This window comes from Lysobacter sp. ESA13C, assembly GCF_019970005.1.
GTDB lineage: Bacteria > Pseudomonadota > Gammaproteobacteria > Xanthomonadales > Xanthomonadaceae > Lysobacter > Lysobacter antibioticus_B.
In genome coordinates this window covers 1-57671 of the sequence record NZ_JAHXYK010000004.1, presented here as the reverse complement: position 1 = coordinate 57671, position 57671 = coordinate 1, and the positions used below count along the sequence as shown (strand labels likewise).

Below are 57671 nucleotides of genomic sequence, written 5' to 3'. Positions count from 1 at the left end.
TTACACCGGCAGCCCGAACAAACTCACCAGCGGCCGCGATGTACCGCGCGAAGTGGCCAAGCGGCTCGACAAGGCCGGGTTCAAGGCCGAACTGGCGCTGGACGGCGTATTGGGCACTCGACGCTGAACCGAACACCGCGACCGAACCGATCGGACCTCAGTCGCGACCGCCGTCCGCACCTAGCGCGACGGACAGACCGCTGCCGCAAGGCATCCAATTGCATCGTTCATCGACCGCGCCGACTCGACGCGCAGCGATGCCGTGTGCGTCGGCCGATCCTTTCGACTTCGCTAACGCTGACTAACCTTGGCTAACGGCCGATCAACTCGCTGCGCGGTCATCGACCCGACTCATCGCCCGTCAATCGGCTGAGCAAGCGAACTTCGTCGCGATTTCCCGGCCTGCGAACCTTCCCGTTTCCTGCCGAACCTCGGCAACCCGCGAATCCCGATTCGCGGACCAACAGCCGTCTCACAAGAAACGCGCAGCAAAACAGCAGGATACGAACCGGCAGGTTTCCGAAAGGCGAGTCGCTGCTCTCGCCGTCAAGGTGATCGCCGACGCATCGCAATCCATTCCGCCTCTCGATCCGCCGTTGTTCGGATGGGCGTCGAGGAGAAGGAGCGGCGATGCGAGGCCGCTCGGACGCGGTCACACCCCATACCCGCGAGGATTGTTCAATGGACTACTTCATCCTGCCCGACCCCATCGCAGACAACGAGTTCGACTCGCCATCGGCCCTCGCGCTTGCCTTGTCCGGGAACGACGATGCCGCCGCTGCGGACCACGCGAAGCCGCTGCTGGACCGGGGACAGGTCGTTCTCGACAACGAACTGCTGCGTCGGCTACGGCAAAGCCGCCTGTTGAGCCAACAGGGCCTCGCCGACGACTGTTGGCGGCGCAACATCCGCGTGTCCATCGCCACGATAAAACGGGCCGAATCCGGCCGCGCCGTGCGTTTCCGCATCGCTCACGAGCTGGCTCGCTGCTTCGACGTGCCGGTCATGCGGATCGTTCGCGCCGCGCCGATCGCACTCGCAGGAAGCGACGGCCAGTAAGGCGCCCTGCTTCCGCAGGAATGCGATGGAACTGATACCTGCGTGAGCCGTTATTGAAACCGTTTCGACGAGTGCCTTCACGAATACTGTGGTTGCAGCGTTTGTTCGCGCGGAGGTGACGATGCATGGCACCTCCCTCCGAATCGCACAGGGGGAACGCAATACCTGACGACCAACCGCCGCAGACAAGCGAACACCGTTTCATTCACTCCGCAACATCACTCACACCGGAAAGGGAATATCCACATGGCAACCGCGATCAAAGTAAGCGCCTGCGACAACGAACTCTACATCGTCGCATCGACCGGAGCCGGCACCTCCGAGATCCTCCACATCACCTCCGGCTACAACGACCCGGTGAGCTACGCCGTCAACCTCAACTCGATCCTGCCGCCGGGCAAGTACGACCTGACCATGGTCGGCATCAACTGGGGCGGCCCGGCGAAGTTCGCCGTCACCGTCGGCACCACGCCGTATACCTACAACAACGCCAGCGCACCGGTCGGCGCCGTTTGGAATCAGACGGTATCGGTCACGATCTAAACCGCTGACCGGGTAATCCTGAGGACGCGATGGGGTCTGCCAAAGATATCGGCAGGCCGCATTGCGTCCACACGGATGATTGACGCAAGAAGCGACGCATTCAGGACAAGTTCGCAACGACGATTTGCGAAGGAACTCGCAGCATGCGCCCTGCTCCGCCGCAAGCGGCAGCGATCGTGCACAGCAAACATTCATCCTCCCATGCTCTGCAGCGGCCGCCCGTGCTCGCCTCAAGGCCGGCCATGCCCGCATCCTGCCTGCCATCGCACTGTTGGTACGGAGGTTGGGAATGAGGTTGAAGCAAAGCAAGAGCACGACACGCACGTTCGTCCTGTGCTCGGCCCTGGTCCTGGGTATCGCGTCATCGGTGGCGACCGCAGCCGAATCGGTCGGAAACACCACCGAGATCGACCACGCCCTGTTGTGGGGACGCGACATAGATCAGATCAGCGCGGTCATGGCGGTCAAGCTCGGATTCCAGGTCAGGCCGGGGCGCAGTGCCGGGGGCGTGGCCAATCGCTATGTGCGGATGGCCGATCGCAGCTATCTGGAGTTGTTCGGGATCCTACGGGCGGATGCCGAGTTGGACCCCGGCATGCAGGCCGACCAGGCCTCGCTGCGCGGTGGCGCGGGCTCGCGGACCTTCGGCCTGCGCTCGTCGATCCTCGACCAGGCGCATGAATTCCTGCAGCAACAGGCGTTCGTGCCGACGCCGATCTTCACCGCCTCGCTCACCGATCCCGATGGCGACGGCCCGGCCAGGCCGCCGCGCTGGCGACTGTTCGCGTTCGAGCCGCAGCCGCTTTCGAGCAATCTATTCTTCATCGATTACGCCGCGCTGGACGCAACCCCGGCGCGTATTTCCGACGAGCGCATCGCACCGCAGCACCCGAACGGTGCCCAGGCAGTGACCGGGTTATGGCTGCTCTCCTCGGACGCCGACGCGGATCGCAGACAGTTCGAGCGGATGGGCCTCGCCGGCGCTACGCCAGTGCGCATTCCGCAGCTAGCGGCGCAAGGCTACTGCGTGCCGGTGGGCGAGAAGCGAGTGCTCGCCCTGCAACCCGACGGCCCCGGCGTGGCTGCACAGGCGCTGCGCAGCGGCGGTCGCCAGATACTCGGCCTCAGCATCGCCGTGGCCGATATCGGGCTGGCGAAAAGGCGAGTCGAGCGCGGATACGAAATCGAACTCGCAAGCTACCGTGGGCTACTCGGCGAGGCCTTCCTGGCGCCGACCCAAAGCGACCTGGGGCTGCTGATCGAGTTTCATGCGTCGTCGCAGGCTGTTGCCTGCGCGAAGGCCCCCGGCTGAAGACTCCGGTCACAAACCGTCGGGTTCACATCGCCGAGGCCTGCGCGCACATCTTCCGGCGAATGGCCTCGGCGAGTGAACCTGCCCTCGCTCTCGATCGATCACGGCACCTCGCAGCGCCAGATCGAATCCGCGAGCCACAAGTTGGCCCGGGTGATGTGGTTGTAGATCTCTTCCAGCGGCGTGCCGGCCTGGGCCGTGCACTTGGCGACGGCATCGGCGCGGGCGTATTCCAGCGCGATGCCGGGGTCGTAGCTCTGGCCGTGCCCGTTGACGGTGACGATGCCGGCGACCGCCACGCCGGAAACGGACAAGCACAATGCCGATGCGACGAAGATGCAGGATCGCTTCATGCTCATGCTCCCGATACGAACTAGGACGCACGCATTCGACCCGTGCCTTGGGCAGGCGACCGTGAAGATCGAGTAAGCGGAACGTAAAGCACGGAGCGCCAACCGCTAAGCCTGCGCCAGGTACTTCAACCGCATGACCTCGACGGCGGATTCATCGAGCGCCTTGAGAGTGCCGTCGATCTCGGCATCGCCGAGCGGGAACACCGAATCGCGCTGCACGCTGAGCAAGGCGCGGGCCAGGCTCGCGCGCGCTTCGACCAGCCTGGGCAGCACCTCCACTGCCGAATATTTCTCGCCGTTCTCGCTGCGCTCGAAATGATCGGCGAACACGGTCAACAGGCCGCCGAGCATCGCGATTGTGGAGCCTGCGACGGCGACGCCCTCTTTCGACCATCCCAGTTGTCCGGCCAGAAGCGCCACCACCGCACCGGCCGCGCCGGCGATCGCAGCAACCAGGCCGCCTGCGAGCCGCAAGCGGGCGATGCGACGGCTGCGATGGCGCAAGGCTTGAATCAGGCCTTCGATATCGGGTTGGAGCCGCGCTGCGGCCTCGCCTATCAATGCGAGCCGGGCCGCGCGCGGGGTCGGTACGACATCGTCTTCGCCCAGGACCAGATCGGTTGAGAACAAGGCGTCGGCATCGGGGAAGGCCTTCTTGAGCGCATCGACCCGCTCGGGGCTGACACGCTTGAGGTAAGAAACGACAGCGTTACTTCTCATGATTGAACCCGAAGTAGTGTTGAAACAAGGCCTGCAGGCCGAAGAACACGAAGGCTCCAACCGCCACCAGCACGAACATCAGCACAACCGGCCATAGCAATATCGCGTAGCAGATCAGCCCCACCAGCATCGCGACGCCACCTGTCCACACGACGATCTGTCGGCTGACATATTCGACCCGCGAGATCAGTCCTTTGCGTGGCACGATATTCGCCCGCAGCCATTCCCAGCCTTTGAGCGCCGCCAGCAGCACGAAGCCACATAGCAGGAACTTCCAGGGCGCTTCACGCACTGCGGTGCGTAACCCACCGGCCACGCCCTTGTCCAGAACCGGCCGGCTTTCCTGCTCCCATTGCTGGAAGTAGCCGGCGAAGTCTTCATCGGTTTGCGTGGCACTACCAGGAATACGGATCACGCTGATGGCCTCGCCCAGCCCCTGCAACTCGGTGACTGCTGCGACCGTGACTTCCAGATACTCGGCCGAATGCCCGGCATCCAGCGCGAGTTTTCCGATACCGTCGAACGCTGCGAACAGCTCGCCGACGGCCATCGGCCGGTTCGGAATCGCCTGCAGCAGCTTGGACACCTGGCTGGCGCTGATCGGATGGGTGAAGCCGAAGTACGCGCCTTCGTTGGCCGAGCTGCAGCCGATGGGCATCAGCAGCACGCCTTGCTCGGCGGCGCGTTGCAGCAGGCCCGGCAGATCCAGCGCCAGCGGCTCGCGCCCCGGCCCGCGATCCATGACGAAATGTCGGTTCTCCATATGGCCGACCAGGACCAGGGTCTTGCCCTTGAATTCGGACAGCAACCGGTCGACGTCGGCATGTTCGAGCAAGCGCGAGCGCCGCTTCGACGTACCCCAGCCCGCATCCAACGCGGCGATGGCGTCGTGGGCGACCACTCTGTCGAGAAAATAGACGACCTCGGGCACGCCGCCGGGCAACGGTTGTTCCAATGCTTTGAGCGCCCGCCAGGTCGATTCGATCTGCGGCGAACGGAACTGCCACTGGTCCAGCGCAAGATTCGACAGGATCGGGCTGTTACGGATGTAGTCGCTCAAGGCCTGTTGGCGGTAGCCGAGTTCGTGCTCGCTCAGCTTGCCGGGAGCGGCGAACTCGATGTCCGGCAAATACGACATGCGCTCGGATCTGGCCGCGTCGCCGTCGAGCAGAGCGAACTGCTCTCGCAGCAACGTCCGTTCGGCCTGCATGGAATCCCGCCACGCATCCACGATGCGAGAAGGCATCTTGTCCAAGCTCGCGTCCGCCTGCCGCTTCCTGGCGAAGGCCAGCAACTGCTTCGCGTCGGTGGGGCGCAGCTTCGACACCCATTCGGCGTTGTGGGCGTCGATGCGCCGTTCTACCTCGGCCAGATACTGCCTGCGTGCCGCCGCGGCTTCCATCGGACCCACAGCTCCTGGCGATGCGGTCCGCAGCGACAGGCCGGCGCCGTGCAGCCCGCTGAGATGCGCCTGCAACTCGTTGGGAGAGAGGCCGTTGATCCATTCCCTGGCCCCCCTGAGCGTGCCGGTGGCGAGTTCCTTGTCGGTCGCCGCTGCATCTTGCTGGAACCTGTGCTCCACTTGGGCACGCTCGGACGCTTGCCGTTGTCGCTGCGCTTCGAGGGTCTCGATGTGGGCCTTGCCGGGTTCGACGCGCGAAGAGGAGCGGCCGCGCTGCGCACTGGCGTTTGCCGCACAGACCGTCAGAACCAGGCACAGCGCGAGCGCCGACCAAGGCATAGCGAGATTCCCCTTTCCTACCGAGTCTGCGCCTGCGCATCAGCCGCGCGCGTAGTCCGCCCTTTCTCCACAACGCAGCAACGCGAATACAACGGCCATCGAATGCTTCAACGTGGCGGTCAGTGTTCAAGCGGTGCTCGAAGGCTCTGCTTCACCCAGCCCTGAACCTTGCGAAAGCACATTCAACGGCCAGGAAAGGAAGGTCGGCAAACAGCCCGCATCCAGTCTTTGCTGCAGCTAGTCTCTCTCCCGCATGCGCGGGAGAGGGCCGGAGCGAGGGCCCGCGAATTCATCGATCGCGAGACGGTCCGTCCCCGCCCGGTTTTTATTTGTAAGCCTGCGAGCGAACTTGCGGCGACGCTCCATCCGCCATGACCTTGCGCACTGTCCGTTCCCGGCACGATTTCGTTCTCTTTGACTCGCCGATTCCGACTGCCCATCCATCGATGCAACGCAGCCGTGCCGGCATTCGCCTCATCACGCCACGCTCCAAAGGACCCGAGATGCATCGTCGCGACTTGCTCCGCCTCGCCGCCCTATCGCCCTTGCTCGCCGCTGCTGGCGGAGCCGTCGCCGCCGAGGCCCCAGGCCCGATCGACCTGATGCCGAAGTTCTGGCAGGCCTATGACGACACGCGAGACGCAGACGACCGTGCACGAGCGCTCGCCGCGACGTTTTTCAGCGAACACGCCGAGGTCTACGCCGGAGCCGGCCTGAAGCCGACGCCCGAACGCTTGGGCAAGTGGCTGCCGGATTTCGACGCTATGGCCGGCCAAGTGCGCAAGCTCAGCGCCGGCTTCGGCCACCACTACCGACGCCACGTCCGGCACTTCCAGGTCGAGTTCCCCGACTTCCGCCGCGAGCGCGCGCCGATCTATCTGATGCCGTCGCTGTTCGGCTTCGACGGCCATCTGCGGCCGTGGCAGGACAAACTGCCCTTGTTCATCGGCATCGACGGCATCGTCCGCTACCACGGCGCCGACGCGAACCTGTCGGTGTTCCTCGACCATGAGTCCTTCCACCTCTATCACGCGCAGGTGTTGCCCGACCTGATCGTCGACGACGACCCGCCGGTGTACGGTTCGCTATGGAGCGAAGGCATCGCGACCTACGTCAGCGAACGCCTCAACCCCGACGCGAGCTTGCTGCAGGTGCTGCTCGACGACCGCAAGCTCGCCCAGGCCGACGCCGCGACCGTGCGCGATCTCGCCGCCGGATTGTTGAAGGTGCTGGACTCTGTCGCCCCCGACGATTCCAACCGCTACTTCAGTGCCGGCCATAAGGGCCCGGAGCCCGCACGTGGCGGCTACCTGGTTGGCCTGATCCTTGCGCGCAGGATCGGCCGCGACCTGCCCTTGGCGCAGCTGCCGCAAGTTCCGACACCGAAGGTCCGCTTGTTGCTGGAACAACACTTGGCGGAACTGGCGCAGGGCGCAGCGGCATGACGGCCGACGTCGCCGTTCGTCGCCTGCCCGCTCCATTGTCCTTCTCCCTGACCCGGTCTTAATGCGCGTCCTGCTTTAATCCCCGGGTTCCAACTGGCCTGTCGCTGCGTCTGGGGATCGGAAAGCAGCGAGGGGCCATTGCCGTCCCCACCCGGGGCCGCGACGCTGGCCGCCGTGCCCGCCCTGGCCGAAGTCCACCACGGCTGTCGCGCTCCTGCGCGTATTCCGGGAGGCCCCATGTACCTGCCGCTGCCCGCGTTCCGCCCCCTCGTCCTGTCCTGCGCCGTCGCCTCGCTGGCGCTCGCTTTACTGACGGTCTCCTCCTGCCGCAACACCGGCCCGACCGCCGACAACCCGCCGGCCTCGGAGCCGGCGGTGTCGCCGCCGCAGTTGGCCATGGTCGGCGCGCATTTGCTCGACGGCCTGGGCGACTATCGCTTCCCGGTCACCAGCCGGCACCCCGAGGTGCAGCGCTGGTTCGACCAGGGCCTGATGCTGACCTACGGCTTCAACCACGACGCCGCCGAACGCTCCTTCCTCAAGGCCACCGAACTCGACCCCGATTGCGCCATGTGCTGGTGGGGCGCGGCGTTGGTGCTCGGCCCGCACGTCAACGCAGCGATGGACCCGAAGGAAAACGGCGACGCCTGGACCCGGCTGCAGCGCGCACAGGCGCTGGCGCCGAAGGCCAGCGAACGCGAACGCGCCTTCATCCAGGCATTGGCGGCGCGCTATGCGCAAAACCCGCCGGCCGATCGCAAACCGCTCGACCTGGCCTATGCCGAAGCCACCCGCAAGCTCGTGCAACAGCGCCCCGACGACCTCGACGCCGCAACCTTCCACGCCGAAGCGCTGATGGACCTGCAACCCTGGGACTACTACGACGAGAAGCAGCGGCCCAAGGGCGGCACCGCCGAAGTCGTGTCGACCCTGGAATCGGTGATGGCGCGCAACCCCGATCACGCCGGCGCCCTGCATCTGTACGTGCATGCCGTCGAGGCCTCGTCCGCGCCCGAGCGCGGCGCGGCCGCGGCCGACCGCCTGCGCGAACTGATCCCCGGCTCCGGCCATCTGGTGCACATGCCCGCGCACATCTATTCGCGGGTCGGGCGCTGGCACGACGCGGTGATCGCCAACCAACGCGCGATCGAAGCCGACGACGCCTATCTCGAGCTGTGCCGCGGCAACACCCAGGGGGTGTATCCGCTCGGCTACGTGCCGCACAACCACCACTTCCTGTGGTTCGCCGCCAGCATGGAAGGCAGCAGCGCGGTCGCGCACGCGGCGGCGAAAACCACCGCCGAGCGCACCAACCTGCAGGACCTCATGCGCAAGGACGGCTTCGCGGTCTTGCAGCACTACTGGATGACGCCCTGGTTCGAACGCGTGCGCTTCGGCCGCTGGGAGGAAATCGCCAAGGCGCCGAACCCGGCTCCGGACCTGCCTTACGTCACCGCGATCTGGCACTACACCCAGGCCATGGCCGCGGTGCGGCAGCGCCGCCTGGCCGATGCGCAGCGCCATCTGGAAGCCCTGCGCCCGCTCGCCGCCGATCCGGCGATGGAAAAGCTGACCGTGTGGAATCGCTACCCGCTGTCGCACGCGGCGCGCATCGCCGAACGCGTGGTCACCGCGGAGATTGCCGCGGCGCGCGGCAAGCACGAAGTCGCCGTGGCGGCGTTGCGCGAGGCGATGGCGATCGAGGACCGCATTCCCTACGACGAGCCCCCGGGCTGGCACGCGCCGGTGCGGCAGACGCTGGGTGCGGTGCTGCTCGACGCCCGGCGCCCGGCCGAGGCCGAACGCGTCTATCGCGAAGAGCTGCAGCGCAACCCCGGCAACGGCTGGTCGCTGTACGGGCTGGCCGAAAGCCTGCGCGCGCAGAACAAGAACGCCGAGGCCACCGACACCCAGCGCGAGTTCGCCCAGGCCTGGCGCAACGCCGACGTGCGGCTGACGGCGTCGAGGATGTAGACGGCGCCGAGGTAAACGAGACAGATATAAACCAGACCGATACAGGCGACGAGACCGGTCCGAACCCGCCGCTGCCGGCCGCTCGCACTAGCCCCGGCCGGCCGTTGCGGGCCGCCGGGGACAGTGCGCGCCGCCCCCTTTTTCGGCTGCGGCTGGGGCTATGCTCGCCCTGTCCTCTGGGAGTCGCCGATGGACCGGACTGAGTCGATTACCGCTCCGACCCCACCGCGCGTGATCGCGCGCGACGCTCATCCGCCGGTGTCGTGGCGCGACAGTCTGCGCACCAAGCTGATGCTGTGGTTCGGCGTGTTGGTCGGGGTGCTGCTGCTGATCGGCTTCGTCGTCGCCTTCCTGATCGCGCGCCAGCAGATCATCGCCGGTGCGCAGGAGCGGACCCGTTACGAAGCCGCCCAGACTGCCGACCGCCTGCTCGCTTCGATGGAATCGGTGCGCATCACCGGTGCGGCCATAATCGGTCTGTTCAACAGCCTTGCGCTGGACCGCGAGGCGACGATCAAGGCGATGGAAGCCCTGCTGGACGCCGATGCCAGTGCCGTCGGCGGCTTGATCGCGCTCGAATCCGGTGTGCTGCCCGACGGCTTGCCGATGGCCTACTACGTCGGCGTCGACCGCCGCGGCGTGGCCAATCGCGACCTCATCGCCATCGGCTACGACGCGCACCGACAGCCCTGGTATCGGCGCACGCTCGCCGCCGACGCGCCCTGGTGGTCCGAGCCCTACTTCAACGAAACCGCCGGCGGCCACTGGATGAGCACTTTGAACCTGCCGCTGCGCGGGCCGGACGGCCGGCGCCTGGGCATGGTCAGCCTGGACGTGCCGATCGCGCGCTGGGCCGAACTGGTCGAACCGCTGCATCACATCCACGGCCAACGTCCGGCGCTGTTCGCGCCCAAGGGCACGATCACCCTGCATGCCGACCCGAACATCGCCCTGAAGACCACGCTCGAACGCTACATGGCCGCGGCCGAGCGCACCGACCTGACCGAGATGGCCGCGGCGCAAGCGCGGGGACGCCGGTTCGAGTTCACCCATGTGCTGCCGACCACCCGCGAAACGCGGTTCTCGGTGCTGGAACCCATCGGCGACACCGGTTGGGGCCTGCAAGTGTCGATGTCGCACAAACCGCTGCTGGCCGCGCTCAAGCGCACCATCGCCCAGCTTGCCGTCATCGTAACGCTGGTTTCGTTGATGATTACCCTGCTGGTGCGCCGGATGGCCGCGCGGATCACCACGCCGCTGAGCGACCTGACCGGTTCGGCCAGCCATTTCGCCGCCGGCGAATTCGACTACCCCTTGCACCAGACCGAACGCCGCGACGAAGTCGGGGTGATGGCGCGCGCCTTCGACAACGCACGCGGCTCGATCAAGCGCCAGATCGTCGAAATCCAGGACATGAGCACGGCGCGGCAGAAGCTCGAAAGCGAGCTCGACATCGCCCGCGAGATCCAACTGGCGATGCTGCCCGGCGCGCGCGTGCTCGGCACCGACGAGTGGCGCCTGCAGGCGAATGCGCGGCTGGAACCGGCCAAGGCAGTCGGCGGCGACTTCTACAGTTTCTTCGAGCGCGACACCCACACGCTGTGGTTCGCGATCGGCGACGTCTCCGACAAGGGCGTGCCGGCGGCCTTATTCATGGCCCGCACCATGACCGTGCTGGAGATCGCCGCCGGCCGCGGCGGTTCGCCCGAAATCGCCCTGCAGGAAGCCGCGCAACGCCTGCTCGAAGGCAACGACACCTGCATGTTCGCCACCGTGCTGTGCGGCCTGATCGACGCGCGCAGCGGCGAGCTCGCCTTGGCCAGCGCAGGCCACGAACCGCCGGTGTTGTTGCGCGCCGACGGCAGCGCGGAATTCGTCGACTTACCCTCGGGACCGCCGTTGGGAGTAGTGGCCGGCGAACACTATCCGATCTGGCGCGGCCGCCTGCGCAACGGCGAAGCCCTGGTGGCCTATACCGACGGCATCACCGAAGCCTTCGACGCCCATCAACAAGCCTTCGGCGGCGAGCGCCTGTTGGCGGCCCTGCGCGGCGGCACCGACGCGAGCACCTTGTGCAGCGCCCTGGTCGCCGAGGTGCATCGTTTCGCCGCCGATGCGCCGCAGTCGGACGACATCACCGTGCTGTCCCTGCACTGGACCGGCAACGACCACGCCCCGCCGGACCAGCGCGAGACACAGCGGTTCCGCGTACCGCAGGATCGCGCCCGGCTTGCGGAATTGTTCGCGGCCGTGGACGAAGCCTTGGTCCAGGCCCGCGTCGACAGCGCGCTGATCGGCGACGTGCGGCTCATCACCGAGGAGGTCATGTGCAATGCCATCGACTACGGCACCGAGCCCGGCGTCGAGCACGACGTCAGCCTCGAACTCGCGATCGAGCCCGGCCGCATCGAGTTGCGCTTCCGCGACGACGGCACGCCGTTCGACCCGCTGTCGCAAGCCGAACCCGACCTCGATGCCGACATCGACGACCGCCCGCTCGGCGGCCTCGGCCTGCATCTGATCCGCACCCTCGCCGACCAGGCCACCTACGTACGCGAGGACCGCTACAACGTGCTGCACATCGTGCTGCTACGACCCACTGCCGGCGACTGATGCCGACATCTCGAACCTGGAGCCACGCATGGACCTGACCATCCGGATCGACCCAGCCACCGCCCACAGCCAGCGCGTCTACCTCGCCGGCCGCCTGGACACCTCCAGCTATGCCGAACTCGACCGCCAACTGGGGCCAGTGCTCGCCGCCAGCGTGCCCTCGCTCGTACTCGATCTCGCCGACCTGGAATACATCAGCTCCGCCGGCATCCGCTCGATCTTCCGTGCGCGCAAAGCCCTGTCGGCCCGCGGCGGCAAGGTGGTGGTGGTCAACCCGCAACCGCAGATCCAGAAAGTATTCGACCTGGTCAAGGCGGTACCGATGAACGAAATCTTCAGCAGCGTCGCCGAAGCCGATGCCTATCTCGACGCGATGCAGCGCAAGGTGCTGGCCAAGGGCGAGGACAGCGACGACGATTGAGCGGCTGAAACCGGAACGGCGGCGCCGCGGGGGCAAGGCCGGCGACGGACTGCACAAGCTATCCGCGGGACCTGACCCTGACCCGGCTAGCCGGCCATGCCGTACCCCCAGACCGAAGGGAGGCCCGACAGGCCTGCTCCGGGGGCACTTGCATATCGTTTTTCGATATTATATATATCGCTTACCGATATGACAGAGGCAGCCGTCCCATGACCCGCCCTCCGAACGCCCTCACCCTGGCCCGCCCGTTGATCCGCGGCCTCATCGTCCTCAACGCCCTCTACGCCTTCGCCATCGCCGCGCTGCTGATCGCGACCTGGGTCAACCCGAAGCTGTTGTTCGAGGCCCTCGGCCTGGCCTACGAGCATCTGTACAACGCCCTGCGCGCCGTCGTGCTGATCGGCATCCTCGCCGCCTACCTCACCCATCGCGTGCTGCGCGCGTTGCTGGCGATCGTGGACAGCGTGCGCGACGGCGATCCCTTCATCGCCGACAACAGCCGCCGCCTGCAGGCCATCGCCTGGTGGGTCCTGGCCGGCGAAGGCCTGCGCCTGCTGATCGGCGCCATCGTCTACGGCGCCTCGAAAGCCGCGCCGGCGCTGAAGATCGACATCGACGTCGGCTTCTCGTTCGCCCCGTGGCTGGCGGTGCTGCTGCTGTTCGTGCTCGCCCGCGTATTCGAACAAGGCGCCCGCATGCGCAGCGACCTCGAAGGCACGGTGTAAGCCATGGCCATCGTGATCCGTCTCGACGAAAAACTGCACGAACGCCGCATGACCCTGACCGAACTGTCCGAGCGCGTCGACATCACCCTGGCCAACCTGTCGATCCTCAAGACCGGCAAGGCCAAGGCGATCCGCTTCTCCACCCTGGAAGCGATCTGCAGCGTACTCGACTGCCAACCCGGCGATTTGCTCGCTTTTGATCCGACGCAGCCGATGCAGGAGTGACGGCAGGCGCGGAGCAGCATGACGCTGAAGCCTCCGGATCCTCGCCTTCGCGACGCTACCGGTCAAAGCCCCTGTAGGAGCGGCGTGAGCCGCGACCCAGGGACGCGCAGAAGGCGCACCGCTGACGTCATCGATCGAAGCCGCGAGCTATCGCGGGGTAGGAGCGGCGTCCTACTGGGTTTCCTTCGGTCACAAGCCGCAATCGCGGGATGCGCACAGATAGCAACGCCGGTGCTATGCATCGAATCGACGTGCTTTCGCGGGGGTAGGAGCGGCGCAAGCCGCGACCGTGCAGTTGGCGATCGCTGCGCTTCTTACCGCAGAGCTGTGGGGCAAGATCTAAAGCTTCCGTCCGCTAACGCGGCCGGGTTACTTTCTTTTGCTAAGCCCAAAAGAAAGCTAACCAAAGAAAAGGGCTCTCCTTGCAAGGGCACAGGCCACGAGTGCGATGCTGTCGCCGGGATTTTTCGATAGGACATCCTTGTCCTATCGAAAAACGGCGCATGTCCTGTGCGCCACCCTCCGGGTCTACGGTTGCATCGCAAGTTCGGAACTGCGCCAAGCTTTCACGGCAATAGCAATAGCAATAGCAATAGCAATAGCGCCGCGATTGAGACATGGACGCCTATTCCGATGGACGATGGCCGCTGAACGACCGCGGTCGCGGCTTGCGCCGCTCCTACCCCGAAGCGGCGTTGCCGTAGCTGTGCGTCGCCTGGCACTAGCGAAGGCAATCGAAGACCCGTAGGACGGCGCGCAGGGATGCGCGCCGTTTTTCATCGGGACAGGGATGTCCCGTATGTAGAGCCCTGCGCACGCATCGCTCGTGCGGGCCCTTGATTCAAAGAAAAGCATTTTTCTTTGGTTACCTTTCTTTTGTTGCTTATGACAAAAGAAAGTAACCCGCCGCTTTAGTGGCGGAAGCTTTTGGCGTTTGATCTTGGTCTCGCTTGAGCGATACGCCGCGAGACCGAAACAGCGCGGTCGCGGCTCACGCCGCTCCTACAGGGGCCTGCGAAGTGCGCAGCCCCCTCACCACACCTCGCACCGCTTCTCCTCCGCCCGCACCATCGCATCGCCCGCCTTGCACTCGAACACCTGCTGGAACGCCGGCAGGTTCGACAGCGGGCCGTTGACGCGGTACTTGGCGACGGGGTGCGGGTCGCCCTGGATCATGGTGCGCTGGGTTTCCAGGCGGGTTTCGTCGCCGCGGAACTGGCCCCAGGCGATGAAGAACTGTTTCTCGGGGCTGAAGCCGTCCAGGGTCGGCTCCGGGCCCTTGCCTTCGCGCGACTTCAGATAGGCGCGATACGCGATCTTGGCGCCGGCCAGGTCGCCGATGGATTCGCCCAGCACCAGTTTGCCGTTGTGATGCTGGCCGGGTTCGATGAAATAGCCCTCGAACTGGTCGACCACGCACTGGCCTTTGGCTGCGAACTGCTTGCCGTCGGCGGGCGTCCACCAATTGGACAAGCGGCCCTTGGCGTCGAACTGCGCGCCCTGGTCGTCGAAACCGTGGCTGATCTCGTGGCCGATCACCACGCCGATAGCGCCGTAGTTGACCGCGTCGGTCGCGTTCACGTCGAACGCGGGCGACTGCAGGATGCCGGCCGGGAACACGATCTCGTTCTGCAAGGGGTTGTAGTAGGCGTTGGAGGTCGGCGGGGTCATGCCCCAGCGGCTGCGGTCGGTCGGCTTGCCGATCTGGCTGCGGTTATCGGTCACGTTCCAGCGCGAAGCGGCGACGAGGTTGTCCCAGGCCGAGTCGCGGCTCACCGCGACGCCCTGGTAGTCCTTGAACTTGTCCGGGTAGCCAAGTTTGGCGACGAAGGTCGAGCGCTTTTCCAGCGCCTTCTTCTTGGTCGCGTCGTCCATCCAGGCCAGCTCGCCGATGGTGTCGTCCATCGCCGCCAGGATGTTCTTGACCATGTCCTGCATGCGCGCCTTGGCTTCCGGCGGGAAGTACTTCTCCACGTACTTCTGCCCCAGCGCTTCGCCGAGCTGGGTGTCGGTGAGCTCGGCGCAACGCTTCCAGCGCGGCTTCATCTGGGTGGCGCCGGTCAGGAACTTGCCGTTGAAGGCGAAGTTCTCCTCGACGAAGGGCTGCGACAGCGAGTCGGCGGCGGTGTTGAGCAGATGCCACTGCAGATAGGTCTTCCACTGCGGCAAGGGCGTCGTCGCCAACTCCTTTTCGACCTGCTGCAGGAACTTCGGCTGGGTCACGTTGACCGCGTTGCGCGGCACGCCGGCCGCATCGAAGTAACGGCCCCAATCGAAACTCGGCGCGAGCTTGGACAGGTCGGCGAACGCAGTCGGGTTGTCCTGCAGCTTCGGGTTGCGCAACTGCACGTTGTCCAGCGAGGCCTCGGCCAGGCGCTTCTCGAAGTCGAACACCGTCTGTGCGTCGCGTTGCGCCTGCTCGGCCGGGGTGCCGGCCAGCTCGAACATCTTGGCCACATGCACCAGGTACTTGGCGCGCGCCTCGACGAAACGCGGCTCCGGCTTGAGGTAATAATCGCGATCCGGCAAACCGAGGCCGCCGGCGTAGACATGGGCGATGGTCTGCGACGGCTCGCGCAGGTCCTCGCCGGCGAACAGCACGAACGGCACGCCCACGCCGGCGTCGTGCAGCTTGCCGATCATGCGTTGCACGCCGGCACCATCGCCGATGGCGCCGATCTCGCTGAGCCACGGCTGCACCGGCTTGCTGCCGAGCGCATCGACCCGCGACTCGTCCATGCAGGCCGCATAGAAATCGCCGGCCAACTGGCCCGCGCTGCCCTTCGGCCAATCCTTGCGCGCCGACAACTCGGTCAGGATGTCGCGCACGCGCTCCTTGTTGAGCTCGCCCGATTGCCAGCGCCGGCTCCAGCGGTCCATGTAATCCGGGATCGGGTTCTGCTTGCGCCAAGCGCCGTTGGCGTAGTCGTAGAAATCGGTGCAGGCATTGCCCTGACGGTTGATATCGTCGGGTTGGATGCCGTGCAAGGCGCCGGCGGACGCGGTGGACATGGCCAACAAAGCGACGAGCGGGAGGCTGGACTTGGACACGGCACGATCCCTGCTGAATGGTGCCGCCACTATAGCGAGCGCCCTCGCCCGGACCCGTCCCAGAAGTCCTGTTCGCACCGGACTCCGCTCGCATTGCGTCGATCGGCCAGGCCGCGATGCAGCGCCTGAGACAAGAACGCCTCCATCCGATGCCGTCTCGATGCACTGCACAAGGTTTCGCCCACGCACATCGCCTCGGGCCCAACCCAACCCACCACCCTGACATGTCCGCGGCCTGCGCGACGGGCATAGGCCGCATTGCGACGTCCTCAAGCCGTGTGCTCGATCCCGGTTTACGCACAGGAAAAAACCGACTGCGTCGCGTCATTGAAAGCGTGATCCGTCTCAAGTCGAGGCACATAACGCCTGACTATCCTCGCCGCCGGATCGCCCGACGGTCCGCTCCGCACCGGCCGCGAAGCCCGGACAGCGTGTCGCTTCGCATGACGACTCCTCCCATCCACTCAGGATTCTTTCTCATGCGCTCCAAGTCCTCACCCGCTCGCACGAAATCCGTTCCCTTGCTGCGTTTGCTGCTGCCGTGCCTGGCGATCGCGGCGATGCCCACGGTCGCTCCGCTCGCCGCACCGCCGTCGAACGCGCCCGCATCCCTGTCGGTCATGCCCAAGCCGGCCAAGACCCAACTCGGCCGCTACGATTCGCGCGAGTACATCGAAGTCAAATTCGTCCGCGACAGCCAGGTGCGCCTGCAGGGCGGACGCCCGACCTCGGCGAAATACGGGCGCCTGGCGGCACTGGAAAGCCTGGCCAGCGGCGCCGGCCCGGTCGCGAACATGGAGCCCTTGTTCCGCGCCGACGAAGCCACGCTCACGGCCTTGTCGAAGAGCGCACAACCGCAGGCGCAGAACGAACAGCCCGACCTCAGCCAATGGTTCCGCCTGAAGGTACGCCCGGGCCAGGACATCCAGCGGGTGATCGACGAACTCAACGCGATGAGCATCGTCGAGATCGCCTACCCGGCGGCGCTGCCGATGCCGCTGCCGGCCTCGCCTGCGTATCACGACTACCAGTACTACAAACTGCCCGCGGCGCAGAACGGCATCGACAGCCAGTACGCCCGCACCGTGGCCGGCGGCGACGGCACCGGCGTGCGCGTGCTCGACATCGAATACAGCTGGAACACCAACCACGAAGACCTGTCCAAGCTGCGCCTCGCCGGTGCGCTGGTCGCCAACGGCACCCCGAGCGACCCGTTCAACGACAACAACCACGGCACCGCAGTGATGGGCGAACTGGTCGCCGACAACAACGGCATCGGCGTCACCGGCCTGGTCAGCGGCGCCAGCGCGCACTACACCAATGCGATGAACACCCAACGCGGCTACGACCTGGCCAATGCCATCCTGACCGCGGCCAACGCCTTGCGCGCCGGCGACGTCATGCTGCTCGAACAACAGGCAGCCGGACCGAGCGGTTGCAGCAACTACGTGCCGGTGGAGTGGACGCCCTCGGTGTACGACGCCATCGTCGTTGCCACCAACAAAGGCGTGCACGTGGTGCAGGCCGGCGGCAACGGCAACATGAATCTCGACAATACCGGTTGCTTCGGCTCGCCGTTCCCGCGCAGCCGCCCGGACTCGGGTTCGATCATCGTCGGTGCTGGCGGCCCGCGCTCGACCACCTGGTGCAGCGACACCGTCGCCGAACGCGCCAAGCAACCGTTCTCGACCTACGGCCGCCGCGTCAACGTGCAGGCTTGGGGCCGCTGCGTCACCAGCACCGGTTATGGCGGCCTGTACAACGGCGGCGTCAACGCGCGCTACACCAAGACCTTCTCCGGCACCTCCAGTGCTTCGCCGATCGTCGCCGCGGCGGTGGTCGCGCTGTCGGGCATCGCCAAGCAACGCGGCATCACCCTCACCCCGCGGCAGATGCGCGACCTGCTGATGACCACCGGCACCCCGCAGACCGGCAGCGGCGGCCAGATCGGCCCGCTGCCGGACCTGCGCGCAGCGATCGCACGACTGGTCACGATGCGTTGAGCCTCAGCGAGCGAAGGGCCACGCGCCCTTCGCTCGCGTTCTCCCACGCGTGACGACCCCAAGGGTAGGAGCGGCGCGAGCCGCGACCGCGAAACCGAAACTACGACGGATCTTTCGCCTGCACGGTCGCGACTCGCGTCGCTCCTACCCCTTGGATCGTCGGCCTTTGTAGGAGCGGCGTAAGCCTCGACCACGAAACCGAAATTACGACGGATCTTTCGCCTGCGCGGTCGCGACTCGCGTCGCTCCTACCCCTTGGATCGTCGGCCTTTGTAGGAGCGGCGCGAGCCGCGACCGCGAAACCGAAACTACGACGGATCTTTCGCCTGCGCGGTCGCGACTCGCGTCGCTCCTACCCCTTGGATCGTCGGCCTTTGTAGGAGCGGCGTAAGCCGCGACCGCGACAAGGCCACTGCGACGAACCCTGCCCCGCAGCGTGGGTCGCGACTCACGTCGCTCCTACAGGAAGCCCGGCTCTAAGGGGCAGGAGCGGCGCAAGCCGCGACCGTGAAACCGAAATTACGACGGATCTTTCGCCTGCGCGGTCGCGACTCGCGTCGCTCCTACCCTTTGGATCGTCGGCCTTTGCAGGAGCGGCGTAAGCCGCGACCACGACCATGCCACTGCGACGAACCCTGCCTCGCAGCGTGGGTCGCGACTCACGTCGCGCCTACAGGAAGCCTGGCTTCAAGGGGTAGGAGCGGCGCAAGCCGCGACCGCGAAACCGAAACTACGACGGATCTTTCGCCTGTGCGGTCGCAACTCGCGTCGCTCCTACCCCTTGGATCGTCGGCCTTTGCAGGAGCGGCGTAAGCCGCGACCGCGACCATGCCACTGCGACGAACCCTGCCCCGCAGCGTGGGTCGCGACTCGCGTCGCTCCTACAAGAAGCCCAGCTTCAAGGGGTAGGAGCGGCGCAAGCCGCGACCGCGCGGCTTCCGATCACAGCGGAAACATCCCCGTGCGATGACCGCACCAGCGCCCCCTGCTCCGCCCCTCGACAGCCGGTTCCCTACCGGCGCTTGGCGCTTGCATAAGACGGTCATCGCCCCGCCCCTTCGTTCACGATTTTCATAATCGGAAACGGCCTTGACCACGCTGAAACCAGGTAATTCGTCTCAGTTTCGAGGTAGGGGTGCCACGCCGGGGCCCCGTTCTAGTCAATGCGGCCCGGCTGAGCGCTTCGTGCCTGCCACCCCCAGCGACCTGCCCCGGCCCCGCCGCCACTGTTGTCCGCATCCCTCTCTGTCTTAGGAGTTTTTGGATATGCGCAAGTTCAGTATGTCGGTTCTCGCTGCCACCGTAGCCATGACCGTATCCGGCGCGGCCCTCGCCGCCGACGACCTCGCCCCCGCGTTGAAGTCGGCCATGCAGCGCGACCTGGGATTGTCGGGCACGCAGCTCGCTCAGTACCTGAAGACCGAACGCCTCGCCGCACAACAAGAAAAGACTCTGGAAAAGCAGCTCGGCCGCAACTTCGCCGGCGCCTGGCTCGAACGCAAGGCCGACGGCTCGTTCGGCGTGGTCGCCGCCAGCACCTCGATCAAGGCCGCCAAGGCCGCGGCCGGCGTGGAAACCCGCCAGGCGCGTCATAGCCTGGCCGCGCTCAATGCAGCGAAGGGACAACTCGACAGCCAGCTCGCGCGCAACGGCAAGGCACCGAAGGGCGTGTACAGCTGGGCGGTGGACCTGCCGAGCAACAGCGTGACCGTCGGCGTGGCCCCGGGCGCGGAAGAAGCCGGCGTCGACTTCGTCGCGCGCAGCGGCCTGGATGCGAGCACCGTGCGTTTCGAAACCCTGAGCGAAGCGCCGCAGCGCCGTATCGCCATCCAGGGCGGCCGCGGTTATCTGCGCGACCCGGGCGACGGCTACGTCTATGCCTGCTCGGTCGGCTTCCCGGTGACCAAGGGCACCACCCTGGGCTTCGCCACCGCCGGCCATTGCGGCGACACCGGCGAAGTCGTGTATCACGAAGTCTCGCAGTGGACGCCGGGCGTGCGCCTGGGTTCGTTCGCCGCCTCGTCGATGCCGGACGGAAACCAGAGCGGCCCCGACCGCGGTTGGGTGCAGGTCGACAACACCCACACCCTGTCGGCCAGCGTCTACGGCTACGGCAGCGGCGACGTCAACGTCGCCGGCAGCACCGAAGCCGCGGTCGGCGCTGCGCTGTGCCGTTCCGGCCGCACCAGCGGCTGGCGTTGCGGCGCCATCCGCAGCAAGAACATGACCGTGTCCTACGTCGACGACGCCGGCAACCCGGACGGCACCGTGACCGGCCTGACCCAGACCACCGCCTGCGCCGAAGGCGGCGACTCGGGCGGTTCGTACATCACCGGCGCCGGCCAAGCGCAGGGCGTGCTGTCGGGCGGCAGCGGCAGCTGCAAGGGCCGCCAGGGCCGCACCGGCGGCGGCAACAGCTACTTCACCCCGATCAACTCGATCCTCAGCACCTATGCCTTGACCTTGAAGACCACGCCGTAATCGATCGCGGTTGCGACAGGTGTCCGAGCGCCCCGGGTTTCCGGGGCGCTTTTTTTTGCCCGGCGTAATCGGCGGCTGTCGCTTCACCGGCGTGCGCCGCAACCGCGCCATTACTTCAATGACGACGTGCGATCGATACATCGATGGCGCGCCTCATCGCAACCGATCGATGCGCGCATGTGTGACAACGGATCGTCGACGACCGCGAAAGCTCCGAGCAACGTTTCCGCATCAAGCGAAAGAAATCCACTGTCACAACAAAGCGTGCGCAAACCGCTATTTCCAAGATGTTTTCCTGCTTTTAAAAAACTCGCTTCCGGAACCAACAAGGACGTCTCATTTCGCGCGTAGGGCAAACAGATCGCGTCGCGTTCTAATCGATGCGGCCCGATGAAGCGCCGCATGCGATGCAACCTCACGCATGACAACGCCGCGCTTCAACGGCCGCGAATCTGATTACCCCCACTCGTCCATGGAGTTTCTGGAATGCGTAAATTCAATATTTCGATCGTCGCTGCCGCCGCGGCCATGTTCGTATCCGGTGCGGCCGTCGCCGCCGACGATCTCGCTCCCGCGCTGAAGACCGCCATGCAGCGCGACCTGCGTTTGTCCGGCCCGCAGCTGATCCAATACCTCAAGGCCGAACGCCTTGCCGCGCAGCAGGAAAAAACCCTGGCCAAGCAACTCGGCCGCAACTTCGCCGGCGCCTGGCTCGAGCGCAAGGCCGACGGTTCGTTCGGCGTGGTCGCCGCCAGCACCGCGATCAAGAGCACTCAGGCCGCAGCCGGCGTCGAAACCCGTCGCGCCCGTCACAGCCTCGCCGCGCTCAATGCCGCCAAGGCGCAACTCGATGGCCTGCTCAACCGCAGCGCCAAGGCGCCGAAGGGCGTGTACAGCTGGTCGGTCGACCTGCCCAGCAACACCGTCACTGTGGGCGTCGCCCCGGGCGCGGAAGACACCGGCGTCGACTTCGTCGCCCGCAGCGGCCTCGATGCGAGCGTGGTGCGTTTCGAAACCCTGAAAGACGCACCGCAGCGCCGCATCGCCATCCAGGGCGGCCGCGGCGTGCTGCGCGAAGTCGGCGACAACCGTATTTCGGCTTGCTCGATCGGCTTCTCGGTCACCAAGGGCAATAGCGCGGGCTATGCCACCGCCGGCCATTGCGGCAACGTCGGCGACATCGTCTATCACGAAGTCGCCAAGTGGGAACCGGGCGTGCGCGTGGGCACGTTCGCGGCGTCCGTCATGCCGAGCGACAACGCGCGCGGCCCCGACCGCGGCTGGGTCCGGGTCGACAACACCCACGTGCTGTCGGCCAGCGTCCACGGCTATGGCAACGGCGACGTCGCCGTGCGCGGCAGCACCGAAGCCGCCGTCGGCACCGCCGTCTGCCGTTCCGGCCGCACCACCGGCTGGCACTGCGGCGCCATCCGCAGCAAGAACGTCACCGTGTCCTACACCGACGACTACGGCAACCCGGACGGCACCGTCACCGGCCTGACCCGCACCACCGCCTGCGCCGAAGGCGGCGATTCCGGCGGCTCGTTCATCACCGCCGAAGGCCAAGGCCAGGGCGTGCTGTCGGGTGGCAGCGGCGACTGCCGAGGCGCCGCGGGCGACAACGGCGGCGGCAACAGCTACTTCACCCCGCTCAATTCCATCCTCAAGGCCTACACGCTGACCCTGCGCACCAGCCCGTAATCCATCGCGGTTGCGACTATGGGTCGAACGCCCCGGAGGTTTCCGGGGCGTTTTTTTGTGGGACGCACTCACCTGCAACCCCAAGGGGTAGGAGCGGCGCGCGCCGCGACCGCGGAGTTGCGGTCTCGCGTCGAACCACACAGGTATCCGGCGCGGTCTCGGTTACACGGGAATCCGGCGCCAGTTGGATACCTCGCGGTCGCGGCTCGCGCCGCTCCTACCCTTTGCAAACTCGGTTGCATGAGAATTCGGCGCGAGATGGCCGAGCCAAACGGATTCGCAAACGACGGCCGGACACCCGGCCGTCGTTCACTCAGCCGCCGATCAAGGCTCGATCGTGATCGTCGGCGGACTGCCGTCGCCACGCGCCGCCGCTCCGCTAGCCGCGGTCGGGGCCGTGCAGGTGCTGGTGTGGTCGATCGCATTGGTCGTCGCCCCATCCGCGCCGACCAGGGTCGTGCGCCAGGCGAAGGTGGCGGTCGGCATCGTCCCGGTGGTCGTGCACTTGAAATTGAAGGTCAACGGCGAGGCGGTATTGCTGGTGTAACTGCCGTTGTAGTCGTTGCAGGTCCAGCCGGAAGGACAGCTGATGATCTTGGTCTTGCGCTGCACCGTGAACTTCGGCACGCCCTTGTAGAACACCTGCGCCTGAAAGGCGACGTTGTGCGGCCCCGACACGTTCGGGATGCGGTCCAGGCTGAAGGCTTCCTTCAACACCGACACGCCGAGCGCGGAGAAATGGTCCACCGGCACGAAGTACAGGTCGTTATGGGTCGGCGTGCCCGGGCCGCCGCGTCCGTGGACGATGCCGTAGGCGGTGTTGGTGCCGAACACCGGCCCACCGCTGTCTCCGACGTCGTTCATCACCTGATTGCTGGCGTTGTGCACGCGGATGAAGGTGCCGACCGCTCCGTTGTACATCGCCTGCGCGTTCTTGTCGGCGACCTGGCCGCAGGTGTAGTTGGTGGTGATGCCGTTCTTGCACGCCATCGCCCCTATCGGCAGGTTGGCCGAGGTCGTCACGCTGGTGATCTCCATCGTCGCCTGCGGCCCGCCGACCAGCTTGATCTGGTTGCTTTGCACCTGCGGCGTGCCGCCGGACTGCTTGTTCCACTGCAAGTCCAGCGAACCGCTGTTCTGCTCGCTCTTGAACGCCAGGGTCACGTTCGGGCTGCCGATGTAAGTCAGCGCATTCTCGCAATGCCCGGCCGTGATCACCCCGAGTTCGCGTGTCGCGTTGACCACGTTGAAGCCGGTCGTGCAGCGCAGTGTCGCCCCATCGACCCGACTGCCGCCGACGATCGCCGTGGGCGACATCAGCGCCGGCACCTTCTGCAGCTTGATGTAGTCGGCCACCGCCATCAGCCCGGACAGGCGCTTGGAGGCGGTCGCGGTGTCGAGCACGAACAAATTGACCTGCGAAGTCTTGAGGTCCAGCCCCGACTCGAACGCGACACCCGACTGGCTCAACTGGGCCGCCAGTTCCTCCTGCGCCCCGCGCAGCAACTCCAGCGGGCGCGGCGCCAGTTGCGCCACGAACAGCGGGTCCTTGGTGTAGCGCGACAGCAGCGCCTTCGGCGTCTTGGTGAAGCGCACCACCACCCGGTATGTCGGCTGGTGCTCGATATACAACCCGGCGAACGTATCCGGCAACTCGCGCTGCAGCCGCTGCTCCAACTGCGCGATCTCCGGCACCTGCGCCGTACGGCGCTTGGCTTCGGCCAGCGGCACCTTGAACTGCTGCGCATACGACACCGCGATGGGGTCGCCGCCGGTTGGCTGCGCATTGAGGCCCAGCGAGAACAGCAAGCCGACGGCCAGCGCGGTCGGGGCGAGACGTGCGGAATGACGGTATCCAAAATCCATGAGGAAACGCTCCTTTGGTTGTCGACAGGCAGGCGCCTGTCGCCCGAGGTATAGCGTTCGCGGCACCGATGAGAAGCCGGTACTGTCAAAAGTGACGCAGGATGTTGGGAGCCGAGCGAGCGAAACGCGACGGGCGTACCGGTTTGATGGAGGACCAAGGGTAGGAGCGGCGCGAGCCGCGACCGCGGAGTGACGATCTCGCGCCGAACCACACAGGCATCCCGCGTGGCCTCGGTTGCAGGGAGATTCAACGCGAGATGGAGACTTCGCGGTCGCGGCTCGTGACCGAAGGAAATCCAGTAGGACGCCGCTCCTACCCTTTGCAACCTCGGTTGCTTGGGGATTCGGCGCGAGACCACAACTTCGCAGTCGCGACTCACGTCGCTCCTACAGGGACAACATCCATCGAAAGCGCGCCTTTCCTTGTCGGCCTACGTCCCCTCCCCCTCCTTGTAGGAGCGACGTAAGTCGCGACCATGCAACCCCACCTGGCTCCGCCCCAACCTGCAACCCAAAGGGTAGGAGCGGCGCGAGCCGCGACCGCGGAGCGACGATCTAGCGCCGAACCACACAGGCATCCCGCGTGGCCTCGGTTGCAGGGAGATTCAACGCGAGATGGCAGCATCGCGGTCGCGGCTCGTGACCGAAGGAAATCCAGTAGGACGCCGCTCCTACCCTGGCATGCGCCGCAGACCGCGGCGTCGCCGCGTGTCTGCGGCAGACTCCACAAAAAACGCCGCCCGAGGGCGGCGTTTTTTGTCGCGCAAACCGCGCTATTTGCTCTTCGGCACCAGCACCGTGTCCGAGTCGCCCACATCGTTGCCCGAACCGTCCTGGGCGGTGTAGGTCGCGGTGTATACGCGGCCGTCGCCGTTGCCGGCACGCTCGCTGCGCAGGTCGAACTGCAGGTCGGGGGTGCCGATGGCGGCGTTCTGGATGTCGTTGACGGTGTTGCCGTCGGCATCGCCGTTGTCGGGCTCGTCGCTGGTCACGCTGGTCAGGACGTAGCTCACGCCCGGGCAGTTATCGGTGGCGACCACGGTGGCCCAAATCGGCACCATCTTGTGGTTCGGCGGCCACAGCTGGTTGGGATCGAGGCTGACGTCGATCGTCGGCGGGCTGTCGTCGACGATCTGCGCCAACGCGGTGTCGTTGGTCGACAGGCCACAACCGTCCTGCGCGGTCACGCTGACGGTGAGCTGCGCGGGCGAGCCGGTCAGATCGGATACCACCACGCTGCCGCTGACGCCGACCTGCGTAGACGTGATCTGCTGGATGTTGATCGTCGGCGTGCCCAGGGTGAAGTTGTTCGCACCCTTGATCAGGTCGACATCGACATCGCCGGCCAGCACACCGCAGGTATCGGTGGCCTGGGCGGTGAACTGCACGGTGAACTGGCATTGGTCGTCCACCGCGCCGCCCGCCGTGTTGACCGCGACGCTCGGCGCGGTGTTGCTGACGCCCAGGTCCTGGTCGTTGATGTCGAAGAAGATGTTGCCGACCGACTGCAGCTTGATGCGGTTGCCCGAACCCGATGCGCAAGGCACCACGAACGAGCTCGCACCGTCGTTGGCGGTGGAACCGATCAGGGTCGTGGCGAAGTTCTGCCCGCCGTCGCTGGAGAACAAGGCGCTGACCTGCGGTGCGATCGAGCCGCCGCCCACCTCCCAGGTCAGGGGCACGGTGCAACCGGCGCCCAGGGTGCCGCTGTTGGGCGAAGTGATGAAGAACGGATCGCCCACCACCTGGATGTGCATGCCGTCGTAGGCCACGCCACCGCCGCCCATGCGGTTGTCGCGCGCGATCAGGCGGAAGTTCATTTCGCGATCGACCTGCGGCAGGATTTCGCCGGCGCGGGTCACGCCGTCGAGCAGGTCCTGCAGGTTCGGGATGATGCGCGAGCTGGACGCACCCGGCGGCAGGGAACGGACCAACGGGCCGTCGCCGGGGTCGGTGTTGATGGGCCGCTGGGTCACCGCGCGGTCGTACTGCTCCCAGTTGTAGGTCAAGGCATCGGCATCCGTCGCCGAGCCGCTGAGTTCGAACGGGGTCTGCCGCGGAATCGTGTAGTCCCCGCCTGCATTCACGTTGGGCGCCGAGTTGCCGGTGTTGACCAAGGTGCCGCAGGTGGAACCAACGCCGACGAATACGTTGGTGACGATTTCGTCGAAACTGCGCGAGTGGAAGTACGAGCCGGCACCGATCACCGAGGTATCGACATCGTCCGAATCGCAGTTGCCGTTGTACGACATGCGGGTGGTGCCGCTGCCCGGCTCGTAACCGCTTTCGCTGTCGCCGGCGAGGAACTCGTTCAAGGTGCAGCTGCCGCCAGCACCGGTGAAGGTGTGGCGCGCGCCGAGCTGATGGCCGACCTCGTGCGCGAGCAAGCCGCTGGCGCTGTTGGCGCCGTTGTTGCCCATCTGCCCCGCCCCGCGCCCCTTGTGCAAGGTGTCGTTGGTGGTCTGGCAGACGACGTACCAGGCGCAACCGCTGGCGCCGTTGCCCGCGCGCGTGGCGAACAGGAAGCCCAGGTCGTAGTCCGCATCGTCCAACACCACCTTGTTGTTGTCGCGATTGGCGTCGCGCAAGGTGCAGGGGCTTTGGGTGTTGTCGAACGGGTCGGTGTCCGGATCGCTATAGATCACATCGTCGCTGGCATCGGCAATCACCAGGCGCACGCTGACCTCGGGTTCCAACACCGCATTGGCACCGGCCAGATCGGCGACGATCGACGACCATACATCGGCCAGACCACCGCCCGCATCGCGGGCTTGGTAGAACTCGCCGGTGGTCGACGCCGCCAGCCGATAGATCCGCAACTGCGTGCCCGCATCGACCTTCTCATTCGCCTTGATCTGCGACACCAGCGCAGCCGAGAAGCGCGGCACCGGCGGCTCGTGATGGTGATCGTCGTCGCCCAGGTGGAAATCGTTGGCGCCGTCGGTGCGGTCCTGGTCGCGATAACTCAGGTAGACGCGGCCGTTCGCGGTTTCGACCGGCTCGACACGCAGGATGCCGTCGTCGGTCTGGCCCGAGATGAATACACCGCGCGTGCCGACGGTGATAAAGCCGGTGAAGCCTTCGCGCTCATCCTCGAACACGTAGGTCTTGATCTGCGGGAACTGACCCGCCAGGTTCGGCCCCAGCAACTGGCTTTGCGCCAGCGCAATCTGCACGAAACCACCACTGGCGCGCGGCAGATAGATCTGCGTCTGCGGCGGAATCGGCCCGAAGGTTTCGCGCGGCGCGTCGCGCAGGCGCGCTTCGAGCATCATCGCGTCGAGAGTCAGCGGCACATAGCCCGTCGGCGCGGGAAAGCGCTCGGGCAGTTGCACCGCCGGCAATGTTTGCCACATACCATCGGGCGAAGCGCCGCCGTTAACCAGCATGGCCGCCGCAGCCAGCGGATTCGGCGCGAAGGCCGCACCCGCTGCGCCTGGCGAGCCGCTCGCAGCGGCGTCTTGATGCGTGTCCACGAGCGAAGGCGCCGAGATCCGGCTCGCGAAAGCGAGCGCAGCCAAACCCAACGCGATCAGAGAAACCGCGGCCCACCGCTTGGGGCCGCGCCGGAACGTCGAATGGGTAGTCATGACACAGGTCCTGGTCATAGGGGAATGCCAGCGCGGCCTCGGGGGCAGTCCGAGCACGGCGCTGGCATGGGGGACAACGCGAGCGCCGCGCGGCGTCGGACAGAGATGAGACGCGGAGTGCTCACTCGGCCCTGTTCAGGTGACCAGCGGTCGAATTACCGACCCATTTCGGCGTCACGGATGGTCCGGCCGCTCTGTCTAACTGCTCCGGGCGAGCCCACGTTTTGCAACGCAGCAACGATCGTCAGCGCATGTACTGCACAGCCAGCGGCCGTGAGATACCTCAACGCTTCCGCCTGGCCCCGGACTTTCGCGAACGCGGCGATGAAGCTGCGTTGCTCGTATTCAACGACTGGACTCCGGTTATGTGCGGTTTCGCATCCAAGAACACACTTCAACCCGAAAAAGCGCAACCGGGTGTTGCCGTTGAAACTTGGCGACATATCGACAAGGCTTAGCGCATCTACCGGGATACGACCATGCCTCGACACATCGCCGCGACGTTCAAGCCGCCGAGTGCATGGCTTTGCGCGATCGTATGCATGCTCCTTGTCGCCTGCAGCCCGTCTACTGGCATATCGACCTCGCCGTCTTCTGCACCCTCCACCAAGGCACCGCCCGCTGCCGCACCGAATCCGGCCGCACAGAACGAGCATCCGGCTCCCGTGCTCCCCAAGCAGGTCTCCCCTCTCCCGCCTGAGCTCCCGGCTCAGCAAGTGGAGTCGATCATCTTCAGCTTGATCGACGGGGTCCGCACCAAAGCAGACCTCACAGAGCCACACATCGAAGGGCTGACCGGATTGAGTCTGCATCGCCTGGACAACCGCGACGCGTCTTACGTCAAGGGGACGACTGTCGATGGCTGGCGATTCGCCATCGGCATCGAGCGATTCGCGGCCCACGACGTGAGGCTTGAGATTGCGGCTATCCCCAAAAAGCAAAGCGACGGCAACAGCGCTTCTGACTGCACGCTGCCCTTCGACAATTTGCATAGCAAGCTGGACGCCGCCAATTTCCGCAGCGACAAATCGACCGGAGTGCACGGTAAGACGTCGAACTGGCGTTTCTTCAGGAACGGGCAAGTGGTACATGTCGACCTCTACCCAACCGAGCCGCTCGATCGCGGCGGCATCGAGTGCATCGATCACATCTCGGTCGTGATCGACTGAGCCGTGAACTGATCCGATAGGCCACAGCAAATGCGCAACTCCCAGTTGCTCTTGCAACCCGACGCCAGTTCCATGACCCTAGCGGCATCTTTGCGGACCCAATCCATGGCCCGACTCATTCCCAAAGTCCAGTTCGACACACGCACACTCGGCTGCGCGATCTTGTGCTTGGGCCTCGTCGCCTGCGGCTCCCCAGCGGAGGTCTCGGCCACCACACCGCAGCCCGATCGATCCGATCAACCGGCCTCGCTTTCCAGCCCCAAGGCTCAGCCTGTGAAAGACACACCCAATGCGCCGGCCTCAGCGCCAAAGCTGAGCAAGAAAGAGTTCGAAGAAAAATTGCTCGCCCTCATCCAGGGCATTCAAGCCCCAGACGATCTGAGCAAGGCGCGAGTCGAAGCGCTAACACAACTCCAGTTAGTTGCCACCGAAGTCGACGGCACCTGGGACGCACAGGGATATCTTGAGTCTGGCTCACCCTACTCCTTCGGCTTCAACCAGTACGCTCCCGACGACAAGCGAGTAGTGATCCGCCTACCGGATGAAAAGCAATACGATCCGCACCGGCGCCGCTCATGCATATTCGCCTTGACAGCCCTGCACGACAAACTGAAGGCGACGGGCTATCAGGACGGTGAGTTCCCAGGTCCTGACAACAAGCCGCAAGCATGGCAGTACTGGAAGGATCAACAATCGCTGCTAGTGGATTACACCTACCACGCGACATCCGAGGAATCTAGATGCATTCACTCCATCACGATTGAGATGATCATTAAGGATTGAATACAGCCATGGACCGGCACGACTCACCGTTCCACGAATTCGGCAGAAACGGCGCCTCGAAGCAGCAACTTGAGCTAATCGCAAAGGCGATCGCCGGCTCTCCCAAGTTGAACCGGGAGCTCACTCAAGTCATTGACTCGGGTGATGTAATGCGCCTGCGAAAGCTCGACGAAGGCGCTTCGGCGGATGGAAGCTACGACTCAACCCATCGGACACTGAATCTCAACCCCCGTGTGTTGGATCGCCAACCTACACGCGCGACCTTGGATCGCCTCACGGCCGTCATCGGCCACGAAGTTTCTCATGCGATGCAACGAGCAGATGCCTTCTCTGCCGGGGCCCGCTTCACCGAACGGGTCCAAGAACTGGCTCAAAGCAACACTGCAAAGCGCGACTACACCGCTATCGTCGCAAGCCATATCCAGAACGATCGCAAGCAAGAAGCCTTGGCCGAACTGAACGGCTTGAATACGTTAGCCGACCGGATGCGTAACGCGGGGCAGCCGATCACGCGCGAATCTTTTGCGGACCGCGCGCAAGACCTTGTCTCGTGCGTGACGAGGACACCCACGAGGTTGGATCCGCGCATACATTTCGATACCAGCACCGGATCAATCCCAGTTGATGCTCAGAATATCGAAGCCGTGGCCAGCTGTTTCTACGATATCGTTCGCACAAAGGGCGAGTACCGGTACGACTCAGCGGCCTACGCAATCTCGATAATCGCACAGAAAGAGTTCGAAGCACGCAGGCTCGACCCCGACCGCTCGCCGACCGGCGCGGAACTCGATCTGAAATCGCTGGGTATCGACCCGCAAAAGCTGCAAGGCCACACATTCGACCTAGGGCCGATGCGCGATGGCCCCTTCTATCTGACCGACATCAGCGGTCCGCAAAAGCAGATCATCGAGATCCAGCATTCCGCGAAAAGGCAGGAAGAGTCGAAACACCTGCATGGGCCCGCTACAGCGCAAGACCCGACCCACCCGGATCACCGCCTGTACCAGCAAGCCATCGACAGTGTGGCGGCCTTGGACCGTGCCATAGGAAAAACTTCGGATGCGGGCAGCGAGCGGCTGGCCGCAAGCCTATTGGTGCTGGCCAAGGAAAATGGCCTGCAGCGCATCGACCATGTCGTCCTGAGTCAAGCTGCACCGGGTGTGCGTCCGGGCGAAAACGTCTTCGTCGTACAGGGCGAACTGAACGACCCCGCCCATCTGCGGGCGCATATGAAGACGGACCAAGCCACGGCGAAGCCCGTCGAGGCATCGTTCCATCAACTGGAAACGGTGAATCAGCGCCAGAGCGAGCAGCAATCCGAGGCTCAACAGCTCACAGCCGCGTTAGCCGCGGAGCCGGCTCGCACCGGATTTTCACGTTGACCGCAACGAACTGACGACCACGGAGTACCTAGCGCCGCATCGCACCAGACAGCAGCACCGTCCGACCTTGGGCCGAAGGCACCGCGGACAGCAGAGCCGAGGCAACCGCCGACGCGTCGATGGGTTTGTAGTTCGCGGGGATCAGGAACCCCACCACCTTGCTAAGTGCGGACCCCAGCACCTCGCCCTGCCGGGTCGGTTGCCCGAGCACCTCGCGGTCGCCGACCAGCAGCGATGGCCGGGCGAAGACCATGCCCTCGAACGGCATCGCCGCCAAGGCATCCTCCAGCTCGCCTTTTACCCGGCTGTAGAAAACCTTCGACTTGGCATCGGCGCCCATCGCGCTGACCAAGCCGACCCGCTTGGCGCCCGCGGCCAAAGCCGCCGTCGCCACCGCCAGATTGGCGTCGTAGTCGACGGCACGAAACGCCGCCTGGCTGCCAGCGACCTTGATCGTCGTGCCCAACGCCAGATACACCTCGTCCGCGCGTGGCAGATCAGGCAGCGCAGCGAAGTCGACGACATGCGCCGTCAGCTTGGGATGCTGCTCGGCCGGCATTCTGCGACCGAGGCTGTGCACCGCGGCGACACTTGGGTCCGCCAGCAGCCCAGCCAGAAGTTCTTTGCCCACGAGGCCGGTTGCGCCTGCGACGATGACGATGCGGCTTGCCATGATGAACTCCCATCGAGCGAACTGGGATTCTGCTCAGCTCTCGGCTTGGTCGTCCAGAGCGACGGACTACTGCACTCAGTCAGGACAGAACGCGCTACAACCCGGATGGGCTGACAGCCTCGGCTATCCGATCCAAGTCGTCGGCCAAGCGATCGAAGCACTGGGCTAGCGCCTGTGCTGAGAGATAGACCACATCGGGGCCGCCCTCTCCGTGCGGCTCGGCGAGCTGGGCCAGTAGCCGCAATTGGTCGCGAGTTTGGGTGAGTGCCTGTAGGGCAGTTGTCGGCAGCGAGTAGCTGCAGGAGGTGGGATAGCCGACGGGGTTTGCACGTTGCATATTGGCGCACCTTTCTTTCGATAGGTGAACACTAAGAGTGTATCTGCGATATTCAAAATTAGAATATCCGGCGCAACCCAAATGACATGCACGAAATTAGAAAAAAACAGATTCACTTTCCGACCAATGAACTTGCAGCGTTTCCTGATGCTGAATCGCGAATTCAACATTGCGGAAACGCCTCGCGCCGCATTGCACCGGACAGCAGGACGGCTCTGCCTTTGGCCGACGGGACCAGGGAGAGCAGAGCCGATGCGACCACCACCGCATCGACGGGCTTATAGTTCACCGGAGTAAGGAACCCGATTACCTTGCCGAGCGCGGACCCCAGCTCTTCGCCTTGCCTTATCGGTTGCTCTAAAACCTCGCGGTCTCCGAGCAACAACGATGGGCGGGCTAAAACTATGCTCTCGACGGCATCGTCGCCAAAGGCGTCCTCCAGCTCGCGTTCTATGCGGCTGTTGAAGACCGGCAGCTCGGCCAGAATTTCTCTGCCTAAGAGGCCAACTGCGCCTGCGACGATGACAGTGCGGCTTGCGATTGCGAACTCTGACCGAGCGACCTGAAGTTCTAGTTAAGCCATAGCCTATCCATTTAGATCAAACGTTGCCACCCATTTTCTTCATAACCCAAAACATCTTCTGAGCAACTAAATATCTAACTATAAACCTCATCCACCACCCTCCTAACGGCATCGAAGGTTGCCCTGAACCCGCTAAAATCCATTGCATCGAACGGATGGACAGCTTGGTGCACCATGTCCGCAAAATCCGCCTTGGAAAGCAACGCAGAGAAACCATCGACCACCCTCTCCACATGATCAGAAACTATTGGGGCCGTTGCTTTAGGGAATTTGTTCTTGTACAAACCATCGGGCGTGAGCCCGGAATTTAAATCAAACTCATCAGGCAGAAATATTCTTCTACCACCAGAAGTCATCGTGAGTAATTGCGATCTAGGGTACAGAAGTTCAATACAAAAAGTAGATTTCGTGAGTGCTAACGGAGCCCCCAAGCACATCGCATAGACTTTCCCTCCGAGCGACTGATGTGTAGCTGGCGACAAACCATTCTTCAACATAAACTTACTGTTATCGCAATCGAATATTCCTATAGTCAACTCCGGGATATCTGATTTCGCAATTCGCTCGAGAGTCTTCATCAATTCCACATCGCCTGTTTCGCCGTGAAAATTTACGAAACGCGGCCGAAAATCAGTAAATTCCCCATTCGACTGAAACCACTTAAGAGCCACTTCTAAATGAAGTAAATCGGTTTTCCCTTCCGCCATCACCCGAAAAGATGCACCGCTCAACGGACGGGGCATCAATTTCCGCATGCCGCTATAATTTCGATATATTGATTCCGAAAATTTTCGCCGGCAACGAAAATCTACATACTGTGCAAAATATGTCTTACCACGAATAAAATGCTCCAACGAGTCGGCCTCGCACCGAGATGCTGCCGGCCTGGCCCAGCCGTCCGTAATTTCCTTAGCCCTTACTAGCCCGCGCTTGCTGCTCAAATGAAGAATCACTCTGAGTTGACGCCTCCAATGCCGCGGGAGAGATACGCCATCATTAACAACAAGACCGGTGACTAGTTGCTGAGACTCTTTAGATCGAACCTTAAACTTCGACGGATTAAGCGAAAAACCTGAGGAACTCACTGCCGATATAAGCGAAGGACCAGCCAGATAGCGGTCACCAACCCAACTCGCTATTGTCGTTGGAATTACTTTTAGATCGGTCGAGAAGCATATATCGTCCGCGTATCTCGACACTTTACAGCGATGTGCTTTGGCAAGAGCGAGCAGTTTGTGATCAAGCGATCGACATATAAGATTGGAAAAAACTGGAGAAGTAGGAGCGCCCTGTGGCAAGGCCCCGTCCTTGCAACATAGTTGCGCGATACAGGTTGCGACCTTTGCAGTCAAAGACAACGGCTTCGCCAGAAGTGCTCCACGCACCCTTTGAAAAGTAATCGAGGGAAAGAAGCTATCGAGATCGGCGAGAATAATATGGCGTTGCCGCCTATGCAGCCAAGCATGATCAATTGTGCTTACACCCGCCACATAACCTTTGGCTATACCTGTTGGCGGCGCCAGCTCAACCAACACATGCATGAGTTTACGCTGGATATACTTAAGAGCCGGGTGAGGTGCATCAATGGTTCTGACACCACCCTTCTTCTTCGCTATTTGAAAGGATGTATACTTTTTGCTCGCATCAAGCGCATAAAGCAGATAGCACAGCTTTCGATCTGTCAGCCCGAGCCAGCCAGCAAGATCAGCCCGCGTCTTAAGGTTAAGAAATGCTAAAGCGCCGGGTGAGTAGGAATGGGGCCCCATCGAGCATCAACCTATCGCGTTCTAATGCGAACATTAGAATAGAGTAAATTTAGAGTAACTTTATGAATATTGTGGGATAACAGTAGCGACGCTCTTGTTACCACAAGTCCATTGATTGCCGACGAATACATCAGCTAACAACATGCTCTAGGGGCCCCGCCCCAATACTAATCAACAAAGCCATCACGAGGCAATAGAAAAGAGCTGCGCTCGCAAAGACTTAGCAGCCCGCTAACGAAAATCGAGACAATTTCCGGCCAAATCCAACGCCGTACTGATGGGCTATCTCATCTAGTTGGACGCTAGAGTTGCCCACTTCCATATTTGAACCGCATCATCGCCATCGAAGCTCCGACGTGTTGCTGGTGTTTGCACCACGCCACTCTCCAACCGGTAGCAGCATTAGTTCGCCTTTGGCACCTGCGTCGTAGTCCGAAGGCAGGAAATGGCTTCGCCATCCAAGGGATACCAGCGTGCAATATCAATATCACGCCATCATCCTAGGCGCACCCTGCCCCGCAACACCCTGATTCCGCGCCTGCTCGTGCTGCTCTCGCTGCGTCTGCTTGCTCTGCGCCAACCGCGCCGTCTCCACTTGGCGGTAGCGATCTACCACCCGGGTCGACAGGGCGAATGTCGTCCTTGGGGTCGAACTTTTTCTCCACCGCCAGGGCCAGGGCGCTGGCGGTCGTGCGTTCGCTTTGTTGGTCCCAGGGCTTACCGACGTGGCGGTCGAGTTGCTCGACGGCTCCGCCGACTTTTTCCTGTAAGGCTTGGTCGGCGGACGAAGCACGTGAGGATAGTAGTCACGGCGCGTTATCGAATGTCGAGCACGTCCTGTCCGCCCCTCAAGAGACGCGCTGCATCGGTCGACAGAACTTTCATCACTTTCCACAAAGCTCTGATCGGCCTCTATGCTTGGAGCATCCCACGAGCCGCTCTTTTGGAGAAGAGACATGGATGCCAAGTCTTTCCGCAATGCATTAGAAAGATTTCTTGGCGAGGAACGTTTTACGAAGTTCGTCCGCAGGGGCGCCGTTCCGCGCCTGCTGTACTGGCAGGAGCGCGAGTGGGAGCGCTTCATCGAGGCACACCCAGAATTCGCCCCCGCATTTACGCAACTGGACGTGCTACTCCGATTTTGTGTGCTGCACGGAGAAGATCTGCTGCACGACCACATAGAAGTTTTCCACGGCACTGCCCGATACGACGATGCGTACATTGCCGAACGCCAGCGCCTCTTCCCGTACGCCAATGCAGCGCCATACATCACACAGGGCCTGCCTTATACAGGGGATACCATTGCCGTGTGGTACTGCCCACGCTGTCGCCAGCTCGCTTCTCGATTCAAGTTTGTCCGTGAGACTGAATGACACACCTCTATTGCTGGGGCAAGCCAAGAACATCAGTTTATCCTTCGCACTCGCTCTATCGCATGAAGGCTTGGAGGGTATCTCGAAGCGCCCATATGGCTTCATCGAACGGCTGAACGCGTGATTGAGGCTCGGCAAACTCATTCAGAACCTCTTGCAGCCGCGCAAGGTGTTCGGGATAGCCCTTAAGCATTTCAAGCAATTTGAACAGAACCTCGAAAGGAATCAATCCGACATCAAAACTCCCACCTTATGGCATCGGCGGCTCGGTCATGCGAGCGAGTATCTTGGGAAGGTCGCGATGCAGGGCCGATTGCTTTTTCAACCCCCTATGCACTGCCTTGGTGACTTTTGGATCGGCAAGCCGGGCCTCGCGGGCTTGCTCAAGCACCGCTCCGGGCGGCGCTGGGTTGATGCGGCCGTCATAGATCTCCAGGCCATCGCAATTGAAGATGCGGATCGGGATTTCTGCTTGACGGCGCACACGGTCCAAGTTGCTTGGCATGTTCTCGTAGCACTGCTTACGAAAGGTTTCTTGGTGATAAAGACCGTGACCGTCCCTGAGGAAGCCACTCAGGAAGCGCGCATCGACGGCGAGTTCGCTCTCCAATCTATGCACGGCCACCACTCGGACTTGAACTTCATAGCGCTCGACCTGCAGTAACCGTATCTGGTCGAGCAGGCTTTCCGCGTCGCTCAACGTGGTATCGATGATGATGTTTTTACGGCCTCGAACCGCCACCTCTTGCAAGGCGGCGGCCCATAGACCGACATCATGGTCGGTATCGAGAGGCCAGGTGTATGGGCTCGCGTTGCGCAGTTCACGCACATCCGGCCAATAGCTGCGGAGCCTGTCCGGGTCGATCATGATCGGATCGTGGCCCAGGTCTGCTTTCGCCATGCCTATCAGGGCGCTTTTCCCTGCGCCCGGCTGGCCCACCAAGAAGATCGCCTTGGGTTGAGAGTGGGATGCGGCCTGCTCCATGCCGCTATCGGGAACGATCCGATCCCAGAAAATCATCTCGCCGATCCTTATATCCAGCACTCGCTCCTGGGAGGTCATTCGAATGCCTTCTTGTGCAGCTTGAAGTAACGCCCGAGCCCGTCAGGATCGCTGTCGAAGCTCAATAGCGCGCGGCCCATCGTCGATCTTGCGCGTTCGGCCGCGTCGAACAACACGGGGTTTCCGTCGGCCCGCGCGGCTTCAAGCTGTCGAACGGCCTCTTGAAGGAAACAGTCGAGCCGGTTCTGAAGTGCCCAGATGGCCTCGTCCAAGGGCTGCACTCGGGGCGTCGGCTCTGCGAATTCATTCAAAACTGTTTGTAAGCTTTCGACATGCCCCGGGTAGTCCTTGAGCAATTCGCGCAACCTGAGCGGGACTTCCGGGGGCGTCAGCTTGGCCTTGAATATCCACATGCGGCGTCCTCTTCCTGAGTGGGGCATTGGGGCCGGATAAAAGTCCCCTATTCCGGGGTTGGGTTGCAAGCCCGCGTGCGGTTATCGCCGCAGATTTCTCGATTATTTTTGTCGAATGCAGGTTATGCGCAACCACGGGTTGCGGTTATGTCGATCCGAGTGCGTGCACGATGTTCGCCGTGCGCGGATAAGTGTGCCGAGCGGCCCTCCCGCACTTATTCCTCGAAGCGCGTCAGGCCTTCGCGATTGCGTTCGTAATGCCGCAGCAGCGGAAGCGGCGGCAGCCAGGATTCGCGGCGCACGGTCCACAGTTCGTAGGTCGGCTGGAATTGGTCGGGGGCGTCGAGGGCGCCCAGGTTCACTTCGACTTCGTCGCCGCTGCGGCCGAACACGGGCGAGCCGCAATTCGGGCAGAAGTGTCGACCTTGGTAGTCGCGGGTTTCGCCTTCGACGATCACTGCTTCTTCGGGAAAGATGGCCGAGGCGTGGAACAGGGCGCCGTGGTGTTTGCGGCAATCGAGGCAGTGGCACAGGCCGACCCGGTAGGGGCGGCCCGTGGCCACGATGCGGACCTTGCCGCACCAGCAGCCGCCGGTGTATCGATCCATGGGGCACCTCGTTCGAAGTCGGCCGACGCCTTGTTTACGACGAACGCTGCGGCGCTGCAACCGCTGGCCGCGGGAAGTGCCTTAGCCGCGCCAGTTGGCGTGCGTGCTCCAGAACGCGACGCTGCGGCGGTAAGCCTCGCGGTCGATCGGCACGCCGGAGCCGCCCTCTTCCACGCCCAGGGCGTTGCGCATCATGGTGATCGGGGCCATCGGGGTTTCGACGGGTTCGGCGGTGTACATGCAGCCGACCACGCCCCAGTCGGCGTCGGTGACGGTGCCTTCCTTGGCCAGTTGTTCGCGGCTGTAGAGGATGACGATGAGGTATTCGGCCACCGGCGGGTCGAGGTTTTCGAACCAGCGCACCAGCACCGGCAGTTCGTCCTTGGTGCGGGCGTCGTAGTCCGAGCGCAGCAGGTGGCGGTTGGCCTCGGTGATCGGCACTGCGAGGCAGCGGGTGCTGGTCCAGTTGCGGTGCACGTGCAGTTTGCAGAACGGGGCATAGCCGTCGAGCACCTGCAGCGGCGGCGCTTCGTTGAGGTGGCGCTCGAATTGTTCGGGGGTGATGTCCTGGATGGTGTTGCGGCGCGGCTCGCGCGGGAACAGGCGGGCGCGGGCGAAGTCGGTGAGGATGATGGTCATGGGCGCATTATCGAACGCCCGGGGCCGCGACGCATGGCGATGGCGGGCCGCGTGGTGCGGCGGTGCCATGCGGCATGGTGGCGCGGCGATCTGCTGCGCCCTCACCCCTGCCCCTCTCCCGCAAGCGGGAGAGGGGTTCATAGCGTGGGCTTGATGGGGCTACGCCTAGCGGTCGAGGTGCACTGTCGCGCAGGCGGCTGCCCTCACCCCTGCCCCTCTCCCGCGAGCGGGAGAGGGGTTCAATGCGTGGGCTTGATGGGGCTACGCCTAGCAGTCGAGGCGCGTTGTCACGCAGGCGGCTTCCCTCACCCCTGCCCCTCTCCACCAAGCGGGAGAGGGGTTCGATGCGTGGGCTTGGCGGGTTGGCGACTTCAGTTCCTGCGGAAGAAGTCCAGGGTCCAATGCAGCAAGGTGCCCGAGCCACCGGGGACGTCGTCGGTGACGCGCAGCTTCCAGACGCCGTTGGCCACTTTGCCGGTGAGGTCGAGGGTCTGTTCCGGGCTGGGGCTGATCGGGCCGTTGCTGTGGTCGCGCAGCAGATAGGCCTGGCCGTCGGGCGCGATCAGTTCGACTTTAAGGTCGGTGCGGTGCGGGTGGCTGAGGCGGTAGACGATGCGCGCGATGCCGCCGTTGCCGTTCAAGCCGGCGACGGTGAGCGGGCTGTCGACGACGCTGTTGTCGTTGATGAGGTAGTCGGCCGGGTTGGCGAACAGCGCACGCGGGCGGGCGTCGTAGCCGTCGCCGTAGGTGGCCATGACGCTGGCGCCGGTCATGTCGGTGCGGGCTTTCAGGCGCAGGAAGTAAGTGAGCGGGAAGTCGGCGTGCGGGTCGCGGTCGACTCGGCAGAAGGTGCTCCAGACGCCGCTGGTCCGACAGTGGTATTCGGTATCGGTCGGCGGCGCGCCTTCGCGCACGTACAGCGTGCCGGCGCCGGTGCCGGGGCCGAACTGGGTGTTGAGGTAGAAGTCGGGCGCGCTGCCTTCGGGCTTCATGATGTTGAACAACAGCGACTCGCCCGCTTTCAGGGTCAGGCCGACACGCGTGAGGTCGTTGGCCAGGCGGTTGGGATCGATGTACGGCAGCACCGTCAGTTGCACCGGCAAGCGGTGGGTCGCCGATGCGGCGGTGCCGACCACGGTCGCTTCGTAAGTCCCGGCCGGCGCATCGGCGGAGGCGTTGAAGGCGATGCTGGTGGGGCCGTAAGGGTTGACGACCGCTGGGCTGAAGCTGGCGCTGACGCCCGGCGGCAGGCCTTCCATCGAGAAGGCGATGGCTTGGTTCCAACCGTGCAGCGGGCGCGCGTTGATCTCCAGCCAGCCGCTGATGCCGGCCTGTTGGGTCACCGCGACGAGGGCGCGGCTGCGGCCGATCGTCCACATGGTGAAATCGGGCGCCGGGTTGACATAGAGGTCCAGCGGCAGGCTGCGGGTGATCGCGCCCGAGGTGCCGGTGACGGCGATCGGGTACTTGCCCTGCACCGCTTGCGCGGAGGCCTTGAAGGTCAGGGTCGAGTTCACCGCCGCCTTGGCGCCCGGGCTGACCGGGTTGAGGCCGAAGCTGGCGGTCACGCCCGCGGGCAAGCCGGTCACGCCCAGGGTCACAGGGTCGTTGAAGGCATTGCCGGTGACGGTGACAGGCAATTGGCTGCTGCGGCCAAGGTAGGTGATGTGCTGGGTGCCGGCGATGCTCAGCTTGAAGCCGGCATCGGTGGTGACCGTGAGGTTTGCGGTGGTGCTGCGCACGAGCTTCTCGTACTTGCCGCTGACGGTGATGGGATAGGTGCCGGCCGGCACGCCGGCGCCGATCGCCAGGGTGAGCTTGGAGCGCGCATTGCCGCTCGGCGGCGGGCTGATCGTGGCCGGCGAGAAGCTGGCGGTGACGCCCGCGGGCAAGCCCGATGCGCTGAGCGTGGCGGGCCGGCTGAAGCGGTCGATGCTGGTCACGACGACATAGGCGAAGACCGAGCTTTCGCGGCTGGTGGCCACGTTGCCGGGGTCGATGCCGAGGCTGAAATCGCCGAAGGTGCTGGTTGCCGAAGAAGCTTTGGTCTGTGCATGAGCGCCGGTCGTCGTCGCCAACGCCAGCACAGCAATGACGCAGGCATGCCGAGCGAACGCGCGCAGCCGCTGCAGGGGGATAGCCATGAGGCCACTCCTGAAAGATGAGGGTGAAAGATGACCGAGCCGTGATGGCGGCCGGCGACGTAACGCGCGGCGATACCTTGACGCGCGGCGATCTTGGCAGAACGCCTATCGGCCTAATGAGAAAGCCGGCATGGTTTTAGATGCGTGAACGGGCCTGCCGCACGGTCTGAGCGATAGTTTGCGGGCGGCGCTGCTTTTGGCTTTCGTGCGGGCCGTTGTTTGCCAGCCTGCGTTGTGGGGTTGGCGTGATATGCGTCGCAGATTGGGCTGACGCTGTATTGGGAGCGATGCGCGGCGTTTGGATGGGTGGAGAGTGCGGCGAGCGGGTGTTTTGTTTTTCTGCTGAAGCTAACTATTGCCTGGACGGGTAAAAGCGGCGCTCGCAAAGGAAGAAACTGCGGCGGGTGGCTACGGCAGCGGCTTCGGCGGTGGCAGTTGGAAGTTGTTGCATGCTCTGGTAAAGGCAAATCCTAAAGGCAAATCCCCCCTACCCCCCTTTTTCAAAGGGGGGAAAGCTTGGGGCGACGGCAACTATCGGCAGAACTCGTCCCCTTTAAAAAGACCCGGGCAAACTCGTCCCCTTTAAAAAGACCCGGGCAAACTCGTCCCCTTTTAAAAGAGCCGGGCAAACTCATTCCTTTGAAAAGATCCGGGCAGAACCATCGCCCCCTTTGAAAAAGGGGGCAGGCGCCTGCGTGGCGTGTTTGAGGTGGATGCAGCTGCGCCGGGGGATTTGCTCTGGCTTCTATCGCAGCAGCCACTCCACGCAGCCCCTCGCAATCGAATCGAACAGCCAAAAAAACAGGCCCGCATCGGCGGGCCTGTTCGGGTTCGGCGATGCGCCGCGCTTACATGTTGCGACGGTATTCGCCGCCCACGTCGTACAGGGCGTGGCTGATCTGGCCGAGGCTGTGGGTCTTCACCGCTTCCATCAGGCTGGCGAACACGTTCTTGCGGTCGCGCGCGGCGGCCTGCAGGCTGCGCAGGCCTTCGCTTGCGTAGGCGTTGCGGCCCTGCTGGTACGACAACACGTTGTCGATCTGCTGGCCCTTCTCGCCTTCGGTCGAACGGATCAGTTCGATCTCGGTGACGATGTCGCCGCCGTGGTCCTTCGGCAGGAAGGTGTTGACGCCGACCAGCGGCAGGCTGCCGTCGTGCTTCTTGTGCTCGTAGTACAGGCTCTCTTCCTGGATTTTGCCGCGCTGGTACATGGTGTCCATGGCGCCGAGCACGCCGCCGCGCTCGCTGATCGCTTCGAACTCCTTGTACACGGCCTCTTCGACGATGTCGGTGAGGTAATCGACGGCGAAGCTGCCCTGCCAGGGGTTCTCGTTGAAGTTGAGGCCCAGTTCCTTGTTGATGATCATCTGGATCGCGACCGCACGGCGCACGCTTTCTTCGGTCGGGGTGGTGATGGCTTCGTCGTAGGCGTTGGTGTGCAGGCTGTTGCAGTTGTCGAACAGCGCGTACAGGGCCTGCAAGGTGGTGCGGATGTCGTTGAACTGGATCTCCTGCGCGTGCAGGGAGCGGCCGCTGGTCTGGATGTGGTACTTCATCATCTGGCTGCGCGGGTCGGCGCCGTAGCGCTCGCGCATGGCGCGGGCCCAGATGCGGCGGGCGACGCGGCCGATGACGGTGTATTCCGGGTCCATGCCGTTGCTGAAGAAGAACGACAGGTTGGGCGCGAAGTCGTCGATCTTCATCCCGCGCGCGAGGTAGTACTCGACGATGGTGAAGCCGTTGCTCAGGGTGAAGGCGAGCTGGCTGATCGGGTTCGCGCCGGCTTCGGCGATGTGGTAGCCGCTGATCGACACCGAGTAGAAGTTGCGGACGTTCTTGTCGACGAAGTACTGCTGGATGTCGCCCATCATGCGCAGGGCGAACTCGGTGCTGAAGATGCAGGTGTTCTGGGCCTGGTCTTCCTTGAGGATGTCGGCCTGCACGGTGCCGCGCACGGTGGCGAGGGTGCGGGTCTTGATGGCTTCGTAGGTTTCGGCGTCGACGACCTGGTCGCCGGTGACGCCGAGCAGGCCCAGGCCGAGGCCGTCGTTGGTCTCGGGCAGCAGGCCGCTGTACTGCGGGCGTTTGCGCCCGGCGAACATGGCTTCGATCTTGTCGTGGGCGGCGTCCCAGCGGGCGCCGTCCTCGCGCAGGTACTTCTCGACCTGCTGGTCGATGGCGGTGTTCATGAACATCGCCAGCAGCATCGGCGCGGGGCCGTTGATGGTCATCGACACCGAGGTGGTCGGCGCGCACAGGTCGAAGCCGGAGTACAGCTTCTTCATGTCGTCCAGGGAGGCGATGTTAACGCCGGAGTTGCCGATCTTGCCGAAGATGTCCGGACGCACCGCCGGGTCTTCGCCGTACAGGGTGACGCTGTCGAACGCGGTCGACAGGCGCGCGGCCGGCTGGCCGACGCTGAGGTAATGGAAGCGGCGGTTGGTGCGCTCGGGCGTGCCTTCGCCGGCGAACATGCGGATCGGGTCTTCGCCGGTGCGGCGGTACGGATACACGCCGCCGGTGTAGGGGTAATAGCCCGGCAGGTTTTCCTTCTGCAGGAAGGTCAGCAGCTCGCCCCAGCTCTTGTAGGTCGGCGCGGCGATCTTCGGGATTTTCTGGTGGCTCAGCGAGTCGCGGTAGTTCTCGACCCGAATGACCTTGTCGCGGACTTTGTATTCGTTGACATCGTCGGTGATCGACTTCAGGCGCGCGGGCCAGTCGCGCAGCAGCTTCAATGCCTCGGAGCTGAGGGACTGGACGGCGTCGTTGTAACGCTGGCGCAGGGTGATGAGGGTGCGGTCGACGGCGACACCACGCTTGTCGCGCAGACGCTTCTCGGCGGCACGCGTCTTGCGGTTCAGATCCCGCATCGCTTCCAGACTGGCGGCATCGGCTTCGTTCACGAGCCGGTCGAGCTCCGCTTCGTCCGCGTCGCTATTGACAGCTTCCAGCAAGGCATCGGTGTGATAGAGGTCTAGCGCGTTGGGCACTTGATCGCCCAGGTCATTCAACGATTGCCAATACGACTGCGCACGATCTGCGATTTCAGCCTGGGTCTCGATCTGGCGGTTGATGCCGCGGCCCTGTTCGGCGATCTCGGCGAGATAACGCACGCGGCTGCCGGGGATCAGCACGGTGGCGCGCGGTTCCTTGAGCGAGGTGTCGACGTCCGGCGTCCACTTCTCGGCCGGCAGCGACAGCTTCTCGCGCAGCAGGCGGCACAGGTTGACGAACATCCAGCTGATGCCGGGGTCGTTGAACTGGCTGGCGATGGTCGGGTAGACCGGGACGTCCTCGTCCTTGGTCTGGAAGGCGACGCGGTTGCGCTTCCACTGCTTGCGCACGTCGCGCAGCGCGTCTTCGGCGCCGCGCTTGTCGAACTTGTTCAGCACGACCAGTTCGGCGAAGTCGAGCATGTCGATCTTCTCGAGCTGGCTGGGCGCGCCGAAGTCGCTGGTCATGACGTACATCGGGAAGTCGACCAGGTCGACGATCTCCGAGTCGGACTGGCCGATGCCGGCGGTCTCGACGATGACCAGGTCGTAGCCCAGGCCGCGCAGGAAGCCGATGCAGTCCTTGAGCACGGTGTTGGTGGCCGAGTGCTGGCGGCGGGTGGCCATCGAGCGCATGTACACGCGCGGGCTGCGCAGCGAGTTCATGCGGATGCGGTCGCCAAGCAGCGCGCCGCCGGTGCGGCGACGGGTCGGGTCGACCGAGATCACCGCCATGCGCATGTCGGGGAAATTGGCCAGGAAGCGGTTGAGCAGTTCGTCGGTCACCGAGGACTTGCCGGCGCCGCCGGTGCCGGTGATGCCGACCACCGGGGTCTTGCCGCCGGCGAGCTGCCACTGCTTGCGCAGGTGGGCGAGCTGGGTTTCGTCGAGCAGGCCCTCTTCGATCGCCGAGAGCATCTTGCCGATGGTGATCTCGTCGTCGATGGCGGCCGGCTTGTCCGGCGTGGTGTCGGCGATGCGGCCCTCGCTGGCGCGGCGGATGACGTCTTCGATCATCGCCACCAGCCCCATGTGCATGCCGTCGTTGGGGTGGTAGATGCGCTCGACGCCGTAGGCCTGCAGTTCGCGGATTTCTTCCGGGGTGATGGTGCCGCCACCGCCGCCGAACACGCGGATGTGACCGGCACCACGCTCCTTGAGCATATCGACCATGTACTTGAAGTATTCGACGTGGCCGCCCTGATAGCTGGACAGGGCGATGCCGTCGGCATCTTCCTGCAGCGCGGCGCGGACCACGTCCTCGACCGAGCGGTTGTGGCCGAGGTGGACGACTTCGGCGCCCTGCCCCTGGATCAGGCGACGCATGATGTTGATCGCGGCGTCGTGGCCGTCGAACAGGCTGGCAGCGGTGACGAAACGCAGCGGCGTGGCGTCGGGCTGTGCGGCAGGAATGTTGGCGGCGGTCGTGCTCATGGGCATCTCGGTACGCAGTACGGGCTGTGCGTATTGTAGCTCCGGGCGGCAGTTTCGGTCTGGCGGCCGGCCGTGCGGGGGCGAACGGTGGCCTCGCGAGCGGGTTTGGACAAGGGGCTTGGGGGTAGGAGCGGCGCGAGCCGCGACCGCGGGGTTGCCCGATAGCGGCGCGAAGATGAAGGCTGGCACAGTCGTTGCGGGCGACGCGAAAGGCCATCTGATTGCAGGCGGTGACAGCGCGAGCGTGTTCGTGCGCGGTCGCGGCTTGTGACCGAAGGAAATCCAGTAGGACGCCGCTCCTACCCCGGTCCGCCGGCTTTTGGAGTAGGAGCGGCGCGAGCCGCGACCGCGGGGTTGCCCGATAGCGGCGCGAAGATGAAGGCTGGCACAGTCGTTGCGGGCGACGCGAAAGGCCATCCGGTTGCAGGCGGTGACGACGCGAGCGTGCAGGTACGCGGTCGCGGCTTGCGCCGCTCCTACCCTTAAGCCGAAGCGTGTCTGAACGTCTTGCGCTGCGAGGTCAACAGGTGTCACGGCAACCGCGTTGTCCTCGGTACCGGCGGGTGGCCGCCGGGTTCGAGGAGAACGGTATGGCTATGCGTCCTTTGATGGTGGCGGCGGTGTTCGGGGTGGCGTCGCTCGCAGGCGTGCATGCGCCGCAAGCGCAGGCGCGTGCGTATGTGGATGTGAACGTACGGGTGGCGCCGCCCCCGCCGCGCTACGAGCGGGTGCGGGTGCGTCCGGGTTATGTGTGGGCGCCGGGGCATTGGCGCTGGGACGGCCGCGGTTATCGCTGGGTCGGCGGTCACTATGTCGTGGCGCGCCGCGGTTACGTGTACGTAGGGCCGCGCTGGCATCCCTATGGGCCGGCCTGGCGTTTCCGCGACGGCTACTGGGCCCATCGCTGACGCCCGCCGGGTGTGACGCGTCGCGATATTGGACGCGTCACACCTTCCGCTGTCGCCGCATTCCTTCGCAGCGCCTTCGATGTTTCATGACTTGACCGCGCGCGCGATGGCGTTGCGGCGGTCGGCGTTGCCGGCATCGGACCGGTGCAGGTCGAAACTCGCGGTGGTGGTGGCATGGCCGAGGGCGCGCGCGAGCGTCGCGGCCAGGGTCGCGCGGTCGTCTTCGAAGCCGCCGTGCGAGGTCGCTGTCGATGCATCGGGCGAGCCCGGCGGCAGGCCCGCGGTCGGCGACTGGATCCAGTCGATGCGGCCGCTGTCGATCAGTTCGCGCAGTTCGGCATTGCCCTGCTCGCCGCCTTTTTCCAGGAACCGCGCCATGCCGAGCAAGGGCGTGCCGTGGCGGTAGGCGCGGTTGATCCAACTGCGCGCCTGGGTTTCCAGCGCATGCGCGACCAGATACAGCAAGGACTTGTGATAGATGTCGGCGCAGTCGTCGTCGTTCTCGGCCTTGTCGGTCAGGGTGAACAAGGACAGACGCTTGATCGCGCCGCTGCGCAAGGCCGGGGCATAAGTCTGCAGGAACAGCTCGACCGTGATCGCAGGCGCCCACAAGGCCACGCTTTCGATCTTCAGGCCGAGGCCGCGCATGCCGACCGCGGGGCCGCCCGGCACGATGTCGTCGCAGGTCAGCAACTGCACCAGCGGCGCGAACAAGACCGAGCCGGCGCTGTGCGCGGTCAGGTGCAACTCGACACTGGGATCGTGGTCGATCCATTCGCCGAGCAGGCGCGCGACCAAAGCCGCGCCGCCGGCTTCCTGGGCGCCGCCGTTGGCCAGCGCCACGCGTGCGGTGGTGGCAAGCAAGGCGTTTTCCTTCATCTCGTCCCACAGCAGCTTGCCGCCGGCGACGCGCGCCAGCGGTTCGAGCGTGTCGTCGAGACGGTCGAGCAGCAGGTCCTTGGCCTTGTCGACGATGCCCTCGCTGCGCGGCCGGGCGACGTCGCGCAGGATGTTGCCGAGGGTGCTCCAAACGTCGCTCTTCCAGACGAAGGCGAGCGGATAGACCTGCCGGTCGAGCAAGGTTTCGCGGTAATCGGCGACGCGCTGGATCGCGCTCTGCTCCGGCACCAGACCGCCGTGGGCATACAGCATGACGCGCTTTTTGTTCCAGCCTGCGGTGATCCGCGGTAGGTCGTCGCGGATCAGGTTGCGCACGTTGTCGAGGGTGGTGCCGAAACGGCCGCCGTCGCGCAAGGCGCCGTCGTTGCCGAGGCTGACGATGTGCGGGCGCAGATCGGCCTGCGAATAGCCGGTGGACTGGCGGGCGACGCTGGAATGATTGATCGCGCTCGACTGCGCCCTGTGCAGGCGCACCGGCACCGCCAGCCGCGCGACCCACACGTCGGTGCCGCGCTCCAGCCATTCGTCGTAACCGATATAGCCGTAGCCGCCGCGGCCCCAGTCCTTGCCCCAGGAGTTCTGGATCCAGAAACCGCCTTCGTCGTAACCGACGATGGCGAAGGCGTGATAGCCGGCGAGTTCCTGCTGCGCCCAGACGATGCGGCCGCGCGCCGGGTCGTCCCAACCTTCGTGCACCGCGCTCGATGCGTACAGCACGCCGACTTCGGCGAAGGCCGCGTGCATCGCCACCAGGTCTTTGTGGTTGACCCGGAAATAGGCGCCGAGCGGGCGCTGCGCGGCGTCGCGGGCGCGCGCTTCGGTGTAGGTCTCCATCGCCGTGCCGGACTGGTAGGGCCAGGCCTTTTCCGTGCACACGCCGTGGTGGTGCCAGCCCTTCATGGCGCCACGGCAACTGGAACCGGAATAGCTTTCGCCGCGCCATTCGTCGTAACGGCGCGCCATGTCGTAGAACATGCGGGTGCTGACCGCGGCCAGCTTGGCGCGCGGCGCACGCTTGCGCAGCAGAGCGTGGGCGACGGCGGCCAGGCCGAACGCGGTGCAAGCGCCTTCATCGCCCTGGTCGAGCACCGGCAGACGCAGTTTCAGGTGCTCCGACAGCGGAATGCGCACCGGCACGTCGATCAGGGTCGGCTCGAACATGCGGTCGCGAAAATCGGCGGTGTCCGGACGCGCATCGAGCAAGCGGCGCCGCGCCGCACTGCGCTCGACCCGCCCGGCACCGGCCTTCGGCGTGACTTCGAGCTCGGACTCCTCGAAGGCCTCGTGGCGAAGCGTGGTGCCGGTGCGTGCGCGGCGCGCGGTTTTGCGGGCGATGGTCATGACGGGTCCTGAAAATATCGATTCGCAATGCAGGAAACGGCCTGGCCGCGCCGCGGCGGACAAAGGTCCGCCGCGAACGCGGCGGGCTCGGTGGCGCCCGACGCGGACTGGCGGCGAAACGACAACACCGGCAAAGCGCGCGCCGCGGGCTCGGTCGCGGCCCGGGCCGGCCAACGCGCAGCGATTGTGGCTGCGCGAGTCGGTCGCGCCGATGACAGCCGCGGCCGCGGCGCCATGGCGATCGGCGCCTGTGCGATGCGCTGGCCGAACGCGCCGAAAGCCGCCTTAAACCCGTCTGCGCAGGCCCTCACGCGGCCCGTTCCAGCCACGATTGCCCCGCCCCTGCAATACCTAGCCGTATTGCCCGATTGCTTTAGACTACGGCCCCTACGGCGGGCCCCAGCGGTTGCGGCGTACAGGCGAATCCATTTCCATTCAACGACTTACCACCACCAGGCGTCCTTAGCGCTTCGCGCAATGCCGCGCCGGTCCGGAGCACCCGATGATTTTCGAAACCCTCGACACCTTCGGCCACGAGCAGGTCGTGTTCTGCCATAACAAGGACGCCGGCCTGAAGGCCATCATCGCGATCCACAACACCGTGCTCGGCCCGGCGCTGGGTGGCCTGCGGATGTGGCCGTACAAGACCGAGCAGGACGCGCTCAACGACGTACTGCGTCTGAGCCGCGGCATGACCTACAAGAACGCGGTCGCCGGCCTCAACATCGGCGGCGGCAAGGCCGTGATCATCGGCGACCCGGCCGCCGACAAGTCCGAAGCGCTGTTCCGCGCCTTCGGCAAGTTCGTCGACTCGCTGGGCGGCCGCTACATCACCGCCGAAGACGTCGGCATCGACGTCAACGACATGGAATACGTGTACCGCGAGACCGAGTACGTCACCGGCGTGCACCAGGTCCACGGCGGCTCGGGCGATCCCTCGCCGTTCACCGCCTACGGCACCCTGCAGGGCCTGATGGCGGCGTTGAACAAGCGCTTCGGCGACGAGGAAGTCGGCAAGTACAGCTACGCCGTGCAGGGCCTCGGCCATGTCGGCATGGAGTTCGTGAAGCTGCTCAAAGAGCGCGGCGCGAAGATCTTCGTCACCGACATCAACAAGGGCCTGGTCGACAAGGCCGTGTCCGAGTACGGCGCCGAAGCGGTGGGCCTGGACGAGATCTACGACGTGCCTGCCGACGTGTACTCGCCGTGCGCGCTGGGCGGCACCGTCAATGAGCAGACCTTGCCGCGCCTGAAGGCCAAGATCATCTGCGGCGCGGCCAACAACCAGCTGGCCAACAACGCCATCGGCGACGAAGTGTCCAAGCGCGGCATCCTGTACGCGCCGGATTACGCGGTGAACGCCGGCGGCGTGATGAACGTGGCGCTGGAACTCGACGGCTACAACCGCGAGCGCGCCATGCGCATGATGCGCACGATCTATCACAACCTCGGCCGCATCTTCGAGATCGCCGAACGCGACAGCATCCCGACCTACACCGCCGCCGACCGCCTGGCCGAAGAGCGCATCAGCGCGATCGGCAAGCTCAAGCTGCCGATGGGCCGGTCGACGCCGAGCTTCCGCGGACGTATCCGCAGCGGCCACTGAGCCACACCACGACGGGGCCCATCGGCCCCGTCGTCGTATCTGAGGTAGGGGTTCGCCCCGCTGCTGCGTTTTGCTGAATGCGCGCAAGCGCGTCGCCAGGTCACAGCACTAACGCGGCTTCCACCACAATCCGTGCAATGAACGGGATGCTCGCCATGCGCAAACATTTCATCGCAACCGCCGTGATCATGGCCGTCGCCGTCGCCGCCCAGGCGGGCGAAGCGCCACCACCGGCCCAGGCTCATGGCGAAACCCTGGACTACGAGCGCCAGGAACAATGGCAGGCCGCGCGCGACAAGGCGCAGTCGCCGATCGACATCGTCACCGCTTCGGCGATCCCGGCCGCCGACAACGAGCCGCGGAGCCTGGAATTCACCCATACGCGCAGCGCGATCGACTCGGTCGAGGACAACGGCCACGCAGTTCAGGTGGACACTCACCTGACCGAGGCGACCATCCGCGGCCGTCATTTCACCCTGAGCCAGTTCCACTTCCACGCCCAGAGCGAGCACACCCTCGACGGCAAACACTTCCCGCTCGAAGGCCACTTCGTGTTCAAGGCCCAGGACGGACGCCTGGCCGTGGTCGGCGTGATGTATGCCGAAGGCGCCGCCAATCCGGTCGCCCAGCAGGTGATCGACGACCTCAAACCGGGCAAGCGCGAAGCCGCGCCGGCGCAGCGCGAGATCGATATCGAGGCGCTGTTACCGAAATCGCATGCCTACTATCACTACCTGGGCTCGCTAACGACCCCGCCGTTGTCGGAAAATGTGGAGTGGTACGTGCTGCCCGCGCCGGTGACGATGTCTAAAGCGCAGATCCAGGCGTTCCTGTCCCATTACCGCCGCAACAACCGCAACATCCAACCGCTCAACGGGCGGCCGCTGATTCGTTACGAGGGCTGATATGCGCAGTTTTCCCCTGGGTGAAGAGATCGATGCACTGCGCGATGCCGTGCGCCGTTTCGCCGAAGCCGAGATCGCACCGCGCGCGGAGCAGATCGATCATGACAACGCGTTCCCGCAGGACCTGTGGCCGAAACTAGGCGAGATGGGCCTGCTGGGCATGACCGTGCCGGGCGAATACGGCGGCAGCGAGATGGGCTATCTGGCGCATCTGGTGGCGATGGAGGAAGTCTCCCGCGCCTCCGGTTCGGTCGGCCTGTCCTACGGCGCGCACTCCAACCTGTGCGTGTCGAACCTCTATGCCAACGGCAACGAGGCGCAGCGCGCGAAGTACCTGCCGAAGCTGTGCAGCGGCGAGTGGAAGGGCGCGCTGGCGATGAGCGAGCCGGGCGCGGGTTCCGACGTGGTCGGCTCGATGAGCTGCCGCGCCGAGCGCAAGGGCGACGTGTGGGTCGCCAACGGCAACAAGATGTGGATCACCAACGGCCCCGAGGCCGACGTGCTGGTGGTGTACATGCGCACCGCGGGCAAGGACGCCGGCAGCAAGTGCATGACCGCCTTCATCGTCGAGAAGGGCATGAAGGGTTTCAGCACCGCGCAGAAGCTCGACAAGCTCGGCATGCGCGGCTCCAACACCTGCGAGCTGGTGTTCGAAGACTGCGAGATCCCGGCCGAGAACGTGCTCGGCGAAGTGCACCACGGCGTCAAGGTGCTGATGAGCGGCCTCAACACCGAGCGCCTGGTCCTGACCGGCGGCCCGCTGGGCCTGATGCAGGCCGCGCTCGACATCGCCCTGCCCTACGTGCGCGAGCGCAAGCAGTTCGACGTGGCGATCGGCACCTTCGGCCTGATGCAGGGCAAGATCGCCGACATGTACACCGCGCTGCAGTCGAGCCGCGCCTTCGCTTATCAGGTCGGACGCGACTTCGACGCCGGCTACAAGAGCCGCGTCGATGCGGCCTCGTGCCTGCTGCACGCCTCCGACGCCGCGGTGCAGGTGGCGCTGGAAGCGATCCAGACCCTGGGCGGCAACGGCTACATCAACGAGTACCCGACCGGCCGCATCCTGCGCGACGCCAAGCTGTACGCGATCGGCGCGGGCACCAACGAGATCCGCCGCATGCTGATCGGCCGCGAGCTGTTCGACGGCAAGAGCTGAATCTCGGGGTGTTTGGGTAAAGCAAAACGCCGTTGCGGTTGCGACGGCGTTTTTGTTTGGGGGACGTTGTCTTTTGTATGCCCTTGGCATGGGGCGCGTCGTCGTCGATGACTCGCGAAGAGCAAATCTCCCCCCAACCCCTCTTTTCCAAAGAGGGGAGCTTTTCTGCGGTGGTTTGATGGTTCGTGGCGCTGCGCGGGTGGTCCTGCGCGGCAGCGCAGTTACGCCTCGTCCAGATCACACCGATCAACTCCCTTCTTTGAAAAAGAGGGGCTGGGGGAGATTTGCTTTGCCCGCTCCGCGCAGCGCTACGAATCCATCGCGCCGCACCAGGAGCCCCCCCTCTTCGACAAAGAGGGGTTAGGGACGTGCCCTTCCCTCAGAACGGCACCGACCACGTCGCGAACGCGCGCAAATAGTCCTCGCCCCGCTCCCTGCGTTGATCGAAGTCGAAACGCAGCACGCTGCCGCGGCCGAAGCGGGTGCTCAGGCCCAGGCCGAACACGCCGACGTCGCGGGCCAAAGGCTCGCTGGCGATCGGCGACCACACGTCCAGGGCGGTGAAACGGGCGTCGATGAAATCGCCCGACTGCGCCAAGGTGCGCTGCCATTCGGCGCGGCCGTCCAGGGTCAGCAGGGCCGAACCGATCCGCCATTCGCGCTGCATCCGCGCGCCCACCAGCGCCTGCGTTGCGCTCAAGGTCGAGCCGCCGGCGCTGAGGCCGAAGCCGGCGGCGCCGGGTTCGTCGAAGCCGCTGCGGTCCAGGCGCACCGATTGCACGCCCACATACGGCGTGATCATGCCGTTCGCACTCTCGAAGCGGTGCCCGAGTTGCGCGTCGAGCTGCAAATAGCGATTGGCGTAACTCGTACCGACGCCGAAGTCGGCGGCACCGAGCATGACTTCGCGTTCGAGATGACGATCCATGCGCCCGAGCGCGGCGCGGCCCAGCAGATAATGGCCGCCGCGGCTCCAGGCCGCGTAGAACTGGCCCTCGATCTGGCGGTTGCGCTCGCGGTCGCGACGCAGTTCGTGGCGTGCGTAGCCGTCGGTTTCGCTGAGCGCGGCGCCGTAGCGCAGCTCCCCTTGGCGGCGGTCGTGGCCGACTATCCAGCCGGTCGCGTCGAGGTCGAAGCGGCCGGCGGTCGCGCGCTGGGCGTCGATGCGGTCGGCCCAGGCGCCGTCGCTCGGATGCAGATACTGCGCATCCAGGCGCGATTCCAGCGCGCGGCGGTTGCCTTCGATCGCCATCATCGCGAACGCGGCGTCGGCGCTGTGCAGCTCGCCGGACAGGCTGGCCAGCGAGCGCTTGGCGATCTCCGGCGTGGCCGACTGCTGCAAAGCGCCGGCCGCGGCGCTGAAGGCGCCCTGCGCGCCGGGGCCGCCGCTGACGACCGTGTTGCGGTCGAGTTCGTCGAAGGCGCCGTCGACGCGTTCGGCGGCCGCGGCCGCGGCGCCCTGCACGCCCATCGACTGCGCGGCGGCGGTGATGTTGAGCGAGACGATGTCGAGCCAGGCCTGGGTGCTGCTATAGCCCGGCACCGCGACCAGGAACACGTTGGAGGCGGTCGTCAACGAGGCGAACGCGCCGCTGATGCTGCCGGCGTTGACGAAGACTTCGCGGCTGGAACGGGTATAGCCCGGCAACTGCCCGAGCACGTGGGCGTTGCCGGCCAGGCTCGCGTTGCCGGTCACTTCCAGCTTGGAGCCGATGAAGAACTGCAACTGGCCGGCCGCGGATTGCTGGTAGCTGTCGACGCGCAGGCTGGCGCCTTCCACCCGCACCGCCCCCTGGTTGTCGACGCGGTTGCCGATGCGCGCACCGTTGCCGCCGATCAAGCTGGCGCCCGAGCGCACCGTCGTCGGCGACACCGTCGAGGCGTTGTCGGCGAGCCGCAGCACGCCGCCGGCGACGTCGGTGGTGCCGGTGTAGCTATGCGCGGTGGTGCTGTCCAGGCGCAGCGTGCCGCTGCCTTCCTTGATCAGGCCGCCGGCGCCGCTGAGCGGGTTGGACCAGGTCGAACTGCCGTCGAACGTCACCCGCACGTCGCCCCAATCGAGCCGGCGCGGGCCGCGCACGGAGGCGCCGACATCGAGCAGGCCCTGGCCGAACACCGGGTCGACGCCGGGCGCGCCCAGGTCTTTGGCGTTACCGAGCAGGGTCTGCCGCACCAGGTCGTTGTTGAAGTACGGGAATGCCTGCCAGACCAGCGCCGCGGCGCCGGACACCTGCGGCGCGGCGAACGAGGTGCCCTGGACGACCCAGTAGGTCGGGCTGCCGACCGCATCGTTGACGCCGGTCGCGATGACGTTGCCCGGTGCGACCAGGCAGTAGTTCATGGCGATGCCGCAGGCGTTGGAGTAGCTCGCCAGTTGGGTCGGGGTGTTGCTGTCGAGCGCGGCCGCGGCGATCCAGCCGCGTTCGAGCACGTTCGCGCCGGCGCCCTGGCTCGGCAGCGAGGCGTTGTCGGAAGGCTGCGGCTTGGCCTCGTTGCCGGTCGCGAACACGACCAGGCCGCCGTTGTCGATGAAGGGCTTGTAGGCATTGATGAAACTGACGGTGACGTTGTCGCCGGTCCAGTACAGGCCGCCCCAGGAGTTGTTCATGATGCGCACGCCGGCGTTCATGAGATCGCGCGAGACGATGTCGAGCCCGCCGGCGTCGCGCGCTTCGTTACCCTGGCCGGAGCCGTCGTCGTTCGGGCGCACGTCGGAAAGGATGCGCGCGGAGACGATGCTCGCGCCCGGGGCGATGCCGCCGGGCCAATTGCCCACCGCGGTGCCGGCGGCGATCTGGGCGACATAGGTGCCGTGGCCGAGGACGTCGTCGATGGCGTGGTTGTTGGTGCGCGGATCGGTGTAGATCAGATGCGGGCCGACCCGCCCGGCCAGGGCCGGATGAGTGCGGCGCACGCCGCTGTCGACCACGCCGATGCGCACGCCCTGCCCGCTCAGACCGAGCGCATGCGCGGCACGCGTGTTGGTCAATGCCAGGTGGGCGTCGACCGCCGGCTGGGACGGACTCGGCGGCGGCGGCGTGGTCGGCGGCGGGTTCGCCGGCGGCGGTGTCGGGCGAACCGCGTCGCCGCCGCCTCCGCCGCCACCGCAGGCGCTCAGGATGGCCAGGCTCAGCGCACACAGCGCCAGCCGCGAACTGCATCGCGCTGCCGGTCCGAATCGTTTCATGGCTCAGCTCCCCGTCGGGGACGGCCCGCCGCTCGCACCCCTGCGACACGGCCGCGCGTCGCCTTCGTTTTAATCCAAGCCGCGCGCAACGACAATCGAAACCGCTGGTTTTTCGCGCAGATTTCGCCAAACGATGCGCGCCATGACGCGCACTATCGGGGCCTACGCCGACCCGCGTCGGTACCTGTCCGCGCCTGCGCCGCCTCACCGCTGCGGACGTATTCGCCCAGCCCGCTGCGCCCGATCCGCAGTCGCCCGGCCAGCCCGAGCGGCCGAAACCGCCGGATTCGGACCACTAGCGTTCAGCTGCCTGCCGGCTTCGTCGCGACCAGGAGACGGTCAATTGTTTGTTTTTCGTTATCCGAGACCCCGGTATTTGCCGCGGTGCAGCATGGCGCCGCATAATCCGGCGGTTCCGGCCCAAGCGCCGGTCTCCGTCTACGCCACAGTTTTTGGAGTTCCGCCATGAGCGATGTCGTCATCGTCGGTGCCAAGCGCACCGCCATCGGTTCTTTCCTCGGCCAGTTCACCGGCGTCCCGACCCCGACCCTGGGCAGCGCCGCGATCACCGGTGCGCTCGAGCAGGCCGGCGTCGCCGCCGACCAGGTCGACGAAGTCATCATGGGCTGCGTGCTCCCGGCCGGCCTCGGCCAGGCGCCGGCACGCCAGGCGGCGCTCAACGCCGGCCTGCCGACCTCGGCCGGCTGCACCACGATCAACAAGGTCTGCGGCTCGGGCATGAAGGCGATCATGCTCGCCCACGACCTGATCAAGGCCGGCTCGGCCAAGGTCGTGATCGCCGGCGGCATGGAGTCGATGACCAATGCCCCGCACCTGCTCAACAACTCGCGCACCGGCATCCGCTACGGCAGCACCGAGATGCTCGATCACATGGCCTGGGACGGTCTGACCAACCCGTACGACGGCAAGGCCATGGGCGTGTTCGGCGACGCCGCCTGCGAGAAATACGGCCTGGATCGCGCCGCAATCGACGCGTATTCCGAGGAAAGCGTGAAGCGCGCGCAGGCTGCGCAGAGCGCCGGCCACTTCAAGGACGAGATCGTTTCGGTGACCGTCAAGGGCCGCAAGGGCGATGTCGTCGTCGACAGCGACGAAGAGCCGGCCAAGATCGACGTCAGCAAGATTCCCGGCCTGCGCCCGGCCTTCGGCAAGGACGGCGTGCTGACCGCCGCGTCCTCCTCGAAGATCTCCGACGGCGCCGCCGCCGCGCTGCTGATGTCGGCCGACGACGCCGCCGCGCGCGGCCTCAAGCCGCTGGCCCGGATCGTCGCCCACGCCGGCCATGCCCAGGCGCCGGAGTGGTTCACCACGGCACCGGTGAAAGCGATTTCAAACGTGCTCGAAAAGGCCGGCTGGACGGTCGCCGACGTCGACCTGTTCGAGGTCAACGAGGCCTTTTCCTGCGTCGCGATGGCGCCGATGAAGGACCTTGGCATCCCCCACGACAAGATCAACGTCCATGGCGGCGCGGTCGCCCTGGGACACCCGATCGGCGCCAGCGGCGCCCGCCTGGTGGTCACGCTGATCAACGCCTTGCGCCTGCGTGGCGGCAAGCGCGGCGTCGCTTCGCTGTGCATCGGCGGCGGCGAAGCGACCGCAATTGCGATAGAGTTGCTCTAAATAGTTAAAAACGCGTTGCACAAAAAAAACCGGCAAGCCCGCTTGACACACGTCACCGGCTTGTCATCATGTTATCGGCGCGCAACTGCGCGTTGCCTAACTAATCGACGAGGAATCCGAATCATGAATTTCAACAAGGCGCTGATCGCCCTGGCTCTGGGCCTGGCCCTGGCCGCTTGCTCGAACCAGAAGCAGGCCGAAGAAGCTTCCGCCGACGCCGCTGCCGCTTCGACCGAAGCTCAGGCCGCTGCTGACACCGCCGCCGCTGCTGGCGACGCTGCCACCGCCGACGCCGCTGCTGCCAGCGCTGACGCCGCCGCTTCGGCTGCCGACGCTGCTGCTACCTCGGCCGACGCCGCTGCCAACGCTGCGACCCCGGCCGCTGCTGACGCCGCTGCCGACGCCGCCAAGAGCGCTGCCGACGCTGCCGGCGCCGCTGCTGACGCTGCCAAGGACGCTGCTGCTCCGGCAGAAGCTGCCAAGGAAGAAGCCAAGAAGTAATATCGCGCAAGCGATACTGCTTAGTTCCGGCACGAGTCATCGTGCCGAACGGGAAAGCCGCCGGTTTCCGGCGGCTTTTTCCGTAAGGTCAGTGAACGATCTGAGCCGGCTTGCCGGACCGCTGCGCGCACTGGCGTTGCCTGACATCACCGTTCCACGTTTTTTCTCTCAGACAACTCCTCAGGATAGACACTCATGAAGACCCACCTGTACGTCCTCCTCGCCGCTTCCGTCCTGGCCCTGTCGGCTTGCGCCCCGAAGTCCGAAGAAGCCAAGAACGAAGCCGCCGAAGCCTCGGCCGCCGCCAGCCAGGCCGGCGACGCCGCCGCCCAGGCTGCTGACGCCGCCGGCACCGCCGTCGCCGAAGGCGCCGACGCCGCCGCCGCTGCCACCACCGACG

The 57671-nt window shown here is 64.9% G+C and carries 41 protein-coding genes (1 of these 41 running past the window's edge); 24 read left to right on the top strand and 17 right to left on the bottom strand.

The features are described 5' to 3' along the window. The 4 genes from LC490_RS09210 to LC490_RS09195 all read left to right on the top strand — a co-directional run. On the top strand, positions 1-127 hold the end of the coding sequence (locus LC490_RS09210) for an SAM-dependent methyltransferase (RefSeq protein WP_223620011.1). The gene continues 716 nt to the left of window position 1, outside the view; only the last 127 of its 843 coding nucleotides appear in the window; its start codon lies off the left edge, out of view; its stop codon occupies positions 125-127. Between the two features lie 554 nt (positions 128-681). Then, positions 682-1059, top strand: a complete 378-nt coding sequence (locus tag LC490_RS09205; RefSeq protein WP_223620010.1) for a hypothetical protein — start codon at positions 682-684, stop codon at positions 1057-1059. Positions 1060-1305: 246 nt separating this feature from the next. Beyond that, positions 1306-1602 (top strand): hypothetical protein, encoded by a 297-nt coding sequence (locus tag LC490_RS09200; RefSeq protein ID WP_223620009.1) that lies wholly within the window; start codon positions 1306-1308, stop codon positions 1600-1602. Between the two features lie 295 nt (positions 1603-1897). Then, a complete protein-coding gene (locus LC490_RS09195; protein WP_223620008.1) occupies positions 1898-2914 on the top strand; it encodes a VOC family protein in 1017 nt (338 codons plus the stop codon). 101 nt (positions 2915-3015) lie between these two features. Here the strand turns inward: LC490_RS09195 and LC490_RS09190 are convergent, their stop codons facing one another. The 3 genes from LC490_RS09190 to LC490_RS09180 all read right to left on the bottom strand — a co-directional run bounded on the left by LC490_RS09190 (position 3016) and on the right by LC490_RS09180 (position 5728). Beyond that, entirely contained in the window at positions 3016-3267 is a 252-nt protein-coding gene (locus LC490_RS09190; protein WP_152565996.1) for a hypothetical protein, read from the bottom strand. A gap of 105 nt (positions 3268-3372) precedes the next feature. Next, positions 3373-3987, bottom strand: a complete 615-nt coding sequence (locus LC490_RS09185; protein WP_223620007.1) for a hypothetical protein — start codon at positions 3985-3987, stop codon at positions 3373-3375. Continuing rightward, positions 3977-5728: a hypothetical protein gene (locus LC490_RS09180; RefSeq protein ID WP_223620006.1), complete on the bottom strand. Its 1752-nt coding sequence runs from the start codon at positions 5726-5728 to the stop codon at positions 3977-3979. The genes LC490_RS09185 and LC490_RS09180 overlap by 11 nt, the downstream gene beginning before the upstream one ends. A gap of 503 nt (positions 5729-6231) precedes the next feature. On the opposite strand from LC490_RS09180, the gene LC490_RS09175 reads away from it, so the two are divergent. From LC490_RS09175 to LC490_RS09150, 6 genes are all read left to right on the top strand, one after another. Continuing rightward, the gene (locus LC490_RS09175; RefSeq protein WP_223620005.1) at positions 6232-7173 is read left to right on the top strand and encodes a hypothetical protein; all 942 of its coding nucleotides are present in this window, start codon (positions 6232-6234) and stop codon (positions 7171-7173) included. Between the two features lie 237 nt (positions 7174-7410). Then, the gene (locus tag LC490_RS09170) at positions 7411-9147 is read left to right on the top strand and encodes a hypothetical protein (RefSeq protein ID WP_152565998.1); all 1737 of its coding nucleotides are present in this window, start codon (positions 7411-7413) and stop codon (positions 9145-9147) included. A 189-nt stretch (positions 9148-9336) separates the two neighbouring features. Further along, positions 9337-11760, top strand: a complete 2424-nt coding sequence (locus tag LC490_RS09165; RefSeq protein ID WP_223620004.1) for a SpoIIE family protein phosphatase — start codon at positions 9337-9339, stop codon at positions 11758-11760. Between the two features lie 28 nt (positions 11761-11788). Further along, entirely contained in the window at positions 11789-12181 is a 393-nt protein-coding gene (locus tag LC490_RS09160; RefSeq protein ID WP_223620003.1) for an STAS domain-containing protein, read from the top strand. 209 nt (positions 12182-12390) lie between these two features. Further along, positions 12391-12906 (top strand): DUF2975 domain-containing protein, encoded by a 516-nt coding sequence (locus tag LC490_RS09155; RefSeq protein WP_223620002.1) that lies wholly within the window; start codon positions 12391-12393, stop codon positions 12904-12906. Positions 12907-12909: 3 nt separating this feature from the next. Continuing rightward, on the top strand, positions 12910-13131 hold the full coding sequence (locus LC490_RS09150) for a helix-turn-helix transcriptional regulator (RefSeq protein WP_031370053.1): 222 nt from the start codon (positions 12910-12912) through the stop codon (positions 13129-13131). Between the two features lie 1032 nt (positions 13132-14163). Here the strand turns inward: LC490_RS09150 and LC490_RS09145 are convergent. Then, positions 14164-16182 (bottom strand): M13 family metallopeptidase, encoded by a 2019-nt coding sequence (locus LC490_RS09145; protein ID WP_223620001.1) that lies wholly within the window; start codon positions 16180-16182, stop codon positions 14164-14166. Between the two features lie 479 nt (positions 16183-16661). Between LC490_RS09145 and LC490_RS09140 the strand changes: the two genes are divergently transcribed. Both LC490_RS09140 and LC490_RS09135 read left to right on the top strand, forming a co-directional pair. Continuing rightward, complete coding sequence (locus LC490_RS09140; protein WP_223620000.1) at positions 16662-18185, top strand: S8 family peptidase; 1524 nt, start codon at positions 16662-16664, stop codon at positions 18183-18185. A gap of 1266 nt (positions 18186-19451) precedes the next feature. Beyond that, the gene (locus tag LC490_RS09135) at positions 19452-20666 is read left to right on the top strand and encodes a S1 family peptidase (protein ID WP_051885441.1); all 1215 of its coding nucleotides are present in this window, start codon (positions 19452-19454) and stop codon (positions 20664-20666) included. A 110-nt stretch (positions 20667-20776) separates the two neighbouring features. On the opposite strand, the gene LC490_RS09130 is transcribed toward LC490_RS09135, so the two are convergent. Continuing rightward, positions 20777-21070, bottom strand: coding sequence for a hypothetical protein (locus LC490_RS09130; protein WP_223619999.1), 294 nt, complete (start codon positions 21068-21070; stop codon positions 20777-20779). An 82-nt stretch (positions 21071-21152) separates the two neighbouring features. Here LC490_RS09130 and LC490_RS09125 point away from each other — a divergent pair, with 82 nt between their 5' ends. Next, a complete protein-coding gene (locus LC490_RS09125) occupies positions 21153-22367 on the top strand; it encodes a S1 family peptidase (protein WP_223619998.1) in 1215 nt (404 codons plus the stop codon). A 324-nt stretch (positions 22368-22691) separates the two neighbouring features. On the opposite strand, the gene LC490_RS09120 is transcribed toward LC490_RS09125, so the two are convergent. Together LC490_RS09120 and LC490_RS09115 are read right to left on the bottom strand one after the other, a co-directional pair. Beyond that, a complete protein-coding gene (locus LC490_RS09120) occupies positions 22692-24233 on the bottom strand; it encodes a S1 family peptidase (RefSeq protein WP_223619997.1) in 1542 nt (513 codons plus the stop codon). A 773-nt stretch (positions 24234-25006) separates the two neighbouring features. Then, positions 25007-27589: a reprolysin-like metallopeptidase gene (locus LC490_RS09115; RefSeq protein ID WP_223619996.1), complete on the bottom strand. Its 2583-nt coding sequence runs from the start codon at positions 27587-27589 to the stop codon at positions 25007-25009. Positions 27590-28302: 713 nt separating this feature from the next. Here LC490_RS09115 and LC490_RS09110 point away from each other — a divergent pair. The 3 genes from LC490_RS09110 to LC490_RS09100 all read left to right on the top strand — a co-directional run bounded on the left by LC490_RS09110 (position 28303) and on the right by LC490_RS09100 (position 31157). Further along, positions 28303-28992: a hypothetical protein gene (locus LC490_RS09110; RefSeq protein ID WP_223619995.1), complete on the top strand. Its 690-nt coding sequence runs from the start codon at positions 28303-28305 to the stop codon at positions 28990-28992. Between the two features lie 105 nt (positions 28993-29097). Continuing rightward, on the top strand, positions 29098-29775 hold the full coding sequence (locus LC490_RS09105; protein ID WP_223619994.1) for a hypothetical protein: 678 nt from the start codon (positions 29098-29100) through the stop codon (positions 29773-29775). 8 nt (positions 29776-29783) lie between these two features. After that, positions 29784-31157, top strand: coding sequence for an XVIPCD domain-containing protein (locus tag LC490_RS09100; protein ID WP_223619993.1), 1374 nt, complete (start codon positions 29784-29786; stop codon positions 31155-31157). Between the two features lie 28 nt (positions 31158-31185). Here the strand turns inward: LC490_RS09100 and LC490_RS09095 are convergent, their stop codons facing one another. Both LC490_RS09095 and LC490_RS09090 read right to left on the bottom strand, forming a co-directional pair. Next, positions 31186-31830 carry an NAD(P)H-binding protein gene (locus tag LC490_RS09095; RefSeq protein ID WP_223619992.1) on the bottom strand — a complete coding sequence of 215 codons (645 nt, stop codon included), beginning with the start codon at positions 31828-31830 and terminating at the stop codon, positions 31186-31188. A 994-nt stretch (positions 31831-32824) separates the two neighbouring features. Further along, entirely contained in the window at positions 32825-34516 is a 1692-nt protein-coding gene (locus LC490_RS09090) for a reverse transcriptase domain-containing protein (RefSeq protein ID WP_223619991.1), read from the bottom strand. A 956-nt stretch (positions 34517-35472) separates the two neighbouring features. Here LC490_RS09090 and LC490_RS09085 point away from each other — a divergent pair. Further along, positions 35473-35889: a hypothetical protein gene (locus LC490_RS09085; RefSeq protein ID WP_223619990.1), complete on the top strand. Its 417-nt coding sequence runs from the start codon at positions 35473-35475 to the stop codon at positions 35887-35889. 250 nt (positions 35890-36139) lie between these two features. Here LC490_RS09085 and LC490_RS09080 read toward each other — a convergent pair whose 3' ends face one another. The 6 genes from LC490_RS09080 to LC490_RS09055 form a co-directional block, all read right to left on the bottom strand. Next, positions 36140-36952, bottom strand: a complete 813-nt coding sequence (locus tag LC490_RS09080; RefSeq protein WP_223619989.1) for a zeta toxin family protein — start codon at positions 36950-36952, stop codon at positions 36140-36142. Next, on the bottom strand, positions 36949-37305 hold the full coding sequence (locus tag LC490_RS09075; RefSeq protein ID WP_223619988.1) for a hypothetical protein: 357 nt from the start codon (positions 37303-37305) through the stop codon (positions 36949-36951). Before LC490_RS09075 ends, LC490_RS09080 begins: the two co-directional genes overlap by 4 nt. A 215-nt stretch (positions 37306-37520) precedes the next feature. Next, positions 37521-37913 carry a GFA family protein gene (locus tag LC490_RS09070; RefSeq protein ID WP_223619987.1) on the bottom strand — a complete coding sequence of 131 codons (393 nt, stop codon included), beginning with the start codon at positions 37911-37913 and terminating at the stop codon, positions 37521-37523. Positions 37914-37994: 81 nt separating this feature from the next. Further along, a complete protein-coding gene (locus LC490_RS09065; protein WP_223619986.1) occupies positions 37995-38552 on the bottom strand; it encodes a DUF3228 family protein in 558 nt (185 codons plus the stop codon). A gap of 371 nt (positions 38553-38923) precedes the next feature. Further along, the gene (locus tag LC490_RS09060; RefSeq protein ID WP_223619985.1) at positions 38924-40696 is read right to left on the bottom strand and encodes a proprotein convertase P-domain-containing protein; all 1773 of its coding nucleotides are present in this window, start codon (positions 40694-40696) and stop codon (positions 38924-38926) included. Between the two features lie 848 nt (positions 40697-41544). After that, a complete protein-coding gene (locus LC490_RS09055; RefSeq protein WP_223619984.1) occupies positions 41545-45123 on the bottom strand; it encodes a methylmalonyl-CoA mutase family protein in 3579 nt (1192 codons plus the stop codon). A gap of 590 nt (positions 45124-45713) precedes the next feature. Here LC490_RS09055 and LC490_RS09050 point away from each other — a divergent pair. Continuing rightward, positions 45714-46031 (top strand): YXWGXW repeat-containing protein, encoded by a 318-nt coding sequence (locus LC490_RS09050; RefSeq protein ID WP_223619983.1) that lies wholly within the window; start codon positions 45714-45716, stop codon positions 46029-46031. A gap of 84 nt (positions 46032-46115) precedes the next feature. Here LC490_RS09050 and LC490_RS09045 read toward each other — a convergent pair whose 3' ends face one another. Continuing rightward, a complete protein-coding gene (locus tag LC490_RS09045) occupies positions 46116-48272 on the bottom strand; it encodes a C1 family peptidase (protein ID WP_223619982.1) in 2157 nt (718 codons plus the stop codon). 502 nt (positions 48273-48774) lie between these two features. On the opposite strand from LC490_RS09045, the gene LC490_RS09040 reads away from it, so the two are divergent. The 3 genes from LC490_RS09040 to LC490_RS09030 all read left to right on the top strand — a co-directional run bounded on the left by LC490_RS09040 (position 48775) and on the right by LC490_RS09030 (position 51942). Further along, positions 48775-49878 (top strand): Glu/Leu/Phe/Val dehydrogenase dimerization domain-containing protein, encoded by a 1104-nt coding sequence (locus LC490_RS09040; protein WP_031373366.1) that lies wholly within the window; start codon positions 48775-48777, stop codon positions 49876-49878. A 155-nt stretch (positions 49879-50033) separates the two neighbouring features. Beyond that, a complete protein-coding gene (locus tag LC490_RS09035) occupies positions 50034-50783 on the top strand; it encodes a carbonic anhydrase family protein (RefSeq protein WP_223619981.1) in 750 nt (249 codons plus the stop codon). 1 nt (position 50784) lies between these two features. Continuing rightward, the gene (locus LC490_RS09030; protein ID WP_031373364.1) at positions 50785-51942 is read left to right on the top strand and encodes an isovaleryl-CoA dehydrogenase; all 1158 of its coding nucleotides are present in this window, start codon (positions 50785-50787) and stop codon (positions 51940-51942) included. Between the two features lie 379 nt (positions 51943-52321). Here LC490_RS09030 and LC490_RS09025 read toward each other — a convergent pair whose 3' ends face one another. Further along, entirely contained in the window at positions 52322-55129 is a 2808-nt protein-coding gene (locus tag LC490_RS09025; RefSeq protein ID WP_223619980.1) for an autotransporter serine protease, read from the bottom strand. A gap of 465 nt (positions 55130-55594) precedes the next feature. Between LC490_RS09025 and LC490_RS09020 the strand changes: the two genes are divergently transcribed. The 3 genes from LC490_RS09020 to LC490_RS09010 form a co-directional block, all read left to right on the top strand. Beyond that, entirely contained in the window at positions 55595-56770 is a 1176-nt protein-coding gene (locus tag LC490_RS09020) for an acetyl-CoA C-acyltransferase (protein ID WP_223619979.1), read from the top strand. A 123-nt stretch (positions 56771-56893) separates the two neighbouring features. Continuing rightward, a complete protein-coding gene (locus tag LC490_RS09015; RefSeq protein WP_031373361.1) occupies positions 56894-57271 on the top strand; it encodes a hypothetical protein in 378 nt (125 codons plus the stop codon). Between the two features lie 195 nt (positions 57272-57466). Beyond that, positions 57467-57671: hypothetical protein (locus LC490_RS09010; protein ID WP_223619978.1), on the top strand; the 205-nt coding region annotated here is incomplete at its 3' end.

Bases quoted from the DNA above. Each gene is read 5' to 3' on its own strand.
- LC490_RS09205 (WP_223620010.1), top strand. From the start codon at position 682: ATGGACTACTTCATCCTGCCCGACCCCATCGCAGACAACGAGTTCGAC.
- LC490_RS09200 (WP_223620009.1), top strand. From the start codon at position 1,306: ATGGCAACCGCGATCAAAGTAAGCGCCTGCGACAACGAACTCTACATC.
- LC490_RS09190 (WP_152565996.1), bottom strand. From the start codon at position 3,267: ATGAAGCGATCCTGCATCTTCGTCGCATCGGCATTGTGCTTGTCCGTT.
- LC490_RS09185 (WP_223620007.1), bottom strand. From the start codon at position 3,987: ATGAGAAGTAACGCTGTCGTTTCTTACCTCAAGCGTGTCAGCCCCGAG.
- LC490_RS09180 (WP_223620006.1), bottom strand. From the start codon at position 5,728: ATGCCTTGGTCGGCGCTCGCGCTGTGCCTGGTTCTGACGGTCTGTGCG.
- LC490_RS09175 (WP_223620005.1), top strand. From the start codon at position 6,232: ATGCATCGTCGCGACTTGCTCCGCCTCGCCGCCCTATCGCCCTTGCTC.
- LC490_RS09170 (WP_152565998.1), top strand. From the start codon at position 7,411: ATGTACCTGCCGCTGCCCGCGTTCCGCCCCCTCGTCCTGTCCTGCGCC.
- LC490_RS09165 (WP_223620004.1), top strand. From the start codon at position 9,337: ATGGACCGGACTGAGTCGATTACCGCTCCGACCCCACCGCGCGTGATC.
- LC490_RS09160 (WP_223620003.1), top strand. From the start codon at position 11,789: ATGGACCTGACCATCCGGATCGACCCAGCCACCGCCCACAGCCAGCGC.
- LC490_RS09155 (WP_223620002.1), top strand. From the start codon at position 12,391: ATGACCCGCCCTCCGAACGCCCTCACCCTGGCCCGCCCGTTGATCCGC.
- LC490_RS09150 (WP_031370053.1), top strand. From the start codon at position 12,910: ATGGCCATCGTGATCCGTCTCGACGAAAAACTGCACGAACGCCGCATG.
- LC490_RS09140 (WP_223620000.1), top strand. From the start codon at position 16,662: ATGCGCTCCAAGTCCTCACCCGCTCGCACGAAATCCGTTCCCTTGCTG.
- LC490_RS09135 (WP_051885441.1), top strand. From the start codon at position 19,452: ATGCGCAAGTTCAGTATGTCGGTTCTCGCTGCCACCGTAGCCATGACC.
- LC490_RS09130 (WP_223619999.1), bottom strand. From the start codon at position 21,070: ATGCGGCGCTTCATCGGGCCGCATCGATTAGAACGCGACGCGATCTGT.
- LC490_RS09125 (WP_223619998.1), top strand. From the start codon at position 21,153: ATGCGTAAATTCAATATTTCGATCGTCGCTGCCGCCGCGGCCATGTTC.
- LC490_RS09120 (WP_223619997.1), bottom strand. From the start codon at position 24,233: ATGGATTTTGGATACCGTCATTCCGCACGTCTCGCCCCGACCGCGCTG.
- LC490_RS09115 (WP_223619996.1), bottom strand. From the start codon at position 27,589: ATGTGGCAAACATTGCCGGCGGTGCAACTGCCCGAGCGCTTTCCCGCG.
- LC490_RS09110 (WP_223619995.1), top strand. From the start codon at position 28,303: ATGCCTCGACACATCGCCGCGACGTTCAAGCCGCCGAGTGCATGGCTT.
- LC490_RS09105 (WP_223619994.1), top strand. From the start codon at position 29,098: ATGGCCCGACTCATTCCCAAAGTCCAGTTCGACACACGCACACTCGGC.
- LC490_RS09100 (WP_223619993.1), top strand. From the start codon at position 29,784: ATGGACCGGCACGACTCACCGTTCCACGAATTCGGCAGAAACGGCGCC.
- LC490_RS09095 (WP_223619992.1), bottom strand. From the start codon at position 31,830: ATGGCAAGCCGCATCGTCATCGTCGCAGGCGCAACCGGCCTCGTGGGC.
- LC490_RS09090 (WP_223619991.1), bottom strand. From the start codon at position 34,516: ATGGGGCCCCATTCCTACTCACCCGGCGCTTTAGCATTTCTTAACCTT.
- LC490_RS09085 (WP_223619990.1), top strand. From the start codon at position 35,473: ATGGATGCCAAGTCTTTCCGCAATGCATTAGAAAGATTTCTTGGCGAG.
- LC490_RS09080 (WP_223619989.1), bottom strand. From the start codon at position 36,952: ATGACCTCCCAGGAGCGAGTGCTGGATATAAGGATCGGCGAGATGATT.
- LC490_RS09075 (WP_223619988.1), bottom strand. From the start codon at position 37,305: ATGTGGATATTCAAGGCCAAGCTGACGCCCCCGGAAGTCCCGCTCAGG.
- LC490_RS09070 (WP_223619987.1), bottom strand. From the start codon at position 37,913: ATGGATCGATACACCGGCGGCTGCTGGTGCGGCAAGGTCCGCATCGTG.
- LC490_RS09065 (WP_223619986.1), bottom strand. From the start codon at position 38,552: ATGACCATCATCCTCACCGACTTCGCCCGCGCCCGCCTGTTCCCGCGC.
- LC490_RS09060 (WP_223619985.1), bottom strand. From the start codon at position 40,696: ATGGCTATCCCCCTGCAGCGGCTGCGCGCGTTCGCTCGGCATGCCTGC.
- LC490_RS09055 (WP_223619984.1), bottom strand. From the start codon at position 45,123: ATGAGCACGACCGCCGCCAACATTCCTGCCGCACAGCCCGACGCCACG.
- LC490_RS09050 (WP_223619983.1), top strand. From the start codon at position 45,714: ATGGCTATGCGTCCTTTGATGGTGGCGGCGGTGTTCGGGGTGGCGTCG.
- LC490_RS09045 (WP_223619982.1), bottom strand. From the start codon at position 48,272: ATGACCATCGCCCGCAAAACCGCGCGCCGCGCACGCACCGGCACCACG.
- LC490_RS09040 (WP_031373366.1), top strand. From the start codon at position 48,775: ATGATTTTCGAAACCCTCGACACCTTCGGCCACGAGCAGGTCGTGTTC.
- LC490_RS09035 (WP_223619981.1), top strand. From the start codon at position 50,034: ATGCGCAAACATTTCATCGCAACCGCCGTGATCATGGCCGTCGCCGTC.
- LC490_RS09030 (WP_031373364.1), top strand. From the start codon at position 50,785: ATGCGCAGTTTTCCCCTGGGTGAAGAGATCGATGCACTGCGCGATGCC.
- LC490_RS09025 (WP_223619980.1), bottom strand. From the start codon at position 55,129: ATGAAACGATTCGGACCGGCAGCGCGATGCAGTTCGCGGCTGGCGCTG.
- LC490_RS09020 (WP_223619979.1), top strand. From the start codon at position 55,595: ATGAGCGATGTCGTCATCGTCGGTGCCAAGCGCACCGCCATCGGTTCT.
- LC490_RS09015 (WP_031373361.1), top strand. From the start codon at position 56,894: ATGAATTTCAACAAGGCGCTGATCGCCCTGGCTCTGGGCCTGGCCCTG.